This is a genomic window from Streptomyces sp. NPDC001020, assembly GCF_053599115.1.
This window is the reverse complement of the sequence record NZ_JBSFLQ010000001.1, coordinates 283,566-341,236: the sequence shown is the minus strand read 5'-3', so window position 1 is coordinate 341,236 and position 57,671 is coordinate 283,566. Positions and strand designations below refer to the sequence as shown.

The 57,671-nt window shown below is 70.1% G+C and carries 43 protein-coding genes, 1 tRNA gene and 4 pseudogenes (2 of these 48 cut by a window edge); 19 read left to right on the top strand and 29 right to left on the bottom strand.

Features of this window, described 5'->3' with window-relative positions; genetic code table 11:
- From ACWDEX_RS01490 to ACWDEX_RS01475, 4 genes and pseudogenes are all read right to left on the bottom strand, one after another.
- On the bottom strand, window positions 1–94 hold the start of the coding sequence (locus tag ACWDEX_RS01490) for a ribokinase (protein ID WP_450461069.1). The gene continues 806 nt to the left of window position 1, outside the view; the window shows 94 of its 900 coding nt (coding positions 1–94); the start codon lies at window positions 92–94; its stop codon lies off the left edge, out of view.
- Between the two features lie 163 nt (window positions 95–257).
- A pseudogene (locus tag ACWDEX_RS01485) lies at window positions 258–2,224 on the bottom strand (ABC transporter permease/substrate-binding protein).
- Complete coding sequence (locus ACWDEX_RS01480; RefSeq protein WP_450461068.1) at window positions 2,214–3,752, bottom strand: sugar ABC transporter ATP-binding protein; 1,539 nt, start codon at window positions 3,750–3,752, stop codon at window positions 2,214–2,216. The pseudogene ACWDEX_RS01485 and the gene ACWDEX_RS01480 overlap by 11 nt, the downstream one beginning before the upstream one ends.
- Window positions 3,749–4,795, bottom strand: coding sequence for a LacI family DNA-binding transcriptional regulator (locus ACWDEX_RS01475; protein WP_450461067.1), 1,047 nt, complete (start codon window positions 4,793–4,795; stop codon window positions 3,749–3,751). The genes ACWDEX_RS01480 and ACWDEX_RS01475 overlap by 4 nt, the downstream gene beginning before the upstream one ends.
- Before the next feature lie 253 nt (window positions 4,796–5,048).
- Here ACWDEX_RS01475 and recD2 point away from each other — a divergent pair, with 253 nt between their 5' ends.
- Together recD2 and ACWDEX_RS01465 are read left to right on the top strand one after the other, a co-directional pair.
- Window positions 5,049–7,325 (top strand): SF1B family DNA helicase RecD2, encoded by a 2,277-nt coding sequence (gene recD2 / locus ACWDEX_RS01470; protein WP_450461066.1) that lies wholly within the window; start codon window positions 5,049–5,051, stop codon window positions 7,323–7,325.
- Between the two features lie 242 nt (window positions 7,326–7,567).
- The gene (locus tag ACWDEX_RS01465) at window positions 7,568–8,857 is read left to right on the top strand and encodes a citrate synthase (RefSeq protein ID WP_450461065.1); all 1,290 of its coding nucleotides are present in this window, start codon (window positions 7,568–7,570) and stop codon (window positions 8,855–8,857) included.
- 890 nt (window positions 8,858–9,747) lie between these two features.
- Here the strand turns inward: ACWDEX_RS01465 and ACWDEX_RS01460 are convergent.
- From ACWDEX_RS01460 to ACWDEX_RS01440, 5 genes are all read right to left on the bottom strand, one after another.
- Complete coding sequence (locus tag ACWDEX_RS01460) at window positions 9,748–9,987, bottom strand: heavy-metal-associated domain-containing protein (RefSeq protein WP_450461064.1); 240 nt, start codon at window positions 9,985–9,987, stop codon at window positions 9,748–9,750.
- Window positions 9,988–10,037: 50 nt separating this feature from the next.
- Window positions 10,038–10,988 (bottom strand): PrsW family intramembrane metalloprotease, encoded by a 951-nt coding sequence (locus ACWDEX_RS01455; protein WP_450461063.1) that lies wholly within the window; start codon window positions 10,986–10,988, stop codon window positions 10,038–10,040.
- Between the two features lie 322 nt (window positions 10,989–11,310).
- Window positions 11,311–11,511, bottom strand: a complete 201-nt coding sequence (locus ACWDEX_RS01450; protein WP_450461061.1) for a helix-turn-helix transcriptional regulator — start codon at window positions 11,509–11,511, stop codon at window positions 11,311–11,313.
- Between the two features lie 356 nt (window positions 11,512–11,867).
- Window positions 11,868–12,554 (bottom strand): chaplin family protein, encoded by a 687-nt coding sequence (locus ACWDEX_RS01445; protein WP_450461060.1) that lies wholly within the window; start codon window positions 12,552–12,554, stop codon window positions 11,868–11,870.
- 135 nt (window positions 12,555–12,689) lie between these two features.
- The gene (locus tag ACWDEX_RS01440; protein ID WP_450461059.1) at window positions 12,690–12,923 is read right to left on the bottom strand and encodes a chaplin; all 234 of its coding nucleotides are present in this window, start codon (window positions 12,921–12,923) and stop codon (window positions 12,690–12,692) included.
- Window positions 12,924–13,540: 617 nt separating this feature from the next.
- On the opposite strand from ACWDEX_RS01440, the gene ACWDEX_RS01435 reads away from it, so the two are divergent.
- Window positions 13,541–15,151 (top strand): IS1182 family transposase, encoded by a 1,611-nt coding sequence (locus ACWDEX_RS01435; protein ID WP_450461058.1) that lies wholly within the window; start codon window positions 13,541–13,543, stop codon window positions 15,149–15,151.
- 74 nt (window positions 15,152–15,225) lie between these two features.
- On the opposite strand, the gene ACWDEX_RS01430 is transcribed toward ACWDEX_RS01435, so the two are convergent.
- Both ACWDEX_RS01430 and ACWDEX_RS01425 read right to left on the bottom strand, forming a co-directional pair.
- Entirely contained in the window at window positions 15,226–16,089 is an 864-nt protein-coding gene (locus tag ACWDEX_RS01430) for an ABC transporter permease (RefSeq protein WP_450461057.1), read from the bottom strand.
- Window positions 16,086–18,950, bottom strand: coding sequence for an alpha/beta fold hydrolase (locus tag ACWDEX_RS01425; RefSeq protein ID WP_450461056.1), 2,865 nt, complete (start codon window positions 18,948–18,950; stop codon window positions 16,086–16,088). The genes ACWDEX_RS01430 and ACWDEX_RS01425 overlap by 4 nt, the downstream gene beginning before the upstream one ends.
- A 115-nt stretch (window positions 18,951–19,065) precedes the next feature.
- Between ACWDEX_RS01425 and ACWDEX_RS01420 the strand changes: the two are divergent.
- Window positions 19,066–19,481: pseudogene (locus tag ACWDEX_RS01420) on the top strand (GNAT family N-acetyltransferase).
- An 11-nt stretch (window positions 19,482–19,492) separates the two neighbouring features.
- Here the strand turns inward: ACWDEX_RS01420 and ACWDEX_RS01415 are convergent.
- Window positions 19,493–20,899, bottom strand: coding sequence for an APC family permease (locus tag ACWDEX_RS01415; RefSeq protein WP_450461055.1), 1,407 nt, complete (start codon window positions 20,897–20,899; stop codon window positions 19,493–19,495).
- Window positions 20,900–21,276: 377 nt separating this feature from the next.
- Between ACWDEX_RS01415 and ACWDEX_RS01410 the strand changes: the two genes are divergently transcribed.
- Window positions 21,277–22,119, top strand: a complete 843-nt coding sequence (locus tag ACWDEX_RS01410) for a hypothetical protein (RefSeq protein ID WP_450461054.1) — start codon at window positions 21,277–21,279, stop codon at window positions 22,117–22,119.
- Window positions 22,120–22,173: 54 nt separating this feature from the next.
- Here the strand turns inward: ACWDEX_RS01410 and mmsA are convergent, their stop codons facing one another.
- Genes mmsA through iolB form a run of 3 tightly spaced genes read right to left on the bottom strand, consistent with a single transcriptional unit; the run spans window position 22,174 to window position 26,392 of the window.
- Entirely contained in the window at window positions 22,174–23,676 is a 1,503-nt protein-coding gene (mmsA, locus tag ACWDEX_RS01405; protein ID WP_450461053.1) for a CoA-acylating methylmalonate-semialdehyde dehydrogenase, read from the bottom strand.
- A 14-nt stretch (window positions 23,677–23,690) separates the two neighbouring features.
- Entirely contained in the window at window positions 23,691–25,574 is a 1,884-nt protein-coding gene (gene iolD / locus ACWDEX_RS01400) for a 3D-(3,5/4)-trihydroxycyclohexane-1,2-dione acylhydrolase (decyclizing) (RefSeq protein WP_450461051.1), read from the bottom strand.
- Window positions 25,571–26,392: a 5-deoxy-glucuronate isomerase gene (iolB, locus tag ACWDEX_RS01395; RefSeq protein ID WP_450461050.1), complete on the bottom strand. Its 822-nt coding sequence runs from the start codon at window positions 26,390–26,392 to the stop codon at window positions 25,571–25,573. The genes iolD and iolB overlap by 4 nt, the downstream gene beginning before the upstream one ends.
- 742 nt (window positions 26,393–27,134) lie before the next feature.
- Between iolB and ACWDEX_RS01390 the strand changes: the two genes are divergently transcribed.
- Both ACWDEX_RS01390 and ACWDEX_RS01385 read left to right on the top strand, forming a co-directional pair.
- The gene (locus tag ACWDEX_RS01390; protein WP_450461049.1) at window positions 27,135–27,374 is read left to right on the top strand and encodes a chaplin; all 240 of its coding nucleotides are present in this window, start codon (window positions 27,135–27,137) and stop codon (window positions 27,372–27,374) included.
- A 286-nt stretch (window positions 27,375–27,660) separates the two neighbouring features.
- On the top strand, window positions 27,661–27,960 hold the full coding sequence (locus tag ACWDEX_RS01385) for a hypothetical protein (RefSeq protein WP_450461048.1): 300 nt from the start codon (window positions 27,661–27,663) through the stop codon (window positions 27,958–27,960).
- Between the two features lie 46 nt (window positions 27,961–28,006).
- On the opposite strand, the pseudogene ACWDEX_RS01380 reads toward ACWDEX_RS01385, so the two are convergent.
- Window positions 28,007–28,717 (bottom strand): annotated as a pseudogene (locus tag ACWDEX_RS01380) (D-2-hydroxyacid dehydrogenase family protein); the annotation flags it as partial.
- A pseudogene (locus tag ACWDEX_RS01375) lies at window positions 28,690–29,154 on the bottom strand (alpha/beta hydrolase); the annotation flags it as partial. The pseudogenes ACWDEX_RS01375 and ACWDEX_RS01380, both read right to left, overlap by 28 nt.
- Before the next feature lie 492 nt (window positions 29,155–29,646).
- On the opposite strand from ACWDEX_RS01375, the gene ACWDEX_RS01370 reads away from it, so the two are divergent.
- From ACWDEX_RS01370 to ACWDEX_RS01360, 3 genes are all read left to right on the top strand, one after another.
- Window positions 29,647–30,798 (top strand): PP2C family protein-serine/threonine phosphatase, encoded by a 1,152-nt coding sequence (locus ACWDEX_RS01370; protein ID WP_450461114.1) that lies wholly within the window; start codon window positions 29,647–29,649, stop codon window positions 30,796–30,798.
- A gap of 166 nt (window positions 30,799–30,964) precedes the next feature.
- Window positions 30,965–31,510, top strand: a complete 546-nt coding sequence (locus tag ACWDEX_RS01365) for a DoxX family protein (protein ID WP_450461047.1) — start codon at window positions 30,965–30,967, stop codon at window positions 31,508–31,510.
- A 412-nt stretch (window positions 31,511–31,922) separates the two neighbouring features.
- A complete protein-coding gene (locus ACWDEX_RS01360; protein WP_450461046.1) occupies window positions 31,923–32,687 on the top strand; it encodes a metallophosphoesterase family protein in 765 nt (254 codons plus the stop codon).
- A gap of 268 nt (window positions 32,688–32,955) precedes the next feature.
- On the opposite strand, the gene ACWDEX_RS01355 is transcribed toward ACWDEX_RS01360, so the two are convergent.
- A tRNA-Arg gene (locus tag ACWDEX_RS01355) sits at window positions 32,956–33,028 on the bottom strand.
- 269 nt (window positions 33,029–33,297) lie between these two features.
- Here ACWDEX_RS01355 and ACWDEX_RS01350 point away from each other — a divergent pair.
- From ACWDEX_RS01350 to ACWDEX_RS01335, 4 genes are all read left to right on the top strand, one after another.
- The gene (locus ACWDEX_RS01350; RefSeq protein ID WP_450461045.1) at window positions 33,298–34,944 is read left to right on the top strand and encodes a dynamin family protein; all 1,647 of its coding nucleotides are present in this window, start codon (window positions 33,298–33,300) and stop codon (window positions 34,942–34,944) included.
- Between the two features lie 4 nt (window positions 34,945–34,948).
- Complete coding sequence (locus ACWDEX_RS01345) at window positions 34,949–37,009, top strand: GTPase (protein WP_450461044.1); 2,061 nt, start codon at window positions 34,949–34,951, stop codon at window positions 37,007–37,009.
- 253 nt (window positions 37,010–37,262) lie between these two features.
- Entirely contained in the window at window positions 37,263–37,751 is a 489-nt protein-coding gene (locus ACWDEX_RS01340) for a single-stranded DNA-binding protein (protein WP_450461043.1), read from the top strand.
- A gap of 283 nt (window positions 37,752–38,034) precedes the next feature.
- Window positions 38,035–39,444 (top strand): Cys-Gln thioester bond-forming surface protein, encoded by a 1,410-nt coding sequence (locus ACWDEX_RS01335; RefSeq protein ID WP_450461042.1) that lies wholly within the window; start codon window positions 38,035–38,037, stop codon window positions 39,442–39,444.
- Window positions 39,445–39,605: 161 nt separating this feature from the next.
- On the opposite strand, the gene ACWDEX_RS01330 is transcribed toward ACWDEX_RS01335, so the two are convergent.
- Window positions 39,606–40,118, bottom strand: coding sequence for a hypothetical protein (locus tag ACWDEX_RS01330; RefSeq protein WP_450461041.1), 513 nt, complete (start codon window positions 40,116–40,118; stop codon window positions 39,606–39,608).
- Between the two features lie 241 nt (window positions 40,119–40,359).
- Between ACWDEX_RS01330 and ettA the strand changes: the two genes are divergently transcribed.
- The 3 genes from ettA to ACWDEX_RS01315 are packed head-to-tail and all read left to right on the top strand — an operon-like array spanning window position 40,360 to window position 43,120.
- Window positions 40,360–42,024 (top strand): energy-dependent translational throttle protein EttA, encoded by a 1,665-nt coding sequence (ettA, locus tag ACWDEX_RS01325; RefSeq protein ID WP_450461040.1) that lies wholly within the window; start codon window positions 40,360–40,362, stop codon window positions 42,022–42,024.
- Between the two features lie 2 nt (window positions 42,025–42,026).
- Window positions 42,027–42,437 carry an acyl-CoA thioesterase gene (locus ACWDEX_RS01320; protein WP_450461039.1) on the top strand — a complete coding sequence of 137 codons (411 nt, stop codon included), beginning with the start codon at window positions 42,027–42,029 and terminating at the stop codon, window positions 42,435–42,437.
- Window positions 42,434–43,120, top strand: a complete 687-nt coding sequence (locus tag ACWDEX_RS01315; RefSeq protein ID WP_450461038.1) for a hypothetical protein — start codon at window positions 42,434–42,436, stop codon at window positions 43,118–43,120. The genes ACWDEX_RS01320 and ACWDEX_RS01315 overlap by 4 nt, the downstream gene beginning before the upstream one ends.
- 9 nt (window positions 43,121–43,129) lie before the next feature.
- Here the strand turns inward: ACWDEX_RS01315 and ACWDEX_RS01310 are convergent, their stop codons facing one another.
- Window positions 43,130–43,543, bottom strand: a complete 414-nt coding sequence (locus tag ACWDEX_RS01310) for a globin (RefSeq protein WP_450461037.1) — start codon at window positions 43,541–43,543, stop codon at window positions 43,130–43,132.
- A gap of 163 nt (window positions 43,544–43,706) precedes the next feature.
- Between ACWDEX_RS01310 and ACWDEX_RS01305 the strand changes: the two genes are divergently transcribed.
- Window positions 43,707–44,687 carry a methyltransferase domain-containing protein gene (locus ACWDEX_RS01305; protein ID WP_450461036.1) on the top strand — a complete coding sequence of 327 codons (981 nt, stop codon included), beginning with the start codon at window positions 43,707–43,709 and terminating at the stop codon, window positions 44,685–44,687.
- Window positions 44,688–44,934: 247 nt separating this feature from the next.
- On the opposite strand, the gene ACWDEX_RS01300 is transcribed toward ACWDEX_RS01305, so the two are convergent.
- The 4 genes from ACWDEX_RS01300 to ACWDEX_RS01285 form a co-directional block, all read right to left on the bottom strand.
- Window positions 44,935–46,224, bottom strand: coding sequence for an FHA domain-containing protein (locus ACWDEX_RS01300; protein ID WP_450461035.1), 1,290 nt, complete (start codon window positions 46,222–46,224; stop codon window positions 44,935–44,937).
- Between the two features lie 96 nt (window positions 46,225–46,320).
- The gene (locus tag ACWDEX_RS01295) at window positions 46,321–47,691 is read right to left on the bottom strand and encodes a VWA domain-containing protein (protein WP_450461033.1); all 1,371 of its coding nucleotides are present in this window, start codon (window positions 47,689–47,691) and stop codon (window positions 46,321–46,323) included.
- 124 nt (window positions 47,692–47,815) lie between these two features.
- Window positions 47,816–49,111 carry a protein phosphatase 2C domain-containing protein gene (locus ACWDEX_RS01290; protein ID WP_450461032.1) on the bottom strand — a complete coding sequence of 432 codons (1,296 nt, stop codon included), beginning with the start codon at window positions 49,109–49,111 and terminating at the stop codon, window positions 47,816–47,818.
- 3 nt (window positions 49,112–49,114) lie between these two features.
- Entirely contained in the window at window positions 49,115–51,415 is a 2,301-nt protein-coding gene (locus ACWDEX_RS01285) for a tetratricopeptide repeat protein (protein ID WP_450461031.1), read from the bottom strand.
- Window positions 51,416–51,425: 10 nt separating this feature from the next.
- Between ACWDEX_RS01285 and ACWDEX_RS01280 the strand changes: the two genes are divergently transcribed.
- Complete coding sequence (locus ACWDEX_RS01280; protein WP_450461030.1) at window positions 51,426–51,689, top strand: hypothetical protein; 264 nt, start codon at window positions 51,426–51,428, stop codon at window positions 51,687–51,689.
- 1 nt (window position 51,690) lies between these two features.
- Here the strand turns inward: ACWDEX_RS01280 and ACWDEX_RS01275 are convergent, their stop codons facing one another.
- From ACWDEX_RS01275 to ACWDEX_RS01255, 5 genes are all read right to left on the bottom strand, one after another.
- Complete coding sequence (locus ACWDEX_RS01275) at window positions 51,691–53,013, bottom strand: hypothetical protein (RefSeq protein ID WP_450461029.1); 1,323 nt, start codon at window positions 53,011–53,013, stop codon at window positions 51,691–51,693.
- Window positions 53,014–53,099: 86 nt separating this feature from the next.
- A complete protein-coding gene (locus ACWDEX_RS01270; protein ID WP_450461028.1) occupies window positions 53,100–54,104 on the bottom strand; it encodes a glutamate ABC transporter substrate-binding protein in 1,005 nt (334 codons plus the stop codon).
- A 14-nt stretch (window positions 54,105–54,118) separates the two neighbouring features.
- A complete protein-coding gene (locus ACWDEX_RS01265; protein WP_450461027.1) occupies window positions 54,119–55,567 on the bottom strand; it encodes a hypothetical protein in 1,449 nt (482 codons plus the stop codon).
- A gap of 221 nt (window positions 55,568–55,788) precedes the next feature.
- Window positions 55,789–56,763 (bottom strand): N-acetylglucosamine kinase, encoded by a 975-nt coding sequence (locus ACWDEX_RS01260; protein WP_450461026.1) that lies wholly within the window; start codon window positions 56,761–56,763, stop codon window positions 55,789–55,791.
- Window positions 56,754–57,671, bottom strand: partial view of a 6-phospho-beta-glucosidase gene (locus ACWDEX_RS01255; RefSeq protein ID WP_450461025.1) — the 3' portion only. It continues 348 nt past the right edge of the window; 918 of the gene's 1,266 nt are visible here — the last part of the coding sequence; its start codon lies off the right edge, out of view; it ends in the stop codon at window positions 56,754–56,756. Before ACWDEX_RS01255 ends, ACWDEX_RS01260 begins: the two co-directional genes overlap by 10 nt.

Genomic DNA, 57,671 nt, shown 5'->3' with positions numbered 1-57,671 from the left:
CGAGCACGGTCTCCCCGGCCGCGGGCCGTCGCTCGACCCCGATCACCAGGTCGGCGTTGGCCGATCCCACGACCAGGAGGTCGTAGTCGTACATGAACTGTCTCCCTACGGATCCCAACGGACCCCATGGATCAACGGACCCCAAGGTTCCCTGTCACCGGGCCCCGCGGATCCCTCCAGCGGTCGAAGCCGGGGCCACGGCCGCGAGCTGCGCGTAGGGCGCGACCCGCGGCCGTGGCGACCGGACGGACGCGACGTCAGCCGGCGAACTCGGCGACGTTGCCCTTGGTGACGACCTTGACCGGGACCTTGACCGTGGCGTCGATCTTCTCGCCCTTGGCGGCCTTGACGGCGTTCTCCACGGCCAGCTTGCCCAGCAGCTTCGGCTGCTGCGCCACCGAGGCGAGCAGCGAGCCGTCCTTGACCGCCGTCAGGCCGTCCGGCGTGCCGTCGAAGCCGACGACCTTGACCGACTTGCCGGCCTTGCTGCCCAGGGCCTTGATCGCGCCGAGCGCCATCTCGTCGTTCTGCGCGAAGACGCCGTTCACGCCGGGGTGGGCCTGCAGCATGTTGGTCGTGACGTCCAGACCCTTGGTGCGGTCGAAGTCGGCCGGCTGCGAGGCGACGACCTTGATGCCCGGGTAGGCCTTCAGACCCTCGGTGAAGCCCTTGCCGCGCTCGTTGGCGGCCGAGGTGCCGGTGACGCCCTGGAGGACCAGGATGGTGCCCTTGCCGCCGAGCGCCTCGGCGATCGTCTTGGCGGCGAGCTTGCCGCCCTCGACGTTGTCCGAGGCGACGGTGGCGGCGACATCGGCCTTGTTGACCGTGCGGTCGGCGGCGACGACCGGGATGTTCGCGTTGTTGGCGGCCTTGACGGACGGGCCCGCGGCGTCGGAGTCCACCGGGTTGATGATGATCGACTTCACGTTCTGGCTGGTGAAGTTCTGGATCTGGTTGCCCTGCTGCGAGGCGTCGTTCTGGGCGTCGGTGACGGTGAGGGAGACGCCCTCCTTCTTGGCCTCCGCCTGGGCGCCCTGCTTCAGCTGTACGAAGAAGGGGTTGTTGAGGGTGGAGACCGACAGGCCCACCTTCATGTCGGAGGAGTCGGACCCGGAGTTGCAGGCGGTGGCGGTGAGGGCGAGCGTGGCGACGGCGGCTACGGCGATGGAGATCTGCTTGGTGCGCATGGTTCTTCCTTGCGGATGGGGGTTGATTCCGTGGGGATGGGAGAACGGAGTGACGAGGGCTGCTACGCGCGGCGGCGAAGCGTGTCCACCAGGACGGCGAGCGCGATGACGACGCCGATGACCACCTGCTGCCAGAAGGCCGAGACGGAGAGCAGGTTGAGGCCGTTGCGGAGCACCGCGAGGATCAGCGCACCGATGAGAGTGCCTGACGCCTTGCCGACACCACCGGAGAGGCTGGCGCCGCCGATGACCACCGCGGCGATGGCGTCGAGTTCGTATCCGTACGCCGCCTGCGGCTGCGCCGAGGCCAGCCGGGAGGCGAGGACGATGCCCGCCACGGCCGCGAAGCCACCGGCCAGGGCGTAGATGACCAGCTTCTGGCGCTTGACGCGGATACCGGAGAGCCGGGCGGCTTCCTCGTTGCCGCCGATCGCGTACATGGTGCGGCCGGCGTACGTACGGTTCAGCACCACGGCGGTGATCAGGCCCATCGCGATCATCACCAGGACCGGCACCGGCAACCAGCCGCCGATGGTGGTGCCCAGCTTGGACACCGAGTCGGGGAACGCGATCGGGCTGCCCTGCGAGATCACCAGGGCGAGGCCGCGGCCGATCGACAGCATGGCGAGGGTCGCGATGAAGGGCGGCAGCTTGCCGAAGGAGATGAGCGCGCCGCTGACCAGGCCGCAGGCGATGCCGGTGCCGATGGCGAGCAGGACCGCGATCCAGACCGGCAGGCCCTGGTTGGTGGCGGTCCAGGCCAGGACGGTGGCGGAGAGCGCGGCGACCGAGCCGACCGACAGGTCGATGCCGGCCGAGACGATCACGAAGGTGACGCCGAAGGCCAGGATCGCGGTGACGGCCGCCTGGACGCCGACGTTGAGGAGGTTCTGGGTGGTCAGGAAGTCGCCGGACAGGAGCGACATCGCCACGACCAGGGCGACCAGGGCGGTGAGGGCCCCGTTGTTGAGGAGTATGCGGCGCAGTGCGGGGGCAGCGCCCGTGTCCGTACTGCTCTTGAGCGTGTCAGTGGCCACGGGAGACCTCCACATCCTTTGCTGCTGTGTTCGTTGTTGCGGCGGCGCTGACGGCCAGCGCCATGACGGCGTCCTGCGTCGCTTCCTGCGCGGCGAGTTCGCCCGCGATCCGGCCCTGGGACATGACCAGGACGCGGTCGCTCATACCCAGTACCTCGGGGAGATCACTGGAGATCATCAGAACGGCGTGACCGGAGGCGGTCAGTTCGTTGATCAGCTGGTAGATCTCGACCTTGGCGCCCACGTCGATGCCGCGGGTCGGCTCGTCGAGGATCAGCACCTTGGTGTCGGCCAGCAGCCACTTGCCGATGACGACCTTCTGCTGGTTGCCGCCGGACAGTGTCCGTACGTGCTGGTGCAGTCCGGCCATACGGACCTTGAGCTGCCCGGAGATCCGGTCGGCAGCCCGCCGCTGCCCGGCCCGGTCGACGAAACCGGCGCGGGTGGAGCGGCCCAGCGTGACCAGGCCGAGGTTCTCCTGCACGGTGGCGTCGAGCACCAGGCCCTGACCCTTGCGGTCCTCGGGGACCAGGCCGATCCCGGCGTCCATGGCCGCGTTGACGTCGTGCGGGCGGAGCGGGCTGCCCTGCACCTCGACGGTGCCGGAGTCGTACGGATCGGCACCGAAGACGGCGCGTACGACCTCGGTACGGCCGGCGCCGACAAGGCCCGCCAGGCCGACGACCTCGCCGGCCCGTACCTCGAAGTCGATGTCGTGGAAGGTGCCGGCCCGGGTGAGTCCGCGGACCTTGAGCAACGGCGCCCCGGCGTCCCCGCGTTCGCGCGGGTACTGCTGGTCGATGCTCCGGCCGACCATGAGCCGCACGAGCTCGTCCTCGGGGGTGCTCGCCGGTACCTGGTCGACGCTGCGGCCGTCACGCAGGACGGTGACGCGGTCGCCGAGGGCGGCGATCTCCTCCAGGTGGTGGGTGATGAAGACGATGCCGACGCCGTCGTCACGCAGTTTCCGCACGATCCGGAAGAGCTTGTCGACCTCTTCGGTGGTCAGTACGGCGGTGGGCTCGTCCATGATCAGGACGCGGGCGTCAAGGCTCAGCGCCTTGGCGATCTCGACCATCTGGAGCCGGGCGATGCCCAGTTCGCGCACCGGGGTGCGCGGGTCGACATCGACACCGACGCGGGCGAGGAGTTCGGCCGCGTCGGCGTTCATCCGCTTGCGGTCGATGAGGCCGAAGCGGCGCGGCTGGCGGCCCAGGAAGATGTTCTCGGCGACGGACAGGTCGGGAACGAGGTTGAACTCCTGGTAGATCGTGGCGATCCCGAGGCGCTCGGAGTCCTGCGCACCATGGATGCGCACCTCCTCGCCGCCGACCACGATCCGGCCGGAGTCGGGGCGGTAGGCGCCGGAGAGCATCTTGATGAGAGTGCTCTTGCCCGCGCCGTTCTCACCGAGCAGCACGTGCACCTCGCCCCGGCGCAGGTCGAAGTCGACGCTGTCGAGCGCCACCACGCCAGGAAAGGTCTTGCGTATGCCTTCGATGCGCAGCAACTCGTCCGGGTTGCTCACGACTTGCTCCTTTGCAGGGGGGAGGGCTGCGCGGCGGGGGCCTGCGCAGCGGCCGGCTCGCCGCACGAGCGGCGTACGACAAGACGAGCGGGGAGGGTGACGGACTGCGGAGGCCGTCCTTCGACGCGGTCGACGAGCGCGCGGACGGCGGCCCGCCCCAACTCGGCGGTCGGCTGGGCGATCGCGGTGATCGGCGGGTCGGTGTGCACGAACCACGGAATGTCGTCGAACGCGGCGAGCGCGATGTCGTCCGGAACCCTCAGGCCGCGCGCGTGGATGGCGTCCAGTGCGCCGAGCGCCATCAGGTTGTCGGCGGCGAACACCACCTCGGGCGGCTCGGCCAGGTCGAGGAACCGTTCGGTGGCCCGGCGACCGCTCTCCACCTGGAAGTCGCCCTGCCCTGTGTAGGCGTCCGGGAGGGGAAGCCCGTACTCGCCCATGGCCACGCGGAACGCCTCCACGCGTTCGCTGCCGGTCGTGGTCGCCGCCGGGCCCGCGATGATCGCGAGCCGTCGGTGACCGAGCGCGTACAGGTGGGCGACGAGATCGTGGACGGCGGCCCGTCCGTCGGCGCGCACGACGGGGACGTCGACGCCCGCGATCCACCGGTCGACGAACACCATGGGGGTGCCGGCCCGTGCGGCGTCCAGCATGAGCGGCGACCCGCCGTCGGTGGGGGAGACGAGCAGTCCGTCGATCCGCCGGTCCAGCAGGGTCCGCACATGGTGGTCCTGGAGGTCGGGCCGCTCGTCGGCGTTGCCGATGATCACGCTGTAGCCGAGCGCGCGGGCCTCCTCCTCGACGGAGCGGGCCAGATGCGCGAAGTACGGGTTCAGTACGTCGCTGATGACCAGGCCGAGGGTGCGGGTCTGGTCGGTGCGCAGGGACCGGGCGACGGCGTTCGGGCGGTAGCCCAGCGCCTCGACGGCGGCCAGTACGCGGGTGCGCGCGTCGGCGCTGACCGACGGGTGGTCGTTGAGAACGCGCGACACCGTGGCGACGGATACGCCCGCCTCGGCGGCAACGTCCTTGATGCTCGCCATCGCCGGAACCACCTCCTTGTGAGTCCGTTCGCGCAGGCCGTGGAATCGTTTACACGGCACATACGAAGGATTGGAATCGATTACACGGGGGTGAAGCAAGGGTGAAATGGGGGTCGAGACCTGATTGTGACCTCATGTGACCGGTGGTGCTCAGATGAGCGGACTGGAGTGACGGATCCCGGACCGAGCGGATCCGGTAGGCGTGTTCGCCCACCCGTCCCCGGCTGTCGGCCCCCGGCGGTAGCGTCGGATCATGCACAGGGAGGCGAGTCGGGCGGGGCAGCAGGGCGGCGGCGAGCGGCAGTGTGCCGTGCTGGAGGGCGTGCTCGAGCGGATCACCTACGCCAACGAGGAGAACGGATACACGGTCGCCCGGGTCGACACCGGCCGCGGCGCGGGCGATCTGCTCACCGTCGTCGGCGCCCTCCTCGGTGCCCAGGTGGGGGAGTCGCTGCGGATGGAGGGGCGCTGGGGCTCCCACCCCCAGTACGGCAAGCAGTTCACGGTGGAGAACTACACGACCGTCCTCCCGGCCACGGTCCAGGGCATCCGCCGCTATCTCGGCTCCGGCCTCGTCAAGGGCATCGGCCCCGTCTTCGCCGACCGCATCACCCAGCACTTCGGGCTGGATACCCTGGCGATCATCGAGGACGAGCCCAAGCGGCTCATCGAGGTCCCCGGCCTCGGCCCGAAGCGGACCAAGAAGATCGCCGAGGCCTGGGAGGAGCAGAAGGCGATCAAGGAGGTCATGCTCTTCCTGCAGACGGTCCAGGTCTCCACATCCATCGCCGTGCGCATCTACAAGAAGTACGGCGACGCCTCCATCTCCGTCGTCAAGAACCAGCCCTACCGCCTCGCCGCCGATGTCTGGGGCATCGGCTTCCTCACCGCCGACCGGATCGCCCAGTCCGTCGGCATCCCGCACGACAGCCCGGAGCGCGTCAAGGCCGGCCTCCAGTACGCCCTGTCGCAGTCCGCCGACCAGGGCAACTGCTACCTCCCCGAGGAACAGCTCATCGCGGACGCGGTCAAGCTCCTCCAGGTGGACACCGGACTCGTCATCGAGTGCCTGGCCGAACTGGCGGCGCCCCCGGAGGACGACTCCGACCCCGGTGTCGTACGGGAGAAGGTGCCCGCCCCCGACGGCGGCGACCCCGTCACGGCCGTCTACCTCGTCCCCTTCCACCGTGCCGAACTCTCCCTCTCCGCCCAGCTCCTGCGCCTCCTGCGCACGGACGAGGACCGGATGCCCGTCTTCCGGGACGTGGCCTGGGACAAGGCGCTCGGCTGGCTCAAGGGGCGTACGGGCGCCGACCTGGCACCCGAGCAGGAAGAGGCCGTACGGCTGGCGTTGACCGAGAAGGTGGCCGTCCTGACCGGAGGGCCCGGCTGCGGCAAGTCCTTCACCGTGCGGTCCGTGGTCGAGCTGGCCCGGGCCAAGCGGGCCAAGGTCGTACTCGCCGCGCCCACCGGACGGGCGGCCAAACGGCTGTCCGAGCTGACGGGCGCCGAGGCCTCCACCGTGCACCGGCTGCTGGAGCTGAAGCCGGGCGGCGACGCGGCCTACGACCGGGACCGTCCGCTCGACGCCGACCTGGTCGTCGTCGACGAGGCGTCGATGCTCGACCTGCTGCTCGCCAACAAGCTGGTGAAGGCCGTGGCGCCAGGCGCCCACCTGCTCTTCGTCGGCGACGTCGACCAGTTGCCGAGTGTCGGCGCGGGGGAGGTCCTCAGGGACCTCCTCGCCGACGGGAGCCCCATCCCCGCCGTCCGCCTCACTCGGGTCTTCCGCCAGGCCCAGCAGTCCGGCGTGGTCAAAAACGCGCACCGCATCAACTCCGGACAGCACCCGCTCACCGACGGCCTCAAGGACTTCTTCCTCTTCGTCGAGGACGACACCGAGGCGGCCGGCCGGCTCACGGTGGACGTGGCGGCGCGGCGGATCCCGGCCCGGTTCGGCCTCGACCCGCGCCGGGACGTGCAGGTGCTCGCGCCCATGCACCGGGGGCCCGCCGGCGCGGGCACGCTCAACGGCCTGCTCCAGCAGGCGATCACCCCCGCCCGCCCCGACCTGCCGGAGAAGCGGTTCGGTGGGCGCGTCTTCCGTGTCGGCGACAAGGTCACCCAGATCCGCAACAATTACGAGAAGGGTGAGAACGGTGTCTTCAACGGCACCGTCGGCGTTGTCACCTCGCTCAACCCGGACGACCAGCGCCTGACGGTGCTGACGGACGAGGACGAGGAGGTCGTGTACGAATTCGACGAACTGGACGAGCTGGCGCACGCGTACGCGGTGACCATCCACCGCTCGCAGGGCAGTGAGTATCCGGCCGTGGTGATCCCGGTCACCACCGGTGCGTGGATGATGCTCCAGCGCAATCTGCTCTACACGGCGGTCACCCGCGCCAAGAAGCTGGTCGTCCTCGTCGGCTCGCGCAGGGCGATCGGCCAGGCGGTGCGCACGATGTCGGCGGGACGGCGCTGCACGGCCCTGGATTTCAGGCTCTCGCCCCGGCCCCTCGAAGGCTGAACCGCCCCTCGGCGACCCCTCTCGGCAGGGCATCGAAAAAAATGATCGATCAAATGAGTCGGAAAGGTCACACAGCACTTCCGGAACCGGGCGGCGGGGGGCAGGATGAGCAGGTTGGCGGCACTCAGTGCCGCCAATGAGCCCAATGGTCGACCCCGAGTGCACTCTCCTGCGCCAAATGGGGGATGGTAGAGACAGTCAGGGCACCTCGAAGATGAGGCACTACGTCGGTGAGGGAAGACGTGAGCGACAACTCTGTAGTACTGCGGTACGACGGCGGCGAGTACACCTACCCGGTGGTCGACAGCACCGTCGGTGACAAGGGCTTCGACATCGGGAAGCTGCGCGCCCAAACCGGTCTGGTGACCCTGGACAGCGGCTATGGCAACACCGCCGCCTATAAATCCGCCATCACCTACCTCGACGGCGAGCAGGGCATCCTCCGGTACCGCGGCTACCCGATCGAGCAGCTGGCAGAGCGTTCCACCTTCCTGGAGGTCGCCTACCTGCTGATCAACGGCGAGCTGCCGACCGTCGACGAGCTCTCCACCTTCAAGAACGACGTCACGCAGCACACCCTGCTGCACGAGGACGTCAAGAACTTCTACAAGGGCTTCCCGCGCGACGCGCACCCGATGGCGATGCTGTCCTCGGTGGTCTCCGCGCTGTCCACCTTCTACCAGGACAGCCACAACCCCTTCGACGAGAAGCAGCGCAACCTCTCGACGATCCGTCTGCTCGCCAAGCTGCCGACGATCGCCGCGTACGCGTACAAGAAGTCGATCGGCCACCCCTTCGTCTACCCGCGTAACGACCTCGGGTACGTCGAGAACTTCCTGCGCATGACCTTCTCGGTCCCCGCTCAGGAGTTCGACCTGGACCCGGTCGTCGTGGCCGCGCTCGACAAGCTGCTGATCCTGCACGCCGACCACGAGCAGAACTGCTCGACCTCCACAGTCCGCCTGGTGGGCTCGTCCCAGGCCAACATGTTCGCCTCGATCTCGGCCGGTATCAACGCGCTGTGGGGCCCGCTGCACGGTGGCGCCAACCAGTCCGTCCTGGAGATGCTGGAGGGCATCCGCGACTCCGGCGGCGACGTCGACACCTTCATCCGCAAGGTGAAGAACAAGGAGGACGGCGTCCGCCTGATGGGCTTCGGCCACCGGGTCTACAAGAACTTCGACCCGCGCGCCAAGATCATCAAGGCCGCCGCGCACGATGTGCTCTCCGCTCTGGGCAAGGATGACGAACTCCTCGACATCGCCCTCAAGCTGGAGGAGCACGCGCTGTCCGACGACTACTTCGTCGAGCGCAAGCTCTACCCGAACGTGGACTTCTACACCGGTCTGATCTACCGGGCGATGGGCTTCCCGACCGAGATGTTCACGGTCCTGTTCGCCCTCGGCCGCCTGCCGGGCTGGATCGCCCAGTGGCACGAGATGATCAAGGAGCCGGGCTCCCGCATCGGCCGCCCGCGTCAGATCTACACCGGCGTGGTGGAGCGCGACTTCGTCCCCGTCGAGGAGCGCTGAGCGCCCACCGTACGTACCCGAGGCGTACGTCGTAACCGCACAGCGGCGTACGCCGGGTTGCCCCCCATGACATAAAGCGGAAGGCGCCCTGAGCCGTCAGTCCCCCCACGGGCCGACGATCAGGGCGCCTTCCCGTGTCCCGGTGCGGATTCCCCCCACGGGATCCGGCCGGGCGTTTGCGGGACAGCGCCTGAATCGCTGCGAGCAAATCGAGCGGAGCTCGGAGTACCACTGCGGCGCGGTCTGCCGGGACGCGTACGGACGGGAGGGCCGCTCAAAGCTCCCCGGTGTACGTGCCCCGGCAACGCCGTTTCCCGGGAACGTCCCCCAAGACATCCCCAGATGTCAGTCACGCCCCCCAAGACGCTTCTGACATCGCCAACTTAGACTCACGAACCCTTCCCTTGGTTACGTTCACATCACTGTGATCTGCGTCTCTTGCATATGTCCGGAAGATACGCAAGAGCCCTGTATGGCGATCGAGGGCCCGCGTAAGGATGATGCGTGAGCCTTGTGAAGAGCTTATGTGAGGGCGCGCGTTGGTCTCTAGAGGGGCTCCCTCTTGCATCATGCGAATGTTCCGCGCCGCAGCCTGTTCGTGACCACGAACGGCGGCGGGAAAGTTGCCGTCGCGCTCCGCCTGGAACCCAGCCCCGAACGGCACGCCGGCGTTCGCGTCCGAGGCGGTGAGAGGGAAAGCGAAAGCCACTGCCAGGTGTCGAGCCGCAGGGTCGACATCATCGAGAGTCGGGTGAGCAGGGCGGAAGCGGTCGCCGCCGACGGAGGGCGGCCGACTCCAGACTTGCCCGGTCGTCGACCGACGCGCCGGGCCGTGCCGAACCGGTGTCAGACGGTCGGCACGGCCCGGCGCGGAGGGCGGTGCTGGTGATTCAGGCCTTGCCGACGAGTTCGTAACCCGCCTCGTCGACGGCGGTGCGCACGGCCTCGTCGTCGAGGGGCGCGGCGGAGACCACCGTGACTTCGCCGGTCGAGGCGACGGCCGTGACCGAGCTGACGCCGGCGATCTCGGAGATCTCACCGGAGATGGCTCCTTCGCAGTGCCCGCAGCTCATCCCGCTCACCTTGTAGACGGTCGTCACGGAACCCGGGGTTTCGGTCTGCGCGGTCATGTCGTTACTCCTCAGGGAGGCGTGTGGCTTACGTAAAGCAGAGTATACCCCTAGGGGGTATCTGTCCACGAGGGTTCCCGGCGTGTCAGCGCACGCGCCCATGCGAGGCCGAGCAGGCACACCGCGATCAGCTCGCCCGTGGAGAAGAACACGAAGAACTGCCGCTGCTCCACGGTGGGGGCGGGGATGTGCCCGTGGACGAAGAACGAACGGCCGAGCTTCGCGCCCGTCATCAGGGTGGCCAGCCAGATCGCAAGGCCGTGCGCCGAGTTCCACAACGTGTGCAGCAGTGAGACTCCGAGATAGGTGCCGATCGCCGGTCCGGTGCACGAAAAGCGCCCGTTCGGGCGGCGGCGGGAGAGCAGGGCGGCGCCTGCGATCGCAGTCCACAGCCCGTGCCCGAAGGGAGTGAGCACGCCGCGCAGGATCTCGGTCTGGAGCAGCGCGCGCAGGTCGATGCCCTCCATGGAGACGGCGGCGTTGAACGCGTACCCCGCACTCTCCAGGGCCGCGAAACCGAAGCCGACGGTCGCGCCGAGCACCAGCCCGGCGCGCAGCCCGCGCAGCCGGGCGTGCCGACGCAGTACGAACATCAGCGCTGAGAGTTTCGCCGCTTCCTCGATCAGGCCGACGCCCGCGAACATCCACAGGGACGGGTGCAGCAGGTAGTACTCCATCATCGACGCGCCTAGCACGCCCAGGGTCCCGCCCGTCAGGAAGCAGCCGAGGATCACGTTCACGCCCAGGTCCCGGCCGTGCCGCTCGTAGGCCCACAGGACGAACGTGACGGGGGTCAGGAAGCTGCCGAGCAGAATCACGGTCGGCAGCAGGGTGGTGTTCTTCGTCGCGTAGGTGACGATCGCGGTCAGCGCCCAGAGGATCAGGCCGCCCCACAGCGCGCGCTTCCACAGGCCTGCGCGGATCCGGGGGTACGGCGGCGCGGCTTGCTGGGGGGCGGGGACGCGCGTTTTCGGGGTGCCGGGTGGCGGAGGCTGGGTCACTGCGGCTCCCTCGGTTCGGGCGGCTTTGTCCGAACTTTAGGGTGGGGGCGAGGGTGTCGCAGGCCGAGATGGTTTCTTCGGGTGCAAGCTCAGCCGACGGCGGTGTCGTCGAACAGGGGCTTCGGGCAGCGGTACTTGATTGCCTCGAGTTCGGCTGTACAGGCGTCGCGCGCCGCTCCCTCGTGGGTCGTGCCGGGTCGCGTCGGCGACCCCCTGAACGCTCGAACCGTGGGGCTGACGGGGGCAGGTCCTCCGAGCCCGTCCGGACGAGCGAGTGGCCCGCCCCGGGCGGGACGGGCCACTCTTGAGAGGAAAGGGACGGTCAGGTCTTTCCGCGGCTGCGGTTGCCGGGGCGGGAGGCGACCCAGGCGCGGACGGTATCCGCGTACCAGTACGGTCTTCCGCTCTCCACATGGTCGGGCGGGGGCAACAGTCCGTGTTTGCGGTACGACCTCACGGTGTCCGGTTGCACCCGGATGTGCGCGGCGATCTCCTTGTACGACCAGAGTCGACGGTCGGTCATCAGTAGCACCTCCCCGCGCGCGCCCCGGCGGCGACCGGGGGAGGTCGTCGGGGGAGCCGGGCGCTGCGCTGGCGATCACGAAGCCTGTGCTCGGTCAACGACAGGGAGTGCGCGGACGGAAGGGGCTGTGAACCGGGTGTTACGGAAGGCTCGCGTACCCGGGACATCTGTGACAGGGGCGAGTTCTTTGTGACACGGATGATGAATTCGCCCGGCAGGGCTGCCGTTTCGGCGGCGGCGTACACAGCCCACGGCGCCGTCCGCACAGCATGCGGACGGCGCCGTCCGAGGAGATGGCTCACCGGTGTGGGTGAGTGGCGAAGACGCCGGGCCTGAGGCGCCCGGCCCCCGTCGCGCTACCAGCGAGACGCGCCCCGGGCCCGCCGGTAGAGGATGAGCCCGCCGGCCATCAGAGCAACGCTGATGGCCGACGCCGCGAGCATCTCCTCACTGCCGGTCTCGGCCAGGGTGGCCGGCTTGTGCGACGACATGACGGGCTTGGAGCCGATGTGCGTGGTGACCGGTACGAGCGGCGGCTGGTGCGTGGTCCCGTGCGGTGTGACGTGGTCGGTGTGGTGGCGGTTGTGACCGCCGACCGGTACATGCGGTGAGGTGTGGAAGTCGCCGTGATCCACGGTGTGGCCCTGCCCGGGCCCGTGCCCGCCTTCCGGTACATGCGGTGAGGTGTGGAAGTCGTCGTCATCCACGGTGCCGCCGTGCCCGCAGAAACAGGGAGTTTCGGTCGGGCCGTGCGGAGGGATCCCAGCCGCCGGAGCGATCGGAACGGACCCGGGCGTATGGGGTCGGTTGGCACAGAAGTTGCCGAACGCCGGGTTCAGGATGCCGACCACGTCCACCGAGTTGCCGCAAACGTTGATCGGGATGTCCACGGGGATCTGGAGCGTGTTACCGGAGGCGATACCGGGTGATCCAGTCGTGGCGCCGTCAGCGGCGGAGTCCGCGTACACCGGGTTGCCGCACAGGGACAGAATTCCTGTCGCGGCGGCAGCCGCGACCATTCCCCTGCTCAGGGTCTGTCGCACTCTTGTTGTCTTCCTGCTGGTAGAAGTGGGAAAAAGTGGGAAAGCCGGCCCTGGAACCTGAGAGGGCGCTCCAAGGCCGGCCGTGACACAGCCGGGCGGCTGGTGTAACGACATCAGCCGTTGGCGGCTACAACGTCACCCGTTGGTGCACGTGTTGCCGATGCTCGGGTTCAGCAGCGAGAGGACGCCGATGCTGTTCCCGCACACGTTGATCGGAATGTCGATCGGGATCTCGGTGACGTTGCCGGAGAGGAAGCCCGGGGAATTGGACGCGGCACCGCTCGCACCCGAGTCGGCCATGGCCGGGGCGGCCATCCCGAGAGTCATGATGGCGCCGGCGACAACGGCGGCGCACTTCTTGTGCTTCACGCAGTTTCCCTTCTCTGCAGTCGTACCCCTGTTGACGGCCGAAACCGAGCGAGCGCAGCCTGAACGGCTCGCAGCACGACCTGCAGTCTGTGAAACGAGGAAAAGGTGTCCGAAGCAACTCGGGAATGCGAGGAGCCGCGTAATTCACTCGAACGCTGCAACCGGAATTACGTGGGCCCTGGACGGGGAATCGCCGACGTAACCCTGTAACCCCGTAACTCCGCAACCACGGACGGCCCCGCTGATGCGCGCATGCTCTCAGCCGGTGCCGGATAGGACCCCGGGTCCGCCTCTGGTCCCTGGCGGTGCCTCAGAGTCCGTACGCTGCCCCGACAAATGACCGGCCCATGGGCGACCGCTTCGGGGTCCAGGGTGCTCAGGGCCCGCAACGTACGTTGGCCGCGGGCGCGGCGCGCGCAGCCGTACTAACTTGACTCTGTCGGGGATCTTGGTGTTTCCCGGTGCGGCAGCATGATCAGCGGGCATGCTCGGGGCTGTTTCGAAGGCCGATGCAGTTGTCGAGGTGTCCGTTGTCGCTCCGCCCGCGTTCCGGTGAGCAAGTCCCTTCTCTGACTGCGCAGATCGCGCGGGCGAGTAACCCGGACGGTACGGCGGCGATGTGGGTGAGAGACCGGCTGGACGGGCTGTGGTGCGACGAGGACTTCGCCGGCTGGTACCCGCGTGACGGGCGCCCCGGCCTCTCACCCGCCCAACTGGCCACCATCTCGGTTCTGCAGTTCCTGCTCGGACTGTCCGACCGGCAGGCCGCCGAGGCGGTGCGCTGCCGCATCGACTTCAAATACGCGCTGGCCATGGAGCTGGACGATCCCGGCTTCCACCACAGTGTGTTGGCCGACTTCCGCGAGCGCCTCGCCCAGGACGACCGTGCCGACCGTCTTCTCGATCTGGCGCTCGCCCGCCTGAAGGAGGCCGGACTCGTACGCGATCGGACCGCGCAGCGCACCGACTCCACCCACGTTCTGGCCGCGGTGCGCGACCTGACCCGGCTGGAACTGGTCACCGAGGCGGTCCGCGCCGCGCTGGAAGAAGTCGCCCGCACAGCCGCACACATGCTGGTCGGTCTGGTCGACGAGGACTGGGGGCGCCGATACGGCCGTCCGGTCCGCCTGGGCAAGAACCCCACCCGGCCCAAGACCAGGGCCCTCGCCGCCGGCGACGACGCCTGTCGGCTACTGGAACGCCTCCACCGGCACGAACCGGGCTACCGGCCCGGCCCGCAGGCCGAGGCCCTGCGGCAGATCGTCGTGCAGAACTACTACCGCGACGCAACAGGCCGGCTGCGCTGGCGCACCGCCGACGACGGTGGGCTACCGCCCTCCTCCTCGGCAGTCGTCTCCCCTTACGACACCACGGCGGGCTACGTCCGCCATGGACACATCATCCGATGGAAGGGGTTTGCTGCGCATGTCACCGAGACGTGTGGCTCCGACAGCGTCAACGTGATCACGGACGTGGCCACCACCTCGGCCGCCACGAACGACGGCCAGGCCCTACCCGGCATCCACACCCGACTGGCGCGTCGCAGACTGCTGCCAGCCGAGCACCTCGTTGACGGCGGCTACACCTCCCTCGTCCACCTGGAACGAGCCCAGCGCGAACACCAGATCACCGTCAGCGGCCCCCTGCCGGGCAACCCCACCCACCAGCACCGCAAGAACGAGGGCTTCGACCGGGACGACTTCCACATCGACTTCGACCGCCGGCAGGTCACCTGCCCCCAGGGCCAGGTCAGCCAGGGCTGGCACGGCCCCTACCCGACGTCCTCGCCCACCGCCGCCCCGTTGATCGTGGCACGGTTCACCAAGAGCCAGTGCCGCCCCTGCCCGGTCCGCACCCGGTGCACCACCACCGCCGACAGCGCCCGGACCGTGGGCTTTCCCCCACGAGAACTCCGCGACCTGCAACTCCGCGTCCGCGCCGAGCAGCAGACACCCGACTGGAAGACCCGCTACGCGGTCCGCTCCGGAGTCGAGGGCACCATCAACGAGTTCGCCCACGGACACGGCATGCGCCACTGCCGCTACCGAGGACAGCCGAAAACCCATCTGCAACACGTACTCACGGCCATCGCCGTGAACATCGAACGCCTCAGCAGCCTGCCACCGACTGAGGAAACCCCCTCACCACGGCCACCGACCACCTTCCAGACCTTCCTGGACCAACACGGCATCCCCCGGTCGAAGTCCTGGCGAACGATGGGCAGTTGACGTCGACCGCTCCAAGATCCCCGACAGAGTCAAGTTAGGGAAGCCCGCACCCACCTTCGGGCAGACACGGCTCCCTAGGAGACGACGTCCTTGCCCGCGAAACCTCGGAAGGCCAGGGCGAACAGCACGAGCGCGTACGTGAGGGACATCGCCGTCCCCTGGATCATGCCGGACCACTCCGGGTGGGGCTGGACGGCGTCGGCCCAGGCGAACTGCCAGTGCGCGGGCAGGAAGTCGCGCCAGTGGCCGAGGGCCGTGACCGCGTCGAGCACGTTCCCCAGGATCGTGAGGCCGACCGCGCCGCCGACCGCGCCCAGCGGTGCGTCCGTTCTCGTCGACAGCCAGAACGCGAGCCCGGCGGTGACCAGTTGGGACACGAAGATGTAGGCCACCACGACGACAAGCCGCTGGGCGGCCGTGTTCGCGGAGAGGGCGCCGCCGGTGGGGATCTCCAGCGGCCCCCAGCCGTAGGCGGCCGTGCCCACCGCGAGTGCGACGACCGGCAGCACCACCATGGCCGCGAGACTCAGGCCGAGGCCGACCGCGAGCTTGGACCACAGCAGACGGGCGCGTGGGACCGGTGCCGCGAGCAGATAGCGCAGCGACGACCAGCTCGCCTCGGAGGCGACCGTGTCCCCGCAGAACAGGGCGACCGGGATGACCAGCAGGAACCCGGCGGAGACGAAGAGGTTCACCGCGGCGAAGTTGGTGCCGGACGCGGTGGCCGTGTTCATCAACGTGACCCGGCCGTCGCGGGTGCCCGGGTCGCCCCCGATGGCGAAGGCGACCAGAAGCACGAACGGCAGGAGGGCGAGCACCGCGCCCATGACGAGCGTGCGGCGCCGCTTCAACTGACGCATGAGTTCGACGCGCAGGGGCAGCGTCCGCAGCGCCCGGTATCCGTCGGCCGTCCCCGTCCGCTCGACGAGCGCACTCATGCGGCACCTCCGATCAGGGTGAGGAAGGCGTCTTCCAGGCGGCGGTGGGGGCCGAGCGAGGCCACCGGGACTTCCAGACGGACGAGTTCGACGAGCAGCCGCGCGGCAGCCGCGGAGCCGGGGGCGACGGGCCGGGTGGAAGCGTCGGCGGACGTGACCGACCCGGCCGTCAGCGCGGAGGAGTCGGTGCTCGCCTCCGCGGCCACGCCGACGCCCGTCGTTGCGGTCTCGACGGTGCCGGTGACTGCCTGATGCAGCGGGCCGGGGCCGGCGTCCACGGTCTGCGGAGCGTCCGCGGCCCCGTCGGCGCTCCGGACAACTCCGGCCGCCGTGGCCGGTGCCAGGCGTACGAGGATTCCACCCTCCGTCCGTGCCGCCGACGACACGCCGGGCAGTGCTGCCACCTTCTCCACCAGCGGGTCGGCGATGTCGGCCGCCAGCCCGACGAGCAGGGTGTCGCCGGAGCCCACGATCTCGTCCACCGGGCCTGCCTGCACCAGCCGACCTCGGTCCATGACCACCAGATGGGTGCAGGACTGTTCGACCTCCGCCAGCAGATGGCTGGAGACGATGACCGTACGGCCCGCCGCCGCGTACCGGATCATGACCTCGCGCATCTCGCGGATCTGCGGCGGGTCCAGGCCATTGGTCGGCTCGTCGAGGATGAGCAGGTCCGGCAGGCCGAGCATCGCCTGAGCGATGGCGAGGCGTTGGCGCATGCCCTGGGAGTAGGTACGCACCGCACGGGCCAGGGCGTCGCCCAGTCCCGCGATCTCCAGTGCCTCGTCCAGATGCGCGTCCTCGGGTGGGCGGCCCGTCGCCTGCCAGTACAGCTCCAGGTTCTCCCGGCCGGTCAGGTGCGGCAGGAAGCCCGCGCCCTCCACGAAGGCCCCGACCCGTGACAGCACGGGGGCCCCCGGACGGATCGCGTGGCCGAAGACGCGGATGTCGCCGCCGTCCGGCTTGATGAGGCCCATCAGCATGCGCAGCGTCGTCGTCTTACCCGCGCCGTTCGGCCCCAGCAGGCCCAGCACCTGCCCCTTCTCCACACGGAAGGAGAGGTTTTGCACCGCGTACCGGTCCGCCGACTTCGCGTATCGCTTGCGCAGGTCCGTTATCTGCAGGGGGATATCGGCGAGCGCGGGGTCGGGCGCCGGTGTCGTCGTACGGCGCCGGCCCGTCAGCAGGAGGGCCAGGGCGATCACCGCTCCGGTCGGCGGGAGCCACCAGACCCAGGAAGGCAGCGGGGCTGCCGCGGTCCTCACCCTCGGTGCCGTCGGCACCTTCAGACCACTCTTGAGGGAGATGGTGTAGGTGGCCGGAGCGGCCGGGGACGCATAGCCGAGGTCCGTCGAGGCGAGGACCAGCCGCAGCCGGTGTCCCTTCTGTACCTCGTGGTCGATGGCCGGCAGGGTCAGCGTGACGTCCCTGCCCTCCTTGGCTCCCGTCACCCGGACGGGGGAGACCAACTGCGAGGGCAGCACCTGCCGGGTGCCGCCCGGACCGACGTCGTACACCTTGCCGAAGAGCACGGCGTCGTCGCGCGTCGACGTCACATGGACCGTCACCACGGGCGAGCCGGTGATCCACAGGTCGTCGCGCACGGGCCGTGAGTCGAAGCGGGCGTACTGGCCGGGGAAGTCGAGCGACACTCCGATGCCGAGCGACGACAGCTGGGACAGACCGCCCGAACCGCCGAGGCCCGGGAGCGCGGAGACCGCGGGCGGACTCGCGCCCGCCGGGTTCGCGAAGCTCTGCGCGCGACCGCTGAGCGCGATCGTTCGCTGCCCGCTCTCCAGGCCGGGATAGGCGTCCTGGCTCGCCCCCCGCAACCGGGCCGCGCCGTCCGTGGAGTCGATGCCCCCGGTGCGGGTGATCCGGAAGACGGGGCCGGTGTCGACGCCCTTGTCACCCTTCAGGTAGCGGTCGAACCATGCCTGGACGCGGGCCTGGACGCGGCTCGTCTCGCCGTTGCCGCCGTCGTGCCCGCCGGCGATCCAGTCGACGTCCACGGGCGCGCCGTTGGCCCGGATCGCCCTGGCCGCGGCGTCCGCCTGGCCGAGCGGGAACAGCGAGTCGGACTGGCCCTGTACGAGGAGCGTGGGCACCTTGATGTTCTTGCCCACGGCGGACGGCGAGCGTGCCTGGAGCAGGGCGCGCGCCCGGGCATCGGGCGCGCCTGTCTCCGCGACCCGTTCGTACATCCGGCACAGTTCGGCTGTGAACTTCCGGCAGCCCCCGCTGGAGTTCATGAAGATGCCGGCCCACAGTTTCTTGAACACGCCCTTCGGGAACAGGGCGTCCGCCAGGTTCCAGTACGTGATCGCCGGAGCGATCGCGTCCACGCGACGGTCGTACCCCGCGGCCAGCAGCGCGATCGCGCCGCCGTACGACCCGCCGGCGACGCCCACGCGCGGGTCGCCCGTCCCGTCCAGCTCGACCTCCGGCCGCTTGGCCAGCCAGTCGATGAGCCGGGAGACGTCGCCGACCTCGCCCTCGGGGTCGTTCAGCCCGATCCTGCCCGTCGACCGTCCGAAGCCGCGCGCCGACCAGGTCAGCACCGCGTACCCGCCACGGGCGAGCTTCTCCGCCTGGTCCCTGACGTCGTTCTTGCTGCCACCGAAGCCGTGCGCGAGCAGGACCGCCGGGCGGCGGCCGCCGGAGGCCGAGGTGAAGTACGACGTGTCGATCCGGACCCCGCCGCCCATGTCCATGACCCTGTCGCTGCGGTGCACGGCAGGGGTGTCCTCGGAGGCGACGGCCGTCCACGTACCGACACCGGCCAGCACGAGGACGACCGCGGCCACGGCGGCCACGGCGCCTCGGCGCAGCCCTCGGACTGCGGGCAGTCGAAGATCCATGCGCCAACGGTACGGGCCGCCACCGACAACCGGAGCAGCCACCGGGCTGAAATCGGTCCCCTCCCAGGGACGTACGGGCCTGACCCCGCCTACCGCGACCGTGGTACGAACACGCATGGAGATCCGCCGAGCCACCACCGTCGCCGAAGTGGCTGCCGCCGAAGACCTCTTCGACCATCCTGTTCGCACCGAGTGGGCCGAACGCTTCCTGACCGCGGCCGGACACCACCTCTTCCTGGCTTACGAGGACGGCGGACCGACGCCCGTCGGCTTCGTCAGCGGTGTCGAGATGACCACCCTGACAAGGGCACCGAGATGTTCCTGTACGAACTGGCCGTCGCGGAGCCGTACCGGCGCAGGGGGATCGGGCGGGCGCTGGTGCGGCGGCTCGCGACGCTCGGCCGCGCACTGGGCTGCTACGACATGTGGGTGCTGGTCGACACCGGGAACGACGTCGCCCTTGCCGCCTATCGCAGCGCGGGCGGCAAGGACGACGGGACATGCACGGTGGTGACGTGGGACTTCGGCTGAGCCGGCGCGGATTACTCGTGCGCGTCCTCCGGGATCGACACCAGCCAGCGGGTGTCGCGGCGCGGGCGCAGGTAGACGGCCCAGTACAGGGTGGCCACCGCGGTGATGCCACCGGTCCACAGCAGGTAGCTCGCCTCCTGCAGGGTGAGCACGTACACCAGGACCACGATAAGCAGGATCGGCACCGCGGGCCACAGCGGCATCCGCCACGCGGACTGGTGCCGGTGCGAGCCGCGCCGGGCGAGCAGTGCGGCGACCGCGACGAGCAGGTACAGGCCGGTCACCGAGACGCCCGTGACGCCGTAGAGCGTGTCCAGGTTCACGAAGCACAGGAGCGCGCCGGGGACGCCGACAAGGAGGGTGGCGACCCACGGGGAGCCGAACCGGCCGAGCCTGGCGAGGGCGTTGTTGACGGGCTCGGGCCAGGCCTTGTCGCGGGCCGAGGCGAACAGCACGCGGGAGTTCTGGATGACCATGACGATGCCCGCGTTGATGATCGCGAGGGCGACGCACAGGCTCACGAAGGTGCCGACGGCGGAGTTGGACCAGGCGGTGACCATGCCACTGACGTCGCCGTCGGTCAGGGCCTTGACGTCGGAGGCGCCCATGGTGATCGCGGCGACCGGGATCAGGATGATGACCGAGGAGATGGCGAGGGTGGCGAGGACCGTGCGGGCGACGTTGCGGCGCGGGTTCTCCAGTTCCTCGGAGAGGTAGACGGCGGTCGAGAAGCCCTGGGTGGCGAAGAGGGCGATGGCCAGCCCGGAGATCACCAGCATGGCCGTCACGGTGTCCGTGTGGCCGTCGGAGCCGGCCACCTGCATCGAGACGAGGCTGCCGACGCCGCGCTGGCTGTGCGCGAAGCCCAGCATCGCGACGACTCCCGCGGCAATGACCTCAAGGACCAGGAAGATGCCGGTGATCCAGGCGTTGGCACGCAGGTCCAGCAGGCCGGCGAGGGTGGACAGCAGCATGACGCCGGCGCCGGTCATCGCCGGGTCCAGATGCACTACCGGCGTGAGATAGTCCGCCGTACCCATCGCGATCACCGGCGGAACGACCATGACGACCATCAGGGACAGCACGAAGACCAGCCAGCCCGCCAGGCGCCCGGCCAGCGTCGAGACCATGGCGTACTCGCCGCCCGCGCTGGGGATGAGGGTGCCCAGCTCCGAGTAGCAGAACGCCACGGCGATACAGAGGAGGCAGCCGATGGCGATCGTGAGGGCGGTGGCGGTACCGAGCGAGCCGAACAGGTCGGGGACGACCACGAAGAGCGTGGAGGCGGGCGTCACGCACGAAAGTGTGAGCAGGGTGCCGCCGACGACGCCGATGGAACGCTTGAGCTTCTGAGGGCCCTGAGGGCTGTCGGACACCGCGATGGTGGCGTCCTCGACAGGGCGGAGCGTGTCGGTCATGCAGTGGTTCCGATCGACTTGTGCGGCAGATGATTCGGTCGGGAGCGCTATCGCCTCCGGCGGCTCTCGTGGTACGTCACTTCATCCGCTCCCGGCGGAGATGGAATCCGACGAAAACCGATGCGTCAATGGGTGTTCGGCTACGGAATCCGCAGCTGTGAGGTGATCCACTGTGTGTTTGCGTGGCGTCAAGACCGCTGCCTGGGCGGCTTTCGGTCGTGCGGGAACCGTACCTTCCGGCCCGAAATTCACGGAAATCTCGTCCGGACTTCGGACATCTGTCGGGGCGTCATACGCTTGATGCCCCCTGAACCCGTGTCAGTGCCTCCCACTAGAGTCGGCGTCCACAACACAATCGCGGCAATGGGGTGGAATAGATGAATCTGCGGCACACCACGGCTTGGATGGGGGTTACGGCGGCAGCGTTGCTGGCGACGTCCGCGTGTGGCACGGAGGGCGCGAAGAAGGCGGCCGAGGCGGTCGGCGACACCGACAAGGTCATGGCGGCGCTGGCGCGCGCGACGGACCGGACGGAGAACGTGGGATCCGCCGAGGTCAAGATGACGACCGAGATACCGGCGACCGGCCCGATCACCATGGACGGCACGTACTCCTGGGGCCACGGCTTCGCGTTCGACGTCGAGATGGACACCAAGGCAGTCCAGATGCAGCAGCTGCACGCCGCCGCCAAGACCCGCATGGTGTTCGTGGACGGCGCGTACTACTACGACATCGACCCGCAGTCCTCCGGTCCGCTCAAGGGCAAGGAGTGGATGAAGTTCAAGGCCTCGGCGGTGTTCGGCGACAAGGGCGCCCAGGCGTTCCAGGGCAGCTCCGGCGCGGGCAGCCCCGCGGCCGCCATGAAGGGCCTGAAGTACGCCAACAACGTCGACGACCTCGGCAAGCAGACCGTCAACGGGCAGAGCACGACCCACTACCGGGCCGTGGTCGACCGGGACCACATGGGCAAGTTCAAAGAGGCCTACGGCGACCAGAACAACCTCTTCGGCTCGATGACCGGAGGCGGTGACTCGATCACCATGGACATCTGGGTCGGCGCGAAGGACCTCCCGGTCCGGATGAAGCAGCGGTTCGGTAGCGCGACGGTGACGATGGACTTCAAGAAGTTCGGCGCCACGGCCACGATCAAGGCCCCGCCCGCCGAACAGACCGGCGATGTGACCGAGCAGCTGAAGGCGTCGGCCTCGAAGCAGGGCTGAGCGGGCTGGACCAGGCAGTGTCCCGCCCGCCCGTGGAGGGCGGGACACAGGGCATCAGTGGTTGCGCGGGAACCCGAGGTCGACGCCCGCCGGGGCGTCGGCCGGGTCGGGCCAGCGGGTGGTGACCACCTTGCCGCGGGTGTAGAAGTGCGTGCCGTCGTTGCCGTAGATGTGGTGGTCGCCGAAGAGCGAGTCCTTCCAACCACCGAAGGAGTGGTAGCCCACCGGCACCGGGATCGGCACGTTCACGCCGACCATGCCCGCCTCGATCTCCAGCTGGAAGCGGCGGGCGGCGCCGCCGTCCCGGGTGAAGATCGCGGTGCCGTTGCCGAACGGCGAGGCGTTGATGAGGGCGACGCCCTCCTCGTACGTCTCGGCGCGCAGCACGCACAGCACCGGGCCGAAGATCTCGTCCTGGTACGCCTTCGCAGTGGTCGGCACCTTGTCGAGGAGCGTGATGCCGATCCAGTGGCCGTCCTCGTAGCCGTCGACCGTGTAGCCGCTGCCGTCGAGGACGACCTCGGCGCCTTCCGCCGCCGCGCCGGTCACATAGGAGGCCACCTTGTCCCGGTGCGCCTTGGTGATCAGCGGGCCCATCTCCGAAGCCGGGTCGTTGCCCGGACCGATCTTGATCTTCTCGGCGCGCTCGCGGATCTTCTCCACCAGCTCGTCACCGATGGAGCCGACGGCCACGACCGCGGAGATGGCCATGCAGCGTTCGCCCGCGGAGCCGTACGCCGCCGAGACCACCGCGTCCGCCGCCGCGTCCAGGTCGGCGTCCGGGAGCACCAGCATGTGGTTCTTGGCGCCGCCCAGGGCCTGGACGCGCTTGCCGTTGGCGGAGGCCGTGGTGTGGATGTAGCGGGCGATCGGGGTCGAGCCGACGAAGGAGACCGCCTTGATGTCCGGGTGCTCGAGCAGCCGGTCCACGGCCACCTTGTCGCCGTGGACGACGTTGAAGACGCCGTCCGGCAGGCCCGCCTCGGCCAGCAGTTCCGCGATGCGCATCGCGGCCGACGGGTCCTTCTCGGACGGCTTCAGCACGAACGTGTTGCCGCACGCGATGGCGATCGGGAACATCCACATCGGGACCATCGCCGGGAAGTTGAACGGCGTGATGCCGGCGACGACACCCAGCGGCTGTCGGAGCGAGGCCACGTCCACGCGGCTCGCCACCTGCGTGGACAGCTCACCCTTGAGCTGCACGTTGATGCCGCAGGCCAGGTCGACGATCTCCAGGCCGCGGGCCACCTCGCCGAGCGCATCGCTGTGCACCTTGCCGTGCTCGGCGGTGATCAACTCGGCGATCTCGTCGCGGTTCGCGTCCAGCAGCGCACGGAACTTGAAGAGGATGGACGTGCGCTGCGCGAGCGAGGACTGGCCCCAGGTCCGGTACGCGTCCTTGGCCGCGGCCACGGCCGCGTCCACTTCCGCCACGGTCGCGAACGCGACCTTCGTGGTGACCGCGCCGGTCGCCGGGTCGGTCACCGGCCCGTACGTGCCCGACGCGCCTTCGACGGTCTTGCCGCCGATCCAATGGTTGACGATCTTCGTCATGCCCAAGAACTCCTTCACAGATGGCGGCGTCGGGTCGAGACGTGCCGGTCGTACTCCTCGCGAGCCTTGACCGCCGACGCTCGGGTCGCGGTCTCGGCCACGGGTACATCCCACCAGGCCTGTGCCTCAGGTGCTCCCGACACAGTGTCTGCGGATTCGGTCTCGACGTAGACACATGTGGGAGTGTCGGCGTCGCGCGCCTCGGCGAGTGCGGCGCGCAGTTCGCCCACGGTCTTCGCGCGCAGCACGCGCATGCCGAGACTGGCCGCGTTGGCGGCGAGGTCCACGGGCAGCGGCGCCCCCGTGTACCTGCCGTCCTCGGACCGGAAGCGGTAGTCGGTGCCGAACCGCTCACCGCCCACCGACTCCGACAGGCCGCCGATGGACGCGTAGCCGTGGTTCTGCACGAGCAGGATCTTGATCGCGATCCCTTCCTGCACAGCGGTGACGATCTCCGTCGGCATCATCAGATACGTACCGTCGCCGACCAGCGCCCACACGGGACGGTCGGGTGCGGCCATCTTCACCCCGATCGCGGCCGGGATCTCGTAGCCCATGCACGAGTAGCCGTATTCGAGGTGGTACTGGTCGCGGGAGCGGGTCCGCCACAGCTTGTGCAGATCGCCGGGGAGCGAACCGGCCGCGTTGACGATGATGTCGCAGTCGTCCACCACCGCGTCCAGGGCGCCGATGACCTGCGGCTGCGTCGGTGGCATGTCCGGCTCGCCGACCTGGAAGCAGGCGTCGACGCGCTGCTCCCAGCGCACCTTGTCCTGCGTGTACCGCGTGACGTACGCGGGATCGACGCGGTGCCCGTGCGCCTTCAGCGCCTCGGTGAGCGCCTGGAGAGCGAGGCGCGCGTCCGCGACCAGTGGCAGCCCGGAGAGCTTGTGGCCGTCGTAGGCGGCGACGTTGAGGTTGAGGAAACGGACGCCGGCGCCGCTGAAGAGGGTGCCGGAGGCCGTGGTGAAGTCGGTGTAGCGGGTGCCGACACCGATCACCAGATCGGCGGCGCGGGCCAGTTCGGCGGCGGCCGCCGTGCCGGTGTGGCCGATGCCACCGACGTCCTGGGGGTGGTCCCAGCGCAGCGAGCCCTTCCCGGCCTGGGTGGAGGCGACCGGGATGCCGGTGGCCTCGGCGAACAGGGCGAGGGCAGCTTCGGCGCGACTGTGGTGGACACCGCCGCCGGCCACGACGAGCGGGCGCCGGGCGGCACGGATCGCTCGGACGGCCTCGGCGAGTTCCACCGGGTCGGTGCCCGGACGACGCACCGTCCAGGTCCGCTCGGCGAAGAACTCCTCCGGCCAGTCGAAGCCCTCCGCCTGTACGTCCTGCGGGAGCGCGAGCGTGACCGCGCCCGTGTCGACCGGGTCCGTGAGTACGCGCATCGCCTGCAGAGCGGCCGGGATCAGCGCCTCGGGGCGGGTGATCCGGTCGAAGTACGCCGACACCGGGCGCAGGCAGTCGTTGACGGACACGTCTCCGGCGCGGGGGACCTCCAACTGCTGGAGCACCGGGTCCGCCGGGCGGGTGGCGAAGACGTCGCCGGGCAGCAGCAGGACCGGGAGGTGGTTGACGGTGGCCAGGGCGGCACCCGTGACCAGGTTGGTCGCGCCGGGTCCGATGGATGTCGTCACGGCGTGCGTGGAGAGCCGGTTCGACTGCCGGGCGTAGCCGACCGCCGCGTGCACCATCGACTGCTCGTTGCGGCCCTGGTGGTACGGCATCACATCGCCGTACTCGACCAACGCCTGTCCGACGCCGGCGACGTTGCCGTGGCCGAAGATGCCCCAGGTCGCCGCGATCAGCCGTCGCCGCACGCCGTCCCGCTCGGTGTACTGGGCTGCCAGGAAGCGTACGAGCGCCTGAGCCACCGTGAGTCTTGTCGTCGAGGTCATCGGTACCCCCCTGTGCTGTCCAGATGGGCCGGATGGAAGCAGATCCGCCACTGGCGTTCCTCGCCCGGTCCGGCCATGACGTTCAGGTAGTACATGGTGTGCCCGGGCTGGGCGATGGACGGGCCGTGCCAGCCGTCGGGAACGAGGACGGCGTCACCGGTGCGGACCTCGGCGAGGACGTCGGATCCGCCCTCACGGGAGGGGAACACGCGCTGGTACCCGAAACCGTCGGGGCCCTCGATCTCGAAGTAGTAGATCTCCTCCAACTCCGTCTCCTCGCCGGGCCGGGTCTCGTCGTGCTTGTGCGGCGGGTACGAGGACCAGTTCCCCCCGGGGGTGATGACCTCGACGGCGATGAGCTTGTCGCACACAAAGGCATCGGCCGAGGCGAAGTTGCGCACCTGACGGGCGCAGGTGCCGCTGCCGCGGTCTTCGACGGGTACCTCCGGCGCGGGGCCGTAGCGGGCGGGGAGTCGGCGCTCGCACTTCGCTCCTGCCAGGGCGAAGCGGCCTCCCGCACCGGAGGCGATCTGGACCTGGGCGTCGCGGGGGACGTACGCGAAGTCGGAAACCCCCGCGAACACGTCTTCCCGTCCCAGGAGTTGGAGCTTTTTGCCTTCTGTGTGCACCGTACAGGCGCCCTGGAGTGGGAGCACGATCCACTCACTGTCACCGGTGGTGAAGGTGTGCGTGCCGCCCGGAGGGAGTCGCACGATCCGCAGGCTGCAATGGCGCCAGCCCGCTCGCCCCGGGTCGATGTCGAGGGCGTAGTGGGCATTCGCGGTGGCGCCCCTGGGGACGTACAACTCCGTGCTCATGCAGCCCTCCACGGAAGTCCTTTGGCGATGCCCGCGCCGCGGCGAAGTCGCTGTCCGTCGGGCGCGGCAGCGAACGGCCGGTCACCAACCCTTGGGAAATGGGCGGTTACGCGGGCTGCCAGGGGAGACCCAGGGTCGTCGTGCCGGCCCAGGTGTGATGCGCGAGCGCGGTCGTACGGCTGCGCTCGGCGCTCATGCTGGTGCCGCTCGGCGGATGTCACCAGCGGCAGGGGTGTGCCCGTCCGTGGTGGGACGTTCACATCGATCCGGCCCATCGTGACCGGGGCGAACGCCTCATCGGGACCGTGCGGCTCGAGCTCCTTGAACTCCTCCATCGAGTCCCCCTCACATCGGCTGCCTCCAGGTCTAGCCTCGTCACGGGAGCCCTGTCAATGCTTTGTCCAGACATTCGGACCAGTTCGTGGGGTGACGTCGCGGTGGCCTGGAAGCCGGCTCTCATGACGTCGTGGTCACCCGAGCCCCACTCTCCCGCATCCGGGCCGACCCGGCCCGTCGACCGCCCCGTCGCGCGGCCCGGGACAGGACGGAGCGGTCGGCGGGTCCGGGTGGCCTCACGGGACCCGGCGTCACCCCGTCGAGGGGCACGATGTGCCATGCCTGTCAAGCCAGGCGACTCCATGGATCACCCCATCGGGGGCGCAACTCAGGCGCGGGCCGCGCGTTGATTCAACGTCGGGTACTTCGCCCGGCTGTTATGACGAACCCCAAGGAGCACCTCTCCATGTTGCGTATCGCCAAGGGTCTGGCCCTGACCACCGTTGCCGCCGCGGCCGTGGCGGGCACCGCCGGCATCGCCGCCGCCGACAGCGGCGCCTCGGGCGCAGCCAACCACTCCCCGGGCATCCTGTCGGGCAACGTCACGCAGGTCCCGATCCACATCCCGGTCAACGTGTGCGGGAACACGATCAACGTCATCGGACTGCTGAACCCGGCGTTCGGCAACACCTGCGCCAACCACTGACGTCAGAGCGAGCACCTGTACCGGCCGCATCCCTCACGGGAGGCGGCCGGCTGGCGTTCTGCGGCCGACCGGTTCCTGCTCCGAACGGCCGGAGACCGGGGGCATTCCCGGGCAAGGTGCCTCACCAGGGGCGACGAACGCGGCGGGAGGGCCCCGGCCCGCCATGCGCGCCTTCGGCCACGGGCGCCACTTCCGCGCGCGGGTGTCCGCGAGCCCGGGGACTCGTTAGCCAGGGCGCAGTTCCCCTTCTCCCCGGTGACATGGGTCGCCGCAGAAAGGAATCACGATGAAGTCCCTCAAGGCCGCCGCCGTCGTTGCCGGATCCCTGGTCGTCGCAGGTGCCGCGGCCCCTGCCTTCGCCTCGGAGGCCTCCGGCTCCACGCCCACCAACCTCAACGACGCCCTGCAGACTCTCACCTCCCGGGGGAACCTCGACGTGCGTCCTTTCCAGCACCAGTCCCACGCCCTGGACTCCGAGAACAAGAACTCCGTGCTCAGCACTGTGAACAGCACGGCGGCCGACCTCAACCGGCGCGACGGCGCCCCCGGCCGACTGCTCGGCGGACTGCCCCTCCAGAGCCGATGAACCCGTATCCCCGGGTCTCCCAGGGAGAACTGACCGCGGCGTGCGGTCAGCCCCCGAGACGGCGTACCGGCTCCCCCGTGAGGTAGGCCTGGATGTCCTCGACCGCCTGCCCGTAGTACGTGGCGTAGTTGGCCCGAGAGACATAGCCCAGGTGCGGGGTGGCGAGCAGGCGCGGGGCGGTACGCAGCGGATGGCCGGCCGGTAGTGGCTCCACATCGAACACATCTATACCGGCGCCGGCGATACGGCCCTCGTGCAGGGCCGCGAGCAGGGCCTCCTGGTCGACGATGGCGGAGCGCGAGGTGTTGATCAGGTAGGCGGTCCGCTTCAGGAGCGCGAGTTCCCGTGCGCCGACCAGCCCCCGGGTGCGGTCGCCCAGTGCGAGGTGCACGGAGACGAAGTCGCTGCTCGTGAGCAACTCCTCCATGGAGGGGGAGAGTTCCACGCCGACCTCGTCCGCGCGCTCCTTGGTGAGGTGCCGGCTCCAGGCGACGATCTCCATCCCGAAGGCGAGCCCGACCCGCGCCACCCGACTTCCGATCTTCCCGAGCCCGAGCAGTCCGAGCCGTCTCCCGTACAGATCCGCGCCCACGGTGCTCTGCCACGGGCCGCCATCACGCAGGGCGTTGCTCTCCCCGACGACGCCGCGCGCGAGCCCGAGCAGCAGCGCCCAGGTCAGCTCGACGGGCGGCGTGGAGGAACTTGCGGTGCCACACACGGTCACGCCATGCGCCTCCGCGGCGGCGTAGTCGATGACGGGTCGAGACCGCAGGTGACGGAGGTGGAGGGGGCGAGGCCGCGCGGCGCGAAACCGATCAGGTCGTAGGCGTTCCGCACCTCCTGCGGCAACTTCTGACCCTTCCCCGAGGGGTCGTTGAGACTGGACCCGCCAGGCCCACCGGGGATGAGTAACAGCACGCCACGGCGGGCGGCCGGCTTCTCGCTGGGGATACGGGAGATGGCGATCGCGACCTTTCGGCCATCGGGTTCGGCGTAGTCCATCGGAACCTCGACGGACGCACACTCCTGGCGCGGATCGAGCCCGCTGCCCTCGCATTTGGCCCATTCGAGAGAGGAGCGCTCGGACGAATCCGCCGCAGACGCGGACACGGAAGTGGTCAGCGGGGCGGAGAGCCCCAGGAGGGCGGCGGAGACGGCGATCCAGGCGGCTCGTGTTCTGTTGGTCTGCTTCATGTGCGGAAGCCTCCCGGATCGGGCCCGCTCCTCCCATCCGGTCAACGTCCCTGTCGTCACGGGGGTTTCCCCAGCGCGACCTCTGGGGTCCCCCAAGTTCTTCGAGCAGGGGGACCCCACCCGTGTTGTCGCATCACCGGAGTACATCCAGTACGCGGGTGATGCTCCGCCTTGCCCTCGCCCTGCGGCCCGCGAGTGCCTGCAGGACCGGATCGGACCGGACTGGGGCCGGGACCTGGACCGGGGCCAGGACTGGGACCGGTACGGGCGCCTCGGCTCCGTCGGGCAGATCGGCGACCGTCTGTGACGGGCCCGGCCCGATGCTGTGACGTTCATCTTTCATGTCCCTGGCAGGGGCTCTGCGCTCGTGACGGCGAAGTTTGATCGGTTCTTTCGCTGAGCCACGCATGTGCGAGAGGCTGGAACTGCGAAGCCTGCGGTACTACGGGAAAGACCGTAGAACTCAAGGAGGCTGTTGTGGCGCAGGGCCGGATGTGGCTGGCCGAGATTCTGACCGAGGCGGAGAAGGCGGCGCCAGCGGCATCCCTCGATGTGGTGGCACGCAATCTGAGCGACCGGTTCGGTGCACGGCACGTCTCACTCCTGTTCGTCGACATCATCGGCCGGAAGGTAGTGCGGGTCAGCGAGGACCAAGACTGCCAGCGAGGGCGCCGTGCTGATCAGATCGCATTGGCAGGCAGCGTCTACGACGAAGTCCTGCGGACCCAGAAACTCGTGCGGGCGCCGGACGACACGGAGGACCAGCGGGTCCTCGCCCCGGTCACCAACCGCGGGGACACCGTCGGCGTACTGGAGCTGGTCCTGCCCCGCGTGACGGAGGACATCCTGGAACAGGTCGAGGAGACGGCGCACGCGCTGGCGTACATCCTCGTGACCGACCGACGCTTCACCGACCTCTACCACTGGGGCCAGCGCACCACCCCGCTGACCCTGGCCGCCGAGATCCAGCGCCAGCTCCTGCCCACAGCTCCCACGTGCGAAGCTCCCGAGTTCACCCTCGCCGCAACCCTGGTCCCCGCCGACAGCTGCGCCGGCGACACCTATGACTACGCCCTCGACTACGACACGCTGCACCTTTCCATCACCGACGCCATGGGCCACGACGTCGATGCCGCCCTCATGGCGACCCTCCTGGTCAACGCCTCGCGTGGGGCCCGCCGCGCCGGAGCCGACCTGGCCGAACAGGCCCGCCAGGTCCACCAGGCATGCGTCGACCACGGCCGCGGCGCCTTCGCCACCGGCCAGCTGTTGCGCATCGCGCTGAACGGCGCCGGCACACAGATCGTCAACGCCGGCCATCCCTGGCCACTGCGCCTGCGCGAAGGCGCGGTCGAGGAGCTGCCGCTCGCCGTCAACCAGCCCTTCAGCCTGCAGCGGCCCGCCCAGTACCAGGTACAGGATCTCGATCTGCGGTCTGGTGACCGCCTCGTGCTCTACACCGACGGCATGCAAGAACGCCAGGCGGAAGCCGTCGATCTGCCCAGCCTCATCTGCGACACCGCCACCGACCACCCTCGTGAGGTCGTACGCGCTCTGACCGCCGCGGTCACCGACGCCGGCCGCGGGCACCTTGCGGACGACGCCACCGCCATCTGCCTGGACTGGAACGGTCCCGAGACCTGAGCCGCCAGGGCGTCGCTCGGCGGCCCCGGCAGGACTCGAACCTGCGGCCAAGCGCTTAGGACGAGCGTAGGGATAGTTGAAGTTTCATATATCGGCTATGCTGAAGGGGCAGGAGCTTGAATGTTCAAGTGATCAGCGTCGTCCCTTTCAGAAAGATCTGCTCCCCATGGCTTCCACTCTCACCCGCTCCATCGCCTCCCCCTCCGCTGTCGCCGAGGGCGCCTCGCCGCACGCCTACGACGTCGGGTTGTTGATTGTCCGCATTGTTCTCGGACTGACCGTCGCAGCGCACGGTGCGCAGAAGCTGTTCGGCTGGTTCGGCGGCGGGGGTCTTAAGGGCACTGGCCAGTTCTTCACGATGAGCGGCTATCCCTCGGGCGAGACGATGGCCGTGATCGCCGGACTGAGCGAGACCCTCGGCGGGCTCGGGCTGGTAATCGGCCTGCTGACGCCGCTCGCCGGCGCCGCCGTCCTCGGCACGATGATCAACGCCCTGGCCGTCAAGTGGGGCGGCGGCTTCTTCGCCCCCCAGGGCGTCGAGTACGAAGTTCTGCTGACCGCCGGTGCGGCCGGACTCGCCCTCACCGGGCCCGGCAGGATCGCCGCCGACCGTTTCCTGCCCGGACTGCGCGCGCACCGACTGGTATACGGAGCCGCCGCTGTGGCGCTCGCCGTCGTGCTCGCCGGCCTCGTCCTACTCATTCGCAACTGAGCCGCCGCCGTCCCCCGCAATACCTCCTTCAGTCTGAGCGCCCCGGTGAAACGCGAGTGTGGCAGACAGAGCCGACCGCACCGCCGCGCGAGCCGCACGCGAGCCGGGCTGTGCTTCGTGCGTCGGAGATCCGGCGAGCGGCCTTCGATCCTGCGCGGGCGAAGGACAGTTCGCGAGGGGAGGCCGGGACTCGTTGTCATCATCTGGCGATGCCAGTCCGCCGCGCACGGCCCACGGGCGGCCCCGGAGGCACGGACCTGGTCAAGACTGTGCTCGGTCCAGGCCGCCGCTCTCCTCGACTGGATCGGCGCCGGCCGCGCGGAGGCAAAAGGCGGTGCTGCCTTCTCGCGCCGGGGAGAATGCCCAGCGTCCGCCCGAATCCCGATGCCCGATGTCTTCGAGAGGTAGCCCGATGGTCGCAAGTGTCGCGGTCCTGTCCGATATCCACGGTGTGCTGCCTGCCTTGGAGGCGGTGCTGGACGAGCCCGATGTCATGGCGGCCGACCTGATCGTCGTAACCGGTGACCACGCGGCCGGTCCGCAGCCGGTCGAGGTACTGGACCGGCTGCGCGCGCTCGGCGACAAGGCGGTCCTGGTCCGCGGCAACGCCGATCGGGAGCTTGCCCAGATGGCGCGGGGAGAGTTCCCGGCCGACCAGGCGTGGGAAGTCGACCTATGGGCCGCCGAGCAGCTGCGGGAGGAGGACGTGAAGTTCCTGGCGGACCTCCCCCACCCGGTGACCATGGAGGTCGACGGCTTCGGCAAGGTGGTCTTCTGCCACGGGACGCCGCGAGCCGACGACGAGGTCGTCCTCGTCGACACCCGCCTGGACCGCTGGGCGGAAGTCTTCGCTGAACTGCCCGACGATGTACGGACCATGGTGTGCGGGCACACCCACATGCCGTTCATGCGACTCGTAGACGAGCGCCTGGTCGTCAACTCTGGCAGCATCGGCATGCCGTACGGCAGGGCCGGCAGCTCCTGGGCCCTGCTGCACAGCGGGCAGGTGCAGCTGCGGCACACTTCCTTCGACGTCGACGGAGCCGTGGACCGGGTGGTCAGGGAGTCGGGCTACCACGATTGTCGCGCCTGGGCGGAGCACTACATCCGGGCGGTTACCACGGACGCCGAGGCGGTCCGCACGTTTGGCCCCCGGGACGGCCGGGCCGCCTCCTGACCTGACAGCGTCGGCCTGATGGGTGGCGATCGCCACGGCAGAGTGCGCCCTGACGAGCCGCAGGGGGCCTTCCCGAGCTGCCCGAGATCGCCTGACGGCGCCCGGGGAACTTCCCCGCGTATTCACCGCAGTGCCGCAGAAACCCGGTGACAGCCGGACGGTGCCGGACGCTCCTTGCGATCACCGGGGGAGGGTCCGGCACCCCTCTGCTCATGTTGCACCCGCTCTGACCAGCAAAACGCCCTCCCGATGGGAGGGCGTCGCTCGGCGCCCCCGGCAGGACTCGAACCTGCGGCCAAGCGCTTAGAAGGCGCCTGCTCTATCCACTGAGCTACGGGGGCCGGTGTTGGTGGCCTGGCATGGTGCCCGGGTGTGGGCCGATCCGTGACCTCGCCGGGGACAAGGATAGGGCTCCCGACTCCTTGTTCCTGGTGCTTCGCCTCCGTGGCTCGATGTGGAGGTTCGGTGAAGCGGTCCTGATAATCGCAGGCAGGTGCGAATTGTGCACCGCTTTTGACGCCTCGCGCCGCGGGTGTTGTGCACTCGTTATGCCTGCGTCCCAGTCGTCCCTTCCGTCCTGTGTGTCCTGTCGGCGCGCAGACAGCCCCATATGCTTCAGAAACCAATCAAAATTGGGCATTCTTCGCATGTGGTGACCTTGGACGTACGGCCTCAGTTGCTCAAAGCACTCTCCGCTCTGCGCGACAGTGTCGCCGCCGCACGCTTCCCGCTGCCCCTGGCGGGGGCGCCCTGCGCGCGTGCCACCCGGGACGAGCTTCTCGCGCAGCTCGATGACTACGTGGTGCCCCGGCTGAGGGAGCCCGAAGCGCCCTTGCTGGCCGTCGTCGGTGGATCCACCGGAGCCGGCAAGTCGACTCTCGTCAATTCCCTTGTGGGTCGCAAGGTCAGCGAGGCCGGTGTGCTGCGGCCCACCACCCGTGTGCCCGTGCTCGTCTGCCACCCCCAGGACCACCACTGGTTCAGTGGCATGCGCGTCCTTCCCGACCTCGCCCGCGTGTGGGTGCCCCACCAGGATTCCGGCGACGAACTGCATGGAGTCGCCGTTCGCCAGAAGCCGGTGCTGCGCATCGAGACCGCCGACACCATTCCGCAGGGGCTCGCCCTTCTGGACGCTCCCGACATCGACTCCCTGGTCGTCGGCAACCGGACCCTCGCCGCCGAGCTGATCTGCGCGGCCGACATCTGGGTCCTGGTCACGACGGCCGCCCGGTATGCCGACGCCGTGCCCTGGCACCTGCTGCGGACCGCCAAGGAACAGCGGGCGACCTTCGTCACCGTGCTCGACAGGGTCCCGCACCAGGTGATCTCGGAAGTCTCCCGGCAGTACGGCGCCCTGCTCGCCAAGGCCGGGCTCGGTGATGTGCCGCGCTTCACCGTGCCCGAGCTGCCCGAGTCCGCCTGGGGCGGGGGGCTTCTGCCCGCCACCGCCGTCGCGTCCCTGCGCGAGTGGCTCGTGGGCCAGGTACAGGACCCAGCAGCTCGGCAGACCGCCATGGCCCGTACGGCACACGGCGCCCTGGACTCCCTGAAGTCCCGCATGCCCGAGCTGGCCGGCGCCGCAGCCGCCCAGTACGCCGCCGCGCTGCGGCTCACCGCCGCAGTCGACACCGCCTACGACGGCGAGTACGCGCGCGTACTGGACCGCCTGGAGGCCGGAGCCGTCCTCTCCGGCGACGCGCTGAAGCGGTGGCGCAGCTATCCGCTCGACTGCAGCGCCGGTGAACTGATGGACGCCCTCGTCGAGGGCCTGGGCACCCTGCTGTTGTGCGCCGTCACCGCCGCCGACGAGCGCATCGACAAGGTTTGGCGGTGCGAACCAGCGGCAAATGCACCCGAATTGATGACCTGTGACCCCGCCCAGGAGAGCGCCGGGCACCGGATCGGGATGACCGTACGACGCTGGCGGCGCGTTCTCGAGGAGTACGCCGAGGACGAGGTGCGCGACCTCGAGAAGAGCGTCGCCCCGGACGCCGAGGTGGTGGCCGCCCTGGTCGCCACGGCTCTCCTCGGCGGAAACCGGGCAAAGGAGGCAGGGGAGGGGCTCGCCGAGCGGATCGGAGCGCAAGGAGCGCTGCGACTGCGCGCCCGAGCCGCCCGACTGCTCTCCGAGTACCTCGACCGGGCCCTGCGCACCGAACGCGAGCGCCGTCTCGCCCCACTCGATGCCCTCGACGTCCGCGCCGAGCCCCAGGCCGAACTCATCGCCGCGCTGTCCGTACTGGAGAAGGAGAGGTGACCCGGTGACTGCCGTCACTGATCACACGGACCATGCCGAGCATCCCCAGGGTGAGCCCTCGGACGTGGCCGGCGAGCGGCCCGAGGACGAGCGGCGCGGGACCGCTCCCTGCGAAGAGCCCGCCACCACCGAACACGGAGACGACGGTGAGCACGCGCGCGGCGGGTGCGATGTCGGGCTTACCAGCGTGACGGGTGAGGCGGGTGCGCCGGATGACGTGGACGCGGACACTGGCGAACGGGACGGTTCCGTAGCCGCCTCCGCGGCGGCCGGGCCCACGCACGCACGCGTGGAGGACGATGACCTCCACGCGTGCGTGAAGCGGGACGATCTCGTGGAACACGCCGAGACCGGGCCTGTCTGGGACGACGGGCTGATCGCCAGACGCATGCCCGAGACGGCTTCCGCACACGAGCCGGCCGCGATCGTGGGGCCCCGCGGTACGGCCGTAAGACAGCCCGAGCCCCTGGCGTACGACGGGCCCTTGCGGTCGCGGCTGGACGCGCTGCGTGAGCTGGTGGGCCTGTCGCGGACCCGACTGGACAGCCGCACGCTCGTCGAGGCGGGCCGGGTCCTGGACGCGGCCGCCGAGCGCCGCAGGCTCTCCGGGGAGCACACCGTGGTCGCGGTCGCGGGCGCCACCGGCAGTGGAAAGTCGACACTCTTCAACGCGCTGGCCGGGGTGGCCATTTCGGAGACCGGCGTGCGCAGGCCGACCACCGCCGCGCCGATCGCGTGCAGTTGGAGCGACGGCGCCGCCACCCTCATCGACCGGCTCGGCATCCCCGGGAGGCTGCGTCGGCGCCCCGTGCAGAACGCGGACGGCGAGTCGCAGCTGAGCGGGCTCGTCCTGATCGACCTGCCCGACCACGACTCCGCGGCCGTGCAGCACCGGGAGCAGGTCGACCGCATCCTCGCTCTGGTCGACGCGGTCATCTGGGTCGTCGATCCCGAGAAGTACGCCGACGCCGTTCTCCATGAGCGCTATCTGCGGCCCCTGGCCGGGCACGCCGAGGTCATGTTCGTCGTCCTCAACCAGGTGGACCGGCTTCCCGGCGAGGCCGCCGACCAGGTGCTCGACGATCTGCGTCGGCTGCTCGACGGGGACGGGATCGCTCTGGGGGAGTACGGAGAGCCGGGCGCGACCGTGCTGGCGCTGTCCGCGCTCACCGGGGAGGGCGTGGGTGAACTGCGCGAGGCACTCGGGCAGTTCGTGACCGAGCGGGGGGCGGCTGCGCGCCGGATCTCCGCCGACGTGGACGCGGCCGCGGCCCGGCTGCGGCCCGTCTATGCGACAGGGCAGCGCACGGGCCTCAGCGAGGAGGCGCGCGAGGAGTTCGCCGAGCGACTGGCGGACGCGGTAGGCGCGACCGCCGCGGGCGAGGCCGCCGAGCGCGCCTGGCTGCGCCATGCCAACCGCGCGTGCGGCACGCCCTGGCTGCGGTTGTGGCGGTGGTGCCAGGACCGGCGTGGACCCTCCACGGGACGGCTGCCGGCGCCTGCGCCCGTGGACGAGGAGGCGACCGCTCGTCAGCGCGTCGAGCAGGCTGCACGGACGGTGGCGGACCGGGCCGCGGGCGGGCTGCCCGCGCCATGGGCCCAGGCGGTGCGCGAGGCCGCGGTACGTGGCGCACATGAGTTGCCGGAGGCGCTGGACGAACTGGCGGTGCGGGCGGCCGCGCCGCCGGAGCGGCCGCCCCGGCCCGGCTGGTGGCGCGCCACCGTGCTTGCCCAGGCGTCGATGACCCTTCTCCAAGTCATCGGAACGCTGTGGTTGTTGGGGCGGATCATCGGATTCATGTCGCCGAACCTGGGGCTGCCGATGCTGCTGATGGCGGTCGGCGTCGTCGGCGGTCCGGTCATCGAGTGGAGCTGCAGGATGGCTGCGCGCGCCCCGGCCCGGCGGTATGGGCTCGAGGCGGAACGGCGCTTGCGGGACGCGGCCGCCGCGTGCGGGCGGGCCCGGGTGCTCGATCCGGTGGCGGCGGAGCTGCTGCGGTACCAGGAGGTTCGGGAGCAGTACGCGAAGGTCACGGGGGGCGGAGCGGGGGCGCGGGTGGGGTGAGTCCCGCCCGGAGGCGGGACAGAGCGGAGGTTCTTGTTCGGGTGACGGAGTTGTCCACAACCGGGCGGTAGCCCACAGGACTCAGCGGGCTCGGACCAACGGAGGCAGTCTGATCTGGCGGTGATCGCGGCGAACGCGGTCGCCGTCCGCTGGCGGTGTGCGACATGGCGTGGCCGCCGCGGAAGACGCAGCCGTACGGGACGGGCCCGTACGTGTTCCGGCCCGGCACGGGAGCCGGGGCGAGGGAGGGGTTATGAACGAGACGATGGTGTGCGTGGTCGGCAATGTGGCCACGCAACCGGTGTACCGGGAGTCGCCGACGGGGCCCACGGCACGATTCCGGCTTGCGGTGACGGCACGGTATCTGGACCGCGAGAAGAACGTGTGGACGGATGGGCACACGAACTTCTTCACGGTGTGGGTCCGCCGCTCGCTCGCCACGAACGTCGCGGCGTCCGTGGCCGTGGGCGATCCGCTCGTCGTGCAGGGGCGGCTGAAGGTGCGGACCGAGCAGCGGGACGGGCAGGGCTGGCTGTCGGCGGATCTCGACGCGGTGGCGATCGGCCACGATCTGTCACGCGGCACCTCCGCGTTCCGGCGGTCGGTCAGGACCGAGGCACACCCTGGGGCGTCACCACAGCCCGAGCCCAACTGGGAGACCGAACCGACAAGTCGGCCCGAGACGACGGATCAGCCGCAGATGACAGGTCAACGGAGCGCGGAAGCAGTCAAGGTGACGTGATGTCAGCCACCCGGGATGCAATTCGCCCGTCATGCCCGGTCTGCCTTCTATGAGGGGAATGTATCGACAAGGCTTGAACGGCCCTCGTGGATTTGTCGATAAGTGCAGCTCGCAGGCCGTGAGAGCGATAACGATTCCGAGTCGGATCAGCGGTCTGACGATGTGACCGCAGGGGTGAGGTGCAGCGCGTCCCTAGGATGCCGGGCATAGCTCTCGGAGCTTCTGATTCTGCTGGTGGGACCGTACCCCCCATGTCAACGGGTCCTGCTCGAAGGGGAATTCTGTGTTTTCTTCGCATTCTGCGCTGTCCGCGTGCAGGCGCGGGACCGCCCGCCTCGCCGTCGCGACGCTGGTTTCCGGGCTCGTCGCTGCGGGCCTGCTGACCACCGCGGGCGTGGCGGCCGCCGACGGGACATCGCAGAGCGGGGGAGGTGCGACCGCGACACTAGGTGGCCTCAAGACGTACGGTGCCGCCGTCATCCATAACGGCGGTAAGGATGAGCGGGTGCCGGCAGGCCTGTTCGAGATGTCCGTCGACAACGGCGGCACCCTGCAGACCTACTGCATCGACATCCACACCCCGACGCAGAAGGACGCCAAGTACCACGAGACGCCCTGGAGCGGTACATCCCTGAGCGGCAACAAGAACGCCGGCAAGATCCGCTGGATCCTGCGGAACTCCTACCCGCAGGTGAACGATCTGGGGGCGCTGGCGGACCGGGCCGGTGTCAAGGGTCTCACGGAGCAGGACGCGGCAGCCGGTACGCAGGTGGCGATCTGGCGCTACTCGGACGGCGCCGACGTGGACGCGGTCGACCCGCGGGCGGAGAAGCTCGCGGACTACCTGGAGAAGAACGCGCGGAACCTCCCGGAGCCCGCTGCTTCCCTGACTCTGGACCCGCCCGCGGTCTCGGGTCACCCGGGTGAGCGGCTCGGTCCGGTCACGGTGCACACGAACGCCGACAGTGCCACGGTGAGGCGACCGGCCGATGCCACGGCGAGCGGCGTGAAGATCGTCGACAGAAAGGGCAAGAAGATCACGTCTGCGCGTGACGGCAGCCGGATCTTCTTCGAGGTGCCCGAGAAGGCGCAGGACGGTTGGGTCGAGCTGTCCCTACAGGCATCGACCACTGTGCCGGTCGGCCGGGCCTTCGCCTCCGAGACCCGCAGTCAGACGCAGATACTCGCCGGTTCCAGCGAGTCGACCGTCTCGGCGACGGCGACGGCGAACTGGGCCGCGACGGGCGCGATACCCGCGTTGTCGGCCGAGCAGAACTGCGCCAAGGGCGGAGTGGACATCACCGCGGTGAACAAGGGTGACGAGCCGTTCACGTTCGCGCTGATGGGGGCCGAGCACACCATAGCGGCCAGGAAGTCGCAGACGGTGACGATCCCGTTGCAGGAGGACCAGGCCTACGACTTCACGATCGAGGGGCCGGGCGGCTATGAGAGGCGGTTCAAGGGCGTTCTCGACTGCAAGACCGGGGGAAGCGTGAGCGGCCTGACCACGCAGACGCTCAGTGAGCCCAGTCCGGCGACGGGGGGCGGCATGACGGCCGTGGACACCAACCTCGCCGAGACGGGCGCGTCGACCGCGACCCCGCTCATCGCGGGCACGGCCATCGGTCTGGTCGTCATAGGCGGCGCCGCCCTCCTCCTGGTCCGCGCGAAGAAGACGCCATCACAGGACTGAGCGGCGATGGCGACGTACAGGGTTCCCCTCTCTCGTCAGGGGGAGGGGAACCGGAGCGTGAGAGGTGGGGCGGCCGGCCGGACGGTCGTTCAGCGCCCGTAGATGTGACCTCGCACCTACGGATCAGCCGGGCAGCCGATCCTCCCTCCTCGCCACTCGATTCAAGCGCTTGGTCGTAGGTTCGAGTCCTTGCCGGGGCACAGGATGAAGGGCCGACTCAGGAGGGGGTTTCTCCGGGGCTGAACCTTGGTCGTGGATAACGTCAAGGTTCTACGGCGCAGGCTTCGCACGAAGAGCGGCACCGACAACAGGAGCAGGGCCCCTTCGACGGCCAGGCTGACCAACCCGAGCGGTTCCGTCCACTTGCCGACGTCGTCGCTGTAGTAGGGCAGTCCCGGTCCCCTGGACAGGACGTAGCCCAGCAGGGGGCCGACGGCGACCCCGACTGCCAGCAGCCATCCCAGTCGGACGAGGCCGATGAGGAGCAGCATGGCGGCGACCACGGCCGCGATCTCCAGGACGTGGTAGGCGACGCCGACATAGTAGGGATCTCTCGTCGTCGAGATGCCGCCTTGGTCCACGACATGGATGGCGGCCACTGCGAGGCACAGCAGAACTCCCGCCCACCTGGCCAGCCAGGTGGCCTCGGGCCTCGTCGCGGGACGGTGTGACATGCGGAGACTCCTTCTCTCTCCTTCGGTAACGCATGTCCGCCGTGGCGCGATACCAATCTGGCCGGTCGGCTCTCGAAGAGGCGGCGCGCCGCACCTGTGTCAGGCCCCAGTCTCAGCGGACCGCTAGCGAAACCCCAGGTCAGAGCCACTTGGCCGGACGGGTTTCCGCTCAGGGGTGGCGGTCAGGCAAGATGGGGTGTATCTGCCCACTGCCAGATTTCAAGCTGCCGGACGGTTTCTCTTGGCTGAGTTCATTTACACCATGCGCAAGGCGCGCAAGGCGCACGGCGACAAGGTGATTCTCGACGATGTCACCCTGAACTTCCTGCCGGGTGCGAAGATCGGCGTCGTCGGCCCGAACGGCGCCGGTAAGTCGACCGTCCTCAAGATCATGGCGGGTCTCGAGCAGCCGTCGAACGGTGACGCGTTCCTGACCCCCGGCTACAGCGTCGGCATCCTGCTTCAGGAGCCCCCGCTGAACGAGGAGAAGACCGTCCTGGAGAACGTCCAGGAGGGTGTCGCCGAGATCAAGGGCAAGCTCGACCGGTTCAACGAGATCGCCGAGCAGATGGCGGTCGAGTACACCGACGAGCTGATGGAGGAGATGGGCAAGCTCCAGGAGGACCTCGACCACGCCAACGCGTGGGACCTGGACTCCCAGCTGGAGCAGGCCATGGACGCCCTGGGCTGCCCGCCCGGCGACTGGCCCGTCACCACCCTCTCCGGCGGTGAGAAGCGCCGCGTCGCGCTGTGCAAGCTCCTCCTGGAGCAGCCCGACCTGCTGCTGCTCGACGAGCCCACCAACCACCTCGACGCCGAGTCCGTGAACTGGCTGGAGCAGCACCTGGCCAAGTACGAGGGCACCGTCGTCGCGGTCACCCACGACCGGTACTTCCTGGACAACGTCGCCGGCTGGATCTGCGAGGTCGACCGCGGCCGCCTCCACGGCTACGAGGGCAACTACTCCAAGTACCTCGAGACCAAGGCGACCCGCCTCAAGGTCGAGGGCCAGAAGGACGCCAAGCGGCAGAAGCGCCTCAAGGAGGAGCTGGACTGGGTCCGCTCCAACGCCAAGGGGCGGCAGGCCAAGTCCAAGGCGCGTCTGGCCCGCTACGAGGAGATGGCCGCCGAGGCCGACAAGATGCGGAAGCTGGACTTCGAGGAGATCCAGATCCCGCCGGGCCCGCGCCTGGGCAACATCGTCGTCGAGGTGGACCAGCTCAACAAGGCCTTCGGGGAGAAGGTCCTCGTCGACAATCTGTCCTTCACGCTGCCGCGTAACGGCATCGTCGGCATCATCGGCCCGAACGGCGCCGGCAAGACCACGCTGTTCAAGATGATCCAGGGCATGGAGCAGCCCGACACCGGTTCGATCAAGGTCGGCGAGACCGTCAAGATCTCCTACGTCGACCAGAGCCGCGAGAACATCGACCCGAAGAAGACGCTGTGGGAGGTCGTCTCCGACGGCCTGGACTACATCAACGTCGGCCACGTCGAGATGCCGTCGCGTGCGTACGTGTCCGCGTTCGGCTTCAAGGGCCCGGACCAGCAGAAGCCGGCCGGCGTCCTGTCCGGCGGTGAGCGCAACCGCCTCAACCTCGCGCTCACCCTGAAGCAGGGCGGCAACCTGCTGCTGCTCGACGAGCCCACCAACGACCTGGACGTGGAGACGCTGTCCTCGCTCGAGAACGCCCTTCTGGAGTTCCCGGGCTGCGCCGTCGTCGTCTCCCACGACCGGTGGTTCCTGGACCGCGTGGCCACGCACATCCTCGCCTACGAGGGCGACTCCAAGTGGTTCTGGTTCGAGGGCAACTTCGAGTCGTACGAGAAGAACAAGATCGAGCGGCTCGGCCCGGACGCCGCCCGTCCGCACCGTGCCACCCACAAGAAGCTGACCCGGGGCTGATCTTGCGGCACATCTACCGCTGCCCGCTGCGCTGGGCGGACATGGACGCCTACGGCCACGTCAACAACGTGGTGTTCCTCCGCTACCTGGAGGAGGCCCGTATCGACTTCCTGTTCCGCCCGGACCAGGAGTTCAAGCAGGGGTCCGTGGTGGCGCGCCATGAGATCGACTACAAGCGGCAACTGGTCCATCGGCACGCGCCGGTGGACATCGAGCTGTGGGTCACGGAGATCAAGGCCGCGTCCTTCACGCTCGCCTACGAGGTCAAGGACCCGGACCAGATCTACGTCCGGGCCTCGACGGTGATAGTGCCGTTCGACTTCGAGGCACAGCGGCCGCGCCGGATCACCGCTGAGGAGCGCGAGTTCCTCCGGGAGTACACGGGCGACAAGGAGGAGGCCGTCGCCGCATGACGGTGCTCCAGCTCACCGACGACGGGGAGGCGGCGGACCTGTCCGCCTTCCTGGCCAGGCTGATCCACTACGACCGTGGCGCCGCGGTGCGTCTGCAGGCGGCCGGTACGACGCTGGCGGTGTTCGGGCGGCCACCGTCGTTCGAGGTGCTCGCCATCCGCGCGGTGCGGCTCGCCAAGCCGTACGAGAAGGGGCTGGACGTCCGGCTCGACGTGACCGTTTCGGCGGGTGAACTCCTGGAGTCCGTGGACGAGGCGGCGGCCACGGCGACCGTGCCGGATGCCGTCACCGGACCGCCGTGGTCCGGGGTCCTTCCGCCACGCGGCGGCTGGCAGACGGTACCGGACCTTCCGGAGCCCGACGCCCTGCGGGCGACCGTGTCCGCGGCGGTGGCCGAATTCCGTTCCCGTACGGAGGAGTTGGGCCCCGAGCAGCGGACGCGAGTCGCGCTCGACCGGATCGGCCGGGAGATCTGGTCCCGCACGGTGGGGGCCACGGGGCTCCCGGTGCGAGCCGTGCACGCCGCGCAGTCGCTGGGCTTCCTGCGTCCCGCCCCACTGGCACCCGGCGAGGAGCCGCTGGGGCTGTTCTCGTCGGGTGCGTGGCTCAGGCTGCGCACACCGTACGGCTCGATCGCCGTACGGCGGGCGGGACTCGGTGCCCTGGACGTCAGCGTCCGCTGACCCGACGGTTCAGTCGGGCGCGTTCAGCATCGCCTGGGCCGCGTACGTCATGTAGTTCCACATCGTGTGCTCGTGCTCCTCGGAGAGGCCGAGCTCCTCGACGGCGACCCGCATGTGCTTCAGCCAGGCGTCATGGGCGGCCTTGTTCACGGTGAACGGGACGTGGCGCATGCGCAGCCGGGGGTGGCCGCGTTTCTGGCTGTACGTCGTCGGGCCGCCCCAGTACTGGATCAGGAACAGCGTGAGGCGCTCCTCGGCCGGCCCCAGGTCCTCCTCCGGGTACATGGGCCGCAGGAGCGGGTCCCCGGCGACTCCCTCGTAGAAACGGTGAACGAGGCGGCGGAAGGTCTCCTCCCCGCCGACCTGCTCGTAGAAGGTCTGCTCCTGAAGCGTGCCGCGCCGAATCTCTGTCACATCATCCATGGTCTCAGACACCGCGACCGAGGTCTCCGGGCCTAGGACCAGGACCGTGACAGCACCAGGAGTTCCGGCCGGCCACCAAGCGACGGAGCCCGGAATGCCTCAATTGCCCTATATTTCGTCCGTAATGCTCGCCCCCGGCCACCGCCCGAAGCACAGTGGAGGTATGACCGCGCACGCTCTCGATCACGCTCTGGAGGACCTCGCCACGTCGGCGCGGGCGGAACTCGTGCGGGAGATCGACGCGAGCGGAGCCTGGCAGGCCGATCCCCGCTGGCGGGAGGCGTTCGCGGCGGTGCCGCGCCATCTCTTCGTGCCCTACTACTTCATCGGCGTTCCGGGCGGTTACGAGCGCCGTTGGAGCGGCGACCCCGATCCGCGGCGCCGAGAGGAGTGGCTACGCGGCGCGTATGCCGACACCCCGCTGGCCACCCGGATGCGTGACGGTGAGCTGGTCTCCTCCAGCAGCCAACCCTCCCTGATGGCGACGATGCTGACCGAACTGCGGGTCCAGGACGGGACGGCCGTTCTGGAGATCGGCGCCGGCACCGGTTACAACGCGGCCCTGCTCGCCCACCGCCTCGGCGCCGACCTGGTCACCACCATCGATCTCGATCCGGAGATCACCGAGTCCGCTCGGCAGCACCTTGTCGCCGCGGGCTACCACCCGGCCGTGGTCACGGGTGACGGTGCTCGCGGCGTACCGGCACGCGCCCCCTACGACCGGATCATCGCGACCTGCACGCTGAACACGATCCCCGCCGCGTGGCTGGCGCAGTGCCATCCGGGTGCGCGCATCCTCGCGCCCTTCTCGACCGGGCTGATCGCCCTGCGGGTGCGAGACGCACGTCACGCCGAGGGGCGTTTCCTGCGCACGCCCGCCTACTTCGTGCCGCTGCGCGGCGGCATGCGGCCCGAGCCGCCCGATCCGGGCGGGCTGCCGCGCCGGGCCCGAAGCAGCGAACTGTTGCGGTTCCTGCTGACCCTGACGGCCGGCAGCCTCGACCCGTACGAGGCCTACACCCTGTGGGAGCGCGAGCAGCAGCCTGCGCGCGAGCGGTTCGGGATCACGGTCAGCGGCGACCGCTCCTGGGCGTGGCTGGACGCCCCGGAGGGGCCGTACACCTGGCCGCTGCCGGGGCAATAGCCGTATTGCCCCGTAGCGTCACCTATTGCCTGCCTCGGTACTAGGGCGTGTTTCGAAAGTCCCGTCGTCCGCCCGTCAGGGCGGGCCCCGCGGCGTCTGGTGCGTGCGATCGCAAGGCGGAGGGTCGTCCTCGTACTGGGCGTACGAGGGTGATCCCGACAACGCGGCTGGGGGTCCCCCCTGCTCGAAGAGCTTGGGGGAGCGCGTGCCAGACGCCGCGGGGCAGGCGGGACTTTCGAAACACGCCCTAGCCCCGGCGGATCGTGATCGTCGTCCACGCGCCCACGTGCACTTGGTCCCCGTCCTGCAGGGGGACCGGCACGAAGGGCTGGATGGGCTCCTCGGCGCCGTTGACCGTCGTACCGTTCGTGGAGTTCTGGTCGACGACCGCCCAGGAACCGTCCGGCTGCTGGACCAGGACCGCGTGCTGGTGCGAGACGCCCGGGTCCTCCGGCGGCACTGACAGATCGATGTCCGGGGTGTCGCCGGTGGAGTGGCGGCGGCGGCCGATGGTGATCTGATTGCCGGTGAGTGTGCGCTGCTGCTCCGGGGAGTACGCCGGCAGGTTCAGGCCCGCGGCCTCGGGGCCGGAGCGCTGCATCATCGCCATGAAGTACTCGCGGTCCGGGCCGACGGTCGCGGTCCAGGTCGCCTGCTGTCCCTGGTGGGGGCCGGGCGGGGTCTGGACGGAGGCGGGCTGTGGGTAGCCGTAGCCGCCACCCTGACCGCCGGGCATCCCGGGCGTCGGGGAGGACGAGGGCGGCGAGATCACCCAGTCGTCGTCATCGCCGCCGGGGGACGCGCCGTCGGGGTGCGGCGGAGCGGCCGGCGGCGGGAAGCTCTGGGTCGGCGGCGGGGGAGGCGGAGCGGGCCGCTGGAAGGTGGGAGGCGGGCCGCCCGGCTGGAAGGCCTGCGGGCCCGTCGGCGCTACGGCCTGAGGACCACCGGGCGCACCGTGGCCACCAGGTGTGGGCCCGGGCGGCGGCGGGACGGGACGGGACGGATCGGTCCCGAAGGCGGGCGGGTGCGGGGAGTCCCCGCCGAAGGGCGTGGGTCCGGACGGCTCGCTGCCGAACGGCGGGCCCGGCGGGATCGGCTCCGCGGGACGGTTCACCTGAGAGGGCCGGGAGCCGCGGTAGTCGTACGAGTCGGGGTTGGGCCCTGTCTGGCCGCCCTGCGCGAAGCGCAGCGCCGGGTTCGGCGCCGGCGGGCGCGGTGCGGCCGGGGTGTACGAGGTCGCCTTGTTGGTCAGGAAGTTCCACCGGCACTCCTCGCAGAACGGGGCGCCGCCCTCGCGGGGCGTGCGGCACTGCGGGCACAGTTCCGGCTCGGGGTCCGGCACGGCGGACAGATGCGGGCGTCCCGCGGGCTGACCGCCCACGCCCGGAGGAGGCGGCGGCGAACCCGGCGGCGGATAGCCGTAACCGGCGGCGGGCGGTGGGGGTGGCGGCGGGGGTACGGCACCGGCCATACGGTGACCGCAGACCTCGCACCAGTCGTCGGAACCCGACTGGTGTCCGTTCGGGCAGGTCGGCATGTCGGCGCGTCCCCCTCTCCTTCGTCCGGTCTCGGTGACCGGCGTGGGTTCTCCAACCCCTGGGGGCTGGGCTCGTTGCTGTCGGATCTTGTTACGTCACTTCTTCACGCGAACAGTCTTTGTCGACCGGGTCTCGAGTGTCATCTCGTCGGCCTCCTCGACCTTCGCCTTCAGTCGCACAGTACCTGTCGCGACATCGACCACGTCCACCACCTTCGCAAGCAGTTTCGCAGTATCCGCGTTCCCCGAAGCGCTGGCGAGCTGAACGGCTCGGCCCAGTTTGGCCGTTGCGCCGTCGAAGTCGCCCGCTTTGCGGAGGTCCAGCCCTTGTTGGATGGCATGTGCCAGTTCGGCCTGGCCCGTGTAGTGGGCGACCTGGGGATTGAGCGAGGTGGACGCCGTCATGTCGTCGGTCCACACCGCCCGTACGAGCCCTTGGGCACCGAGGCTGTGGGCGGTTCCTCCGCCACCCTCGGCTCCGCTCGAGCCGCCCTGCGGGATCACCAGCGAGACGCGGGCCGCGAGCATCTCCTGACCGATGCCGGCCGGCGGGACCTGGACGCACACGTGGTAGTCGCGGGACTCGTCGCCCCAGGAGCCGGTCGGGTAGTCACCGGCGCGCGGGCCCGCGTCGACCCGGCGGTCGGTCAGCTCCTCGACCGTGGGCGCCACCTGCTTCACGAACTTGATCTGCGTGCCGACGGGTGTCCACACGCGCAGCGAGACGTCCGCGACCTCCTTGCCCATGGCCGTCTCCATCATCTGCGTGAAGTCGGCGGTCAGGGCTGCCGGATCGGCGACGATGTCGGCGGTGCCGAGCAGCGCGGAGGCGATTCCCGTGACCTCCTTGACCTCCCAGTCGGTGCCCACTCCACGCGCGTCACACGTGAAACGGCCGGCACAGTCGTCCAGCGCGGCCTTCAGGTCCGTGGGTGACTCGTGTTCATTGCGGCCGTCGGTGAGCAGGATGCCGTGCCGGATGGGAACGTCCGCCGAGGACAGCAGTCGGTCGGCCAGCCGCAGCCAGGTGCCGATCGCGGTGCCGCCGCCCGCGCTGAGCTTGCGCAGCGCCTGCTTGGCCTGGCCACGGGTGGTCGCGTCGGCGACGGCGAGCCGGCCGCCGCCCGGGTAGACCTCCTTGGCCACATGGGTGCCGCCGACCACCGCGAAGTGCACGCCGTCGCGCAGCGTGTCGATGGCGGCGGCCGTCGCGTCGCGCGCGTTGCGCATCTTGGTCGGCGGGTAGTCCATCGACCCGGAACAGTCGACCATGATCGCCACAGCGGCGGCCGGGCCCTGCCCCGGCGAGTAGAGGTGGGGCGCCGTGACCGCGGATCCGATCGTGCCGCCGCCGGTCGCCGTCACCGTCACGATGGCGTTGACCTCGCTGCCGCCCTCCGGCAGGTACTCGTTCTGGTAGACGTCCACCGAGAACTGCGGCACGTTCGACTTCGAGAAATTAGCCATGCCTTCTTTTGATCCCCCTCGAAGAACACCCCCGGAGCTGCGGGGTGACGGCTGGTTACGGACCGGTCCCCGCCGGTCCTGGGGTCGGCCCCCGTCGGCCGCAGGACTGTCCGGGGGACGCCCTTCAGGCGGATCCTGCCCCCGGCGACGGGGCCGGGAACGGGAGGACCGCCACTGTTACGTTGTCGTGGCCCCCGCCGTCCAGCGCGTGACCCACCAGAACCTGGGCGCTGTGCAGTGGGTGCCGGTCGGCGTCGAGCGGCACCACCTCGGCCATCTCCTCGGCGCCCTCCGCGTAGTTCCACAGCCCGTCGGTGCACACCACCACGACACCCGGCCCGTCCGGTTTGAACGAAGCGGTGTGTGGCTCCAGTTCGTACGCGTCCGCGCCGAGCCAGCCCGTGATCGCGTGGGCGCGCTCGTCGGCGTACGCCTCGGCCTCGCTCATCAGGCCCGCGGCGACCATCTGCGCGGCCCACGAGTCGTCCTCGGTGAGCCGGGCCGCGGGCGCGGCGCGGTCCACCGGGACCCAGTAGACACGGCTGTCGCCGACCCAGCCGACGACGAGCAGACGGGAGGTGATGACGGCGCCGACGATGGTGCAGGCGGGCGCGTTCTGGTGCGGGGCGTGCTCCTGGGCCGTCTCCGGCTCTATGGCCAGCGCGTTGACGGCGTGCGAGGCGGCGACGATCGCCTCGTGCATGGCCTGCTGGGGGTGCGTGCCCAGCGGAAGGGTCTCCAGCAGCGCCTGGTTGGCCGCCCGTGAAGCGGCGAGGGAGGCCTCGTCGGGCCGGGTCGCCGAGGAGACTCCGTCACAGACGATCGCGACGACTGCGGGCGAGCCGTCGGGCAGCGCGGTCCGGGAGACAGCGAACGCGTCCTCGTTGCGATGGTGGCGCAGGCCCCGGTCACTGACCGCGGCTACCGCGTCCAACTCCTGCTCCATGTGGTCACGTTCGCGTGGCTGGGCGTGGCCGCAGTTCTCGCAGTAGCCGTCGCTGTCCACGGTGCCCGCACGGCAGGCCACGCAGATCTTCGTACCGGCGGGGGGCGTCGGCGGCATGGCGGTGCGCGGGTCGACGGGCCGGTGAGGGGACGCGCCCTCTCCGAGCGGCGCCGGGGGCTCGGGGGAGGCCAGGTGGTAGTCCTCGGGCTCAGGACGGCCGAGCCGTACGCCCTGGGTGGCGGGCGCGGCGGGCGGTTCGGAGCCGTCGGAGTCCGCGCCCCGCCTGTCGGGCGGCGCCACCGAGGCGACCTGCGCCGCCGCGCCGTTCACGGTCAGCGTCGGGGAGTCCTGTGGCGGGTCGGGCAGCATGGACAGGTCGTACCCGCAGGCGCCGCAGAAGTGGTCACCCGACTCAACGGGCTCCTCGCAACTGGGGCACCTCGAAAGGGCCGTGGATTGGGGCATTTGCGACATCGATCACACCCACGTTCGGGGGCGGTAACGGTTTGCGCGTTCCACCAGGTCGATCCTCTCCTCGCCGCCCTGCGCGAGCCTGGCCAGCGTCCGGTACGAGCGCTCCAGGCCGAAACGGAGGCCGCGTTCGTCCAGTTCGCTGCCGAGCAGCGCCCGGCCGGTCGCCGCGGTCGGCGCAGAACTCGGGTTTTCGGAGAGTACCCAGTCCAGGGCGCAGCCGAGGACCTCTGTGGACAACTGCTCACGGCGCACGGCGTCCAGGCCGTACGCCTCGAGCGCCTGGACCTGCCCCGCTGCGGCCACGAGGTCGTCCAGGAAGGTGGAGCCCTGGCCCTGGCCCGTACGGTTTCGCAGCCGCGCCCGTACGGCGGCGACGCGGGCCGCGGTGTAGTGGATGGACGCCTCCGGTACCGACTCCAGCGTGTGGACGGCGCCGTGTCGGTCACCGGCGGCGAGCTGCACGCGGGCCAGGCCGAACGCCGAGCTGACATAGCTGGGGTCGGTCGTCCAGACGAGGCGGTAGTACTCGGCCGCGTTGTCGAGCTGGCCGAGGACCTCCGCGCACAGGCCGAGCGCCAGCTTGGGTGCGGGCTCTCCGGGGAACGCGTCGTAGACCGCGTCGAAGGAGAGCGCGGCCGACTCGTGGTCGCCGGTGACGAGCGCGGTGATACCGCGATACCAGACGACCCGCCAGTCGTCGGCGTGGTCGGCCTCCAGGGCGGCGACGGCCCGGCCCGCGTTGGCCGTCTCGCCCATTTCCAGCTGGGCCCGCAGCTCGCGCAGCCGCAGTTCCAGGGAGGCGCCCGGCGCGGCGCGCAGCGCGGCGATCAGCTCCGCGGGCGCGGAGGCCATGAGACCGGCGAGGAAACCGGCGTTGGGGTCACCGGGGTCGACGTGCGGGACCGGCAGGGCGAGGGCGGCGGCGACGGTGTCGAGCGGCTTGACGAGGCCGTTCGTGGCCTCGCCGGCCCGGCCGCCCGGCAGCGCGGCAGGTCCGGCGGGGGAACCGAGCGAGCCTCCAGGGGCGGCGGGGCCCTGGCCCGCCGTGCCCGGCGCCGCGGGAAGCGCGCCGCCGTCCGTCCCACGGCGGCGCCGCGTCGGCACCACCCGCGCGCCCAGCCGTGACACGTCCCCGTCCAGCGTCGTGAACAACTCCGTGTCGGTGACCCTGAGCTCGGGACCGAACAACGTCGACAGGGCGGGCCGCGGGCGGCCCGTCTGGAGGGCGACGACCTCCCGGAGCACTCCGGTCAGCTGCTCCGACATCTCCTGTGCGGACGCGAACCGGCGGGCCGGATCCGGGTCGGTGGCGCGGACCAGCAGCCGGTAGAAGGACTCGTACTTACGGAAGACCTCGATGGTGTCCGGGTCGGGCAGGGAGTCCACGAAGACGGTCGTGTAGCCCTGGAAGTCGAAGGTGAGCACGGCGAGGGTACGCGCGACCGTGTAGATGTCGCTCGCCACCGACGGCCCGGCCTCCGCGACCTCCGGCGCCTGGTAGCCGACCGTGCCGTAGATGGCCGACTCCTCGTCGTCCATCCTGCGCACCGCGCCCATGTCGATCAGCTTGAGCTGGTCCTCGGTCTGGATCGCGTTGTCGACCTTGAAGTCGCAGTACAGCAGGTTGCGACTGTGCAGGTGGCCGAGCGCTTCCAGCGCCTCGATGCCGTACGCGCACGCCTGCTCCACCGGCAGCGGATCGCGCCTTCCGTCCGCTGTACGACGGGAGTTGGCGATCTCCTTGAGCGCCTTGCCGCCGACGTACTCCATGACGATGTAGCCGTCGAGCGAGCCGGTTTGCTGGTCGAGGTGCTCCACGAAGTTGTAGATGCGCACGATGTTGGAGTGCTCGATCTCGGCGAGGAAGCGCCGCTCGGAGATCGCCGCGGCCATCGCGTCCTGGTCACCGGTGTCCAGCAGACCCTTGAGGACCACCCACCGGTCGGAGACCGCCCGGTCCACGGCCAGGTAGATCCAGCCGAGCCCACCGTGCGCGAGGCAGCCCACGACCTCGTACTGGCCGTGGACGACGTCCCCCGAGTGCAGCTTCGGCACGAACGAGTAGGGGTGGCCGCACTTGGTGCAGAACCCCTCCGTGCGCCCCGGCCTCTCGCCGCGCGCACGCCCCACCGGGGCCCCGCAGTCCGAGCGCGAGCAGAACCGCTTGCGCTCGGGTACCTCGGGGTTCTCCAGCACCATCGCGCGGGGGTCGGGCCGGGGCACATCCGGGACCCGCACCAGACCGAGGCCCAGCCGGCTGCGTCCGGACGTCCCGGACCCCGTACCGGAACTGCGTACCGACACCGATCGGCTGGTGGTCCTGCCGGTCAGCCGGCCCGACACCGAGCGCCGGGACTGGGACGACCGCGCCGACGTACGGGAACTGGAGCGCGAGCCGGTGCTTTCCGAACCGCGCGAACTCCGGCCTGCCACGGTGATCCCCGTGGCCGGCGAGGCGACCATCCCGCTCGCCGAGACGACCGGCGCCAGACCACATGTGTCGCAGTACAGCTCGCCGCCGCCGACGTCCTCGTACGTTCCGTCGCAGCCGGGCCGCTGGCAGTTCTGCCCTGCCTGACTCATCTCTCCCCCCTCCGGTCGGCCGGTGCGCCCCGCTCGGGCACGCGCGGGCCGAGCAGTTCGGCGGCCGCCTGCTGGTAGCGCAGTACCGCCTGTTCGGCGACCCTGAGGTCGCAGGGCGCGCTCCACAGCATCCGCCGCGCCGTGTCGTACCGCTCGATCAGCAGCGGGTCCTCCGCCAGCCCGTGCCGGGCGATCTTCGCCTTGTACGCGTCCAGCCGACCGCGCAACTCGGCGCGGACCGCGAGCGGGGCGGTGACCGCCGTCAACGACTCGCGGGCTCGGAGCAGTTCGTCCTCCGCCTTGCGCTCCAAGGACTCCAGCAGCGGCGAGAGGCGGTGCCACTGGGCGTGCCTGCGGTACTCCGCGGCCGTCGCCAGTTGCTCCTGGAGCGCGGTCGGCGGCCCGCTGACCGCGGGCACCTCCGAGGCGGCGATCTTCGCGAGGACCTCACCCCGCGCGCTGCGGGCCTCGGCCAGCGTGCGGTCCGCGCGGCTGAGCACGTCGCGCAGCTTCACAAGCCGTGCCTCGGCGTCCTGACGTACCGCCAGAACCGCCTCGACCTCCCGGCGCACGTCCTCCAGGGCGCGTGCCTCACGGTCGTACGTGGTCGTGTCCGGTCGGCCGCCACCGGGTGCCGAACTTCCCTGCTTCGGCGTCCAGTACGCCAGCGGGTCGGACACCACCTGCTCGCGAAGGCTCGTCAGGGTACGTGTGATCCGCTCCAGGTCGTCGCCCGCCGGGTGCTCGCCGGGGCGGACGCCCACCGAGTGGGCGAGGTCACGGGTGCGCTGCAACTCCGCGGCCAGTAAATCGATCCGGGCGGGCAGTGCCGACCACACCGCGTCGGCGGCGACGACCATGTCGAGCGAGGACGCGTACAGCTCGTTCATCCGCTCCACGAGATCGGCCAGCGTGAACTGCTGGCTGAGCCTGCCGGTGCCCGCCAGCGTAGGCGCGTTCGCCGTCGTCGCCGCGCTGCTCGCCACGGTGACACTGGCGCCGCGCAGCAGTTCGGTCAGCTCGGTCAGGTCCTCGCGGCTGGACCAGCGGCGACGGGCGCGGATCTCACGCGCGGTGCGCAGGGTGGCCTTGTAGGCGTCGAAGTACGCCCACAGCAGGGTGATCGACGCCTCCGTCGACATCCAGCGCACCTTGGTGACGCCGGTCAGCTCGGCGCCTTCGAGGAGTCTGCGGCCCGCGTGGTCCTGCAGGGCGAAGAGCGAGGTTTCTATGGCCTCGTGCTCCGCGCCGAGCCGCGCCAGCGCACGGTCCACCTCGTCCCGGTCCATCACCGGCCCGGTGGGTCCCGTGACGCCCATCGATCACCTCTCGCTCTCGTCGTGCCCTGGGCGCGTGTCCGGTGCGCCGGGGTAACACTCCAGTGGTATCAGGTCGGTTGCGTTCCTCAGGAGGACGGCGGTTGTGACGACGCCGAGTTCGCGCCCAGCGTCGGGGACAGCCACTTGGTGTACGAGGCCTGCCAGCCGCTCTTGCGGTAGTCCACGAGTACCTGGTTGACCCGGCGCACCAGATCGCCCGCCTGCTTGTTCATCGCCACGCCGTAGTACTCGGTCGTGAAGGGCTTCCCCTTGAGTTCGACGGTCGGGTCCTGGGCCGCCTGGCTGGCGGCGAGCGCGCCGTCGGTGACGACTGCGTCAACCTCGCCGAGCTGGAGCTTGACCAGGCAGTCGAGTTGGTTGGGGACGGTGGTGGTGATGTCGACGGACGCCGGCAACCGGCCGGACTTCTTGTCCCCGGTCAGATTGGCGTTGGCCGTCGACCCCTCCGCAGAGCAGATCTTCTTGCCGGTGAGGGACTTGTCGTAGCCCGTGATGCCGGACGTCCTGGGGGCCAGGACCTGCTGGCCGGTCGTGAAGTACGGGTCGGAGAAGGCGACGTCGGTCAGCCGGTCACAGTTGATCGTCATCGTGCGTACCACCATGTCCACCTGCCCGCCTTTGATGGCCGGGATGCGCTGGTTGGTGGGTATGGCGTGGAAGCGCACCGCCTTCGGGTCGCCGAGGATCTGCCGTGCGATCTCGCGGGCCAGGTCGATGTCGAAGCCCTCCAGGTCACTGCCCGTGGTGTTGGGGTCGCGGTAGCCCCAGCGGTAGCTGTTCTGGTCCACACCCACCGACAGATAGCCACGCTTCTTGATGGCCGTGACCGCCGGCCCGCTCTCGTCCCCGGACGGTGGCGGGCTCAGCCGCTCGGGGTGGGCGTCGCATGAGGCGGCCTTCGCCTGGGTCGCCTCGGCCAGGCCCGGACCGCCGGTGCCCGTGGAACCGTCCCCGCGCGTGCCGACCAGCGGCAGCAGCAGCACGAGCCCCACGGCGAGGACGCAGAGCGCCAGCATCGTCCCCACACCGCCCCAGCCCTTCAGGCTCACCCGCAGACGCCGTGCGATCATCGCCGCTCCCCCTCTCACCGGTACTCCGACAGCCTGCGCCCGATGCCCAGCACGGCGCCGGACGCGCCCAGCACCGCGAGAACCGCCGCGCCGACCGGCAGCCCGGTCATCGCGTCCCGGCCGTCTCCCGCCGCCTGTTCGAACTGGCTCTCCTCGTGCTTCAGCGCCTTCGCCAGACTCGCGTCCACGTTGTCGAAGCGCTCGCCCGTCGGATGGTCCTCCTCGGACCCGATGATCTTCTTCAGCGCCGCCTGGTAGTCGCCCTCGTCGTCGGCGGTCCGCGCCTCCTGGTGGCGCTGCTGCCAGAGCTTCATGGCGCCAGTGGCGTCCTTCACGGGCTGCCTGCCCGCCTGGTCGTCGGCGAGGGACTCGGCCTTGCCCAGGCCCGAGGAAAGCGTCTTCATGTCCTGCTTGAACGCATAGTCGTACGCGTCCTCGGTCGTCCCGTCAGGCAGCTTCTTGGTCTCGGCACCGCGGCTGACCAGCGTGAGGTTCTCGTTGCCGCGCGCGTTCAGGGACGCGATGCGCGCGTCGTGCAGCACGTTCAGCGAACGGACTCCGTGGTCGTAGGAGGAGTTGAGCTCCGCGCGGGCGACACTGTGACCGACGGTCAGCCACAGCAGGACGATCGCACAGGCGGCGGTGGCGGCGACCAGGCCGTGGTTGAGCACCCGGTTCGTGCGCAGGTAGTGGCGCCGCTGCGCCCAGCCCAGCGCGGCCAGCGCGAGGACACCGAGCGCGATGGCGAACCAGGGGTACGGGGTCGCGCTCCCGTAGTCGGCGCGCAGCCGCTGGTTCTCCTTGGTGTACAGGTCCTGCGCGGCCGGCAGCATCTCCTGCTGCATCTTCTCGTTCGCCGCTCGCAGGTACGCGCCGCCCACCGGGAAGCCCTGCCGGTTGTTGGCCCGCGCCCGCTCGATGAGGCCCTTGTACTCCGGCAGCAGCTTGTTGAGCTTGGCGATGGTCTGCGCGGAGGGGGAGCCGGGCTCGGTACTGGCGGCCGCCGTGACGAGCCCGGCCGCGGCGGTCCGGATGTCCTTCTCGTACCGTCTGGTGGTCGCGGGGGGTTCCTGGCCGCCGGACAGGAAGCCGCTGGCGGCCGCGGTGTTGGCGTCGGCGAGGGAGCGGTAGATGTCGGCGGCGCCCGCGCTGAGCGGCTGGCTGCGGTGCAGCACGTCGTCCGCGGCACTCGAGCGGTCGGTCATCTGCCAGGCGGTGACGGCCCCGAACGCGATGACCAGCAGGGCGAGCACGGCGCCGATGATGCGCAGCCGGCCGGGCTCGGTGGTGGTGGCCACCCGCAGACGGTCGACGCCCTCGGCGAAGGCCGTGCGGCGCGGCGCGGCAGCGGGACGTACCGGCGGCACCGGGACCGCCTGCGTCGCGGGCCCCTTGGCCTGCGGCGGCACGGTCGGCCTGGTGTGCGGCGCCGGTGGCGCGCCGCCCTGCTGCGGGTGTGTCACGTGACCTCCCCCGTGGTCATCCGTCGGTCAACTCCGCCCGATGCGGGGAGCGGGCGCGGGTGCACGGCGGCAAGTATTCCCGTCCGGAGCGGTATCCGCACAGGCATTCACGCGATCTTGTGTCGGATCGCCGCGCGCCGACGTACGCATGTCCTGTCGCAACACCCCGTTCATGAACACGCTTTGTGCTCCCGTTCGGTTCCCCGACGGCCGTGCCCCGGTCAGGAGTTCTCGTAGTACGCCCGCACGCGCGCGTGGGCCTCCCGGGGGGCCTGCTCGTGGTCGAGGCCGAGGAGGGCCGCGCCGAGGACCGGGCGGGCCGCGACCACCTGGGGGACCGCCTTGGGTGCGTCGGCCGCCAGCAGTTCCCGTATGCGGGAGTCGAGTTGCGGATGACGGGCGGCCAGGATGCTGCCGCCGAGCAGCACGGGGGTCTCCTCGGCGAGCAGGTCCAGGCGGGTCAACGCGACCGTGGTCAGGGCGACGACCTCCTCCGCGAGCCGCTCGACGATCGCGCGGGCGACCGGGTCGCCGGCCTGGGCCGTGGCGAACAGTACCGGCGTCAGCTCGTGACGCCGGGCGTGCTCGATGTGCCCCAGGTGGAGTGCCTCGATGAGCGCGTACATGGAGCCGAGCCCGAAGTGCGCGGGCAGCGTGCGCGCCAGGGCCGTGGGGCCGCCCCGGCCGTCCTCCGCGCGCGCGGCCCACCACAGGGACTCCTCCGCCAGGTCCCAACCGCCGCCCCAGTCACCGGAGATCCGGCCGATCGCGGGAAAGCGGGCGGTGTGCCCGTCGGGACGCATACCGACGCAGTTGATGCCGGCGCCGCACACGACCGCCACCCCTCGGGGCTCGGCCACACCCGCACGCAGGACGGCGAACGTGTCGTTGCGTACCTCCACGGTCGCGCCCCACGCGCGCGCCCCCAGCGCCTGGGCCAACTGCTCCTCCTCCACTGGGAGGTCGGCGTTGGCGAGACAGGCCGAGACATGGCCGACCGAGGTGACCGCGGCCCGGGCGAAGGCCTCTTCGACGACCTCGGCCAGGGCGTTCACGGCCGTCCGCACGCCCACGGCCGGCGGCCGGAACCCCCCGCCCCGGGCGGTGCCCAGGACGTCGCCGTCGGTGGTCACGACGGCGACGTCGGTCTTGCTGTTGCCCGCGTCGATGGCGAGGACGGTCGGGGTCAGGCCCACGTGAGGTGCTCCCGGTTGTGCGCGATGAGCTGGTCGGTGAGGGTTTCGGCACAGGCGTACTGGCCGATGAGGGGGTGGGCGAGCAGCGCCCGGAACACCCGGTCGCGGCCTCCGCGCAGCGCGGCCTCGAGGGCCAGGTCCTCGTACGCGGTCACGCTCGCCATCAGCCCCGCGTACAGGGGGTTCACCTCGGCCACGGGCAGGGGGGTCGGGCCCTGCGGGCCGACGGCCGCCTGTACTTCGATCACCGCGTCGTCCGGCAGGAACGGCAGTGTGCCCTTGTTGTACGCGTTCACCACCTGGTACGGCGAGCCCCCGCCGCCCAGCAGCGCGGCGGCGAGGTCGACGGCAGCCTCCGAGTAGTAGGCGCCTCCCCGTTTGGCGAGCAGTGCCGGCTTCTCCTCGAGTGACGGGTCGCCGTACATGTCCAGCAACTGCCGTTCCATCGCCGCTACTTCGGCCGCTCTGGACGGCTTCGTGCGCATCTCCCGTACGACCTCGTCGTGCGTGTAGTAGTAGCGCAGGTAGTAGGAGGGGACCACACCCAGCCGGTCCACGAGGGCGTGCGGAAGGCGCAGATCGGCGGCGATCGCGGCGCCGTGCTCCGCGAGCAGCTTGGGCAGGATGTTCTCGCCCTCGGGACCGCCCAGACGCACACCGGTTTCCCAGGTGAGGTGGTTGAGGCCCACATGGTCGAGATGGACCTCGGCGGGCGCGACGCCGAGCCGGGCGGCGAACTTCCGCTGGAGGCCGATCGCCACGTTGCACAGGCCGACGGCCCGGTGGCCCTCCTGGAGGAGGGCGCGGGTGACGATGCCGACCGGGTTGGTGAAGTCGATGATCCAGGCACTCGGGTTGGTACGGCGGACGCGTTCGGCGATGTCGAAGACCACCGGTACCGTGCGCAG

Bases quoted from the DNA above. Each gene is read 5' to 3' on its own strand.
- ACWDEX_RS01370 (WP_450461114.1), top strand. From the start codon at position 29,647: ATGTGGCTGGCCGAGATTCTGACCGAGGCGGAGAAGGCGGCGCCAGCG.
- ACWDEX_RS01300 (WP_450461035.1), bottom strand. From the start codon at position 46,224: ATGCCGACCTGCCCGAACGGACACCAGTCGGGTTCCGACGACTGGTGC.
- ACWDEX_RS01410 (WP_450461054.1), top strand. From the start codon at position 21,277: ATGAATCTGCGGCACACCACGGCTTGGATGGGGGTTACGGCGGCAGCG.
- ACWDEX_RS01295 (WP_450461033.1), bottom strand. From the start codon at position 47,691: ATGGCTAATTTCTCGAAGTCGAACGTGCCGCAGTTCTCGGTGGACGTC.
- iolD (WP_450461051.1), bottom strand. From the start codon at position 25,574: ATGACCTCGACGACAAGACTCACGGTGGCTCAGGCGCTCGTACGCTTC.
- ACWDEX_RS01435 (WP_450461058.1), top strand. From the start codon at position 13,541: ATGTGGGTGAGAGACCGGCTGGACGGGCTGTGGTGCGACGAGGACTTC.
- ACWDEX_RS01475 (WP_450461067.1), bottom strand. From the start codon at position 4,795: ATGGCGAGCATCAAGGACGTTGCCGCCGAGGCGGGCGTATCCGTCGCC.
- iolB (WP_450461050.1), bottom strand. From the start codon at position 26,392: ATGAGCACGGAGTTGTACGTCCCCAGGGGCGCCACCGCGAATGCCCAC.
- ACWDEX_RS01340 (WP_450461043.1), top strand. From the start codon at position 37,263: ATGAACGAGACGATGGTGTGCGTGGTCGGCAATGTGGCCACGCAACCG.
- ACWDEX_RS01305 (WP_450461036.1), top strand. From the start codon at position 43,707: ATGACCGCGCACGCTCTCGATCACGCTCTGGAGGACCTCGCCACGTCG.
- ACWDEX_RS01385 (WP_450461048.1), top strand. From the start codon at position 27,661: ATGAAGTCCCTCAAGGCCGCCGCCGTCGTTGCCGGATCCCTGGTCGTC.
- ACWDEX_RS01450 (WP_450461061.1), bottom strand. From the start codon at position 11,511: ATGACCGACCGTCGACTCTGGTCGTACAAGGAGATCGCCGCGCACATC.
- ACWDEX_RS01270 (WP_450461028.1), bottom strand. From the start codon at position 54,104: ATGATCGCACGGCGTCTGCGGGTGAGCCTGAAGGGCTGGGGCGGTGTG.
- ACWDEX_RS01275 (WP_450461029.1), bottom strand. From the start codon at position 53,013: ATGGGCGTCACGGGACCCACCGGGCCGGTGATGGACCGGGACGAGGTG.
- recD2 (WP_450461066.1), top strand. From the start codon at position 5,049: ATGCACAGGGAGGCGAGTCGGGCGGGGCAGCAGGGCGGCGGCGAGCGG.
- ACWDEX_RS01365 (WP_450461047.1), top strand. From the start codon at position 30,965: ATGGCTTCCACTCTCACCCGCTCCATCGCCTCCCCCTCCGCTGTCGCC.
- ACWDEX_RS01415 (WP_450461055.1), bottom strand. From the start codon at position 20,899: ATGACCGACACGCTCCGCCCTGTCGAGGACGCCACCATCGCGGTGTCC.
- ACWDEX_RS01330 (WP_450461041.1), bottom strand. From the start codon at position 40,118: ATGTCACACCGTCCCGCGACGAGGCCCGAGGCCACCTGGCTGGCCAGG.
- ACWDEX_RS01425 (WP_450461056.1), bottom strand. From the start codon at position 18,950: ATGGATCTTCGACTGCCCGCAGTCCGAGGGCTGCGCCGAGGCGCCGTG.
- ACWDEX_RS01360 (WP_450461046.1), top strand. From the start codon at position 31,923: ATGGTCGCAAGTGTCGCGGTCCTGTCCGATATCCACGGTGTGCTGCCT.
- ACWDEX_RS01390 (WP_450461049.1), top strand. From the start codon at position 27,135: ATGTTGCGTATCGCCAAGGGTCTGGCCCTGACCACCGTTGCCGCCGCG.
- ACWDEX_RS01290 (WP_450461032.1), bottom strand. From the start codon at position 49,111: ATGTCGCAAATGCCCCAATCCACGGCCCTTTCGAGGTGCCCCAGTTGC.
- ACWDEX_RS01460 (WP_450461064.1), bottom strand. From the start codon at position 9,987: ATGACCGCGCAGACCGAAACCCCGGGTTCCGTGACGACCGTCTACAAG.
- ACWDEX_RS01430 (WP_450461057.1), bottom strand. From the start codon at position 16,089: ATGAGTGCGCTCGTCGAGCGGACGGGGACGGCCGACGGATACCGGGCG.
- mmsA (WP_450461053.1), bottom strand. From the start codon at position 23,676: ATGACGAAGATCGTCAACCATTGGATCGGCGGCAAGACCGTCGAAGGC.
- ACWDEX_RS01310 (WP_450461037.1), bottom strand. From the start codon at position 43,543: ATGGATGATGTGACAGAGATTCGGCGCGGCACGCTTCAGGAGCAGACC.
- ACWDEX_RS01350 (WP_450461045.1), top strand. From the start codon at position 33,298: ATGCTTCAGAAACCAATCAAAATTGGGCATTCTTCGCATGTGGTGACC.
- ACWDEX_RS01315 (WP_450461038.1), top strand. From the start codon at position 42,434: ATGACGGTGCTCCAGCTCACCGACGACGGGGAGGCGGCGGACCTGTCC.